This window comes from Dyella sp. 2RAB6 (genome assembly GCF_052115385.1).
GTDB lineage: Bacteria > Pseudomonadota > Gammaproteobacteria > Xanthomonadales > Rhodanobacteraceae > Dyella_D.
On the sequence record NZ_JBFRGP010000026.1, the window covers coordinates 1 to 42,343 of the forward strand.

General features: G+C 67.1%; 39 protein-coding genes, 2 tRNA genes and 2 pseudogenes. 12 read left to right on the forward strand and 31 right to left on the reverse strand.

Going from position 1 to position 42,343, the window contains the following annotated elements:
• Positions 1-151: 151 nt before the first annotated feature.
• Together AB4083_RS20990 and AB4083_RS20995 are read right to left on the reverse strand one after the other, a co-directional pair.
• A pseudogene (locus AB4083_RS20990) lies at positions 152-634 on the reverse strand (tyrosine-type recombinase/integrase); the annotation flags it as partial.
• Between the two features lie 210 nt (positions 635-844).
• Positions 845-920, reverse strand: a tRNA-Ile gene (locus AB4083_RS20995).
• Positions 921-1,078: 158 nt separating this feature from the next.
• Here AB4083_RS20995 and AB4083_RS21000 point away from each other — a divergent pair.
• Positions 1,079-1,456, forward strand: coding sequence for a SnoaL-like domain-containing protein (locus tag AB4083_RS21000; RefSeq protein WP_441610459.1), 378 nt, complete (start codon positions 1,079-1,081; stop codon positions 1,454-1,456).
• 78 nt (positions 1,457-1,534) lie between these two features.
• On the opposite strand, the gene rpoD is transcribed toward AB4083_RS21000, so the two are convergent.
• Positions 1,535-3,394 (reverse strand): RNA polymerase sigma factor RpoD, encoded by a 1,860-nt coding sequence (gene rpoD / locus AB4083_RS21005; protein WP_441610460.1) that lies wholly within the window; start codon positions 3,392-3,394, stop codon positions 1,535-1,537.
• Positions 3,395-3,560: 166 nt separating this feature from the next.
• Positions 3,561-4,001, reverse strand: coding sequence for a D-aminoacyl-tRNA deacylase (gene dtd / locus AB4083_RS21010; RefSeq protein ID WP_441610461.1), 441 nt, complete (start codon positions 3,999-4,001; stop codon positions 3,561-3,563).
• 99 nt (positions 4,002-4,100) lie between these two features.
• On the opposite strand from dtd, the gene AB4083_RS21015 reads away from it, so the two are divergent.
• The gene (locus AB4083_RS21015; protein ID WP_441610462.1) at positions 4,101-5,009 is read left to right on the forward strand and encodes an LpxL/LpxP family acyltransferase; all 909 of its coding nucleotides are present in this window, start codon (positions 4,101-4,103) and stop codon (positions 5,007-5,009) included.
• Positions 5,010-5,149: 140 nt separating this feature from the next.
• On the opposite strand, the gene AB4083_RS21020 is transcribed toward AB4083_RS21015, so the two are convergent.
• The 4 genes from AB4083_RS21020 to AB4083_RS21035 all read right to left on the reverse strand — a co-directional run bounded on the left by AB4083_RS21020 (position 5,150) and on the right by AB4083_RS21035 (position 9,123).
• Positions 5,150-5,479, reverse strand: a complete 330-nt coding sequence (locus AB4083_RS21020) for a tetratricopeptide repeat protein (protein ID WP_441610463.1) — start codon at positions 5,477-5,479, stop codon at positions 5,150-5,152.
• Positions 5,476-7,182, reverse strand: a complete 1,707-nt coding sequence (locus AB4083_RS21025) for an ArnT family glycosyltransferase (protein ID WP_441610464.1) — start codon at positions 7,180-7,182, stop codon at positions 5,476-5,478. Before AB4083_RS21025 ends, AB4083_RS21020 begins: the two co-directional genes overlap by 4 nt.
• A gap of 91 nt (positions 7,183-7,273) precedes the next feature.
• Positions 7,274-8,305 carry a CDP-glycerol glycerophosphotransferase family protein gene (locus AB4083_RS21030; protein WP_441610465.1) on the reverse strand — a complete coding sequence of 344 codons (1,032 nt, stop codon included), beginning with the start codon at positions 8,303-8,305 and terminating at the stop codon, positions 7,274-7,276.
• Positions 8,306-8,307: 2 nt separating this feature from the next.
• The gene (locus AB4083_RS21035; RefSeq protein ID WP_441610466.1) at positions 8,308-9,123 is read right to left on the reverse strand and encodes a glycosyltransferase family 2 protein; all 816 of its coding nucleotides are present in this window, start codon (positions 9,121-9,123) and stop codon (positions 8,308-8,310) included.
• A gap of 375 nt (positions 9,124-9,498) precedes the next feature.
• On the opposite strand from AB4083_RS21035, the gene AB4083_RS21040 reads away from it, so the two are divergent.
• Positions 9,499-11,628 (forward strand): glycosyltransferase, encoded by a 2,130-nt coding sequence (locus AB4083_RS21040; protein ID WP_441610467.1) that lies wholly within the window; start codon positions 9,499-9,501, stop codon positions 11,626-11,628.
• Here AB4083_RS21040 and AB4083_RS21045 read toward each other — a convergent pair.
• The 7 genes from AB4083_RS21045 to def form a co-directional block, all read right to left on the reverse strand.
• The gene (locus AB4083_RS21045) at positions 11,608-12,639 is read right to left on the reverse strand and encodes a glycosyltransferase (protein ID WP_441610468.1); all 1,032 of its coding nucleotides are present in this window, start codon (positions 12,637-12,639) and stop codon (positions 11,608-11,610) included. The two genes, AB4083_RS21040 and AB4083_RS21045, sit on opposite strands and share 21 nt — an antisense overlap.
• A gap of 23 nt (positions 12,640-12,662) precedes the next feature.
• Positions 12,663-13,664 carry a glycosyltransferase gene (locus AB4083_RS21050; RefSeq protein ID WP_441610469.1) on the reverse strand — a complete coding sequence of 334 codons (1,002 nt, stop codon included), beginning with the start codon at positions 13,662-13,664 and terminating at the stop codon, positions 12,663-12,665.
• An 18-nt stretch (positions 13,665-13,682) separates the two neighbouring features.
• Entirely contained in the window at positions 13,683-14,642 is a 960-nt protein-coding gene (locus AB4083_RS21055) for a glycosyltransferase (RefSeq protein ID WP_441610470.1), read from the reverse strand.
• 61 nt (positions 14,643-14,703) lie between these two features.
• Positions 14,704-16,437 carry an ArnT family glycosyltransferase gene (locus AB4083_RS21060; protein ID WP_441610471.1) on the reverse strand — a complete coding sequence of 578 codons (1,734 nt, stop codon included), beginning with the start codon at positions 16,435-16,437 and terminating at the stop codon, positions 14,704-14,706.
• 99 nt (positions 16,438-16,536) lie between these two features.
• Positions 16,537-17,832, reverse strand: a complete 1,296-nt coding sequence (rsmB, locus tag AB4083_RS21065) for a 16S rRNA (cytosine(967)-C(5))-methyltransferase RsmB (RefSeq protein WP_441610472.1) — start codon at positions 17,830-17,832, stop codon at positions 16,537-16,539.
• Positions 17,829-18,755, reverse strand: a complete 927-nt coding sequence (gene fmt / locus AB4083_RS21070; protein WP_441610495.1) for a methionyl-tRNA formyltransferase — start codon at positions 18,753-18,755, stop codon at positions 17,829-17,831. The genes rsmB and fmt overlap by 4 nt, the downstream gene beginning before the upstream one ends.
• An 11-nt stretch (positions 18,756-18,766) precedes the next feature.
• Complete coding sequence (gene def / locus AB4083_RS21075; protein ID WP_441610473.1) at positions 18,767-19,276, reverse strand: peptide deformylase; 510 nt, start codon at positions 19,274-19,276, stop codon at positions 18,767-18,769.
• 188 nt (positions 19,277-19,464) lie between these two features.
• Between def and AB4083_RS21080 the strand changes: the two genes are divergently transcribed.
• The 7 genes from AB4083_RS21080 (at position 19,465) to AB4083_RS21110 (ending at position 29,971) form a co-directional block, all read left to right on the forward strand.
• Complete coding sequence (locus AB4083_RS21080; RefSeq protein ID WP_441610474.1) at positions 19,465-20,589, forward strand: LysM peptidoglycan-binding domain-containing protein; 1,125 nt, start codon at positions 19,465-19,467, stop codon at positions 20,587-20,589.
• A 77-nt stretch (positions 20,590-20,666) separates the two neighbouring features.
• Positions 20,667-21,800 carry a DNA-processing protein DprA gene (gene dprA, locus AB4083_RS21085; RefSeq protein ID WP_441610475.1) on the forward strand — a complete coding sequence of 378 codons (1,134 nt, stop codon included), beginning with the start codon at positions 20,667-20,669 and terminating at the stop codon, positions 21,798-21,800.
• A gap of 137 nt (positions 21,801-21,937) precedes the next feature.
• The gene (locus AB4083_RS21090; RefSeq protein ID WP_441610476.1) at positions 21,938-24,454 is read left to right on the forward strand and encodes a DNA topoisomerase I; all 2,517 of its coding nucleotides are present in this window, start codon (positions 21,938-21,940) and stop codon (positions 24,452-24,454) included.
• Positions 24,455-25,027 (forward strand): L-threonylcarbamoyladenylate synthase, encoded by a 573-nt coding sequence (locus AB4083_RS21095; RefSeq protein WP_441610477.1) that lies wholly within the window; start codon positions 24,455-24,457, stop codon positions 25,025-25,027.
• Between the two features lie 189 nt (positions 25,028-25,216).
• A complete protein-coding gene (locus AB4083_RS21100; RefSeq protein WP_441610478.1) occupies positions 25,217-26,581 on the forward strand; it encodes an AMP-binding protein in 1,365 nt (454 codons plus the stop codon).
• Positions 26,582-26,648: 67 nt separating this feature from the next.
• Entirely contained in the window at positions 26,649-27,929 is a 1,281-nt protein-coding gene (gene purD, locus AB4083_RS21105) for a phosphoribosylamine--glycine ligase (protein ID WP_441610479.1), read from the forward strand.
• 167 nt (positions 27,930-28,096) lie between these two features.
• The gene (locus tag AB4083_RS21110) at positions 28,097-29,971 is read left to right on the forward strand and encodes an MFS transporter (RefSeq protein WP_441610480.1); all 1,875 of its coding nucleotides are present in this window, start codon (positions 28,097-28,099) and stop codon (positions 29,969-29,971) included.
• 18 nt (positions 29,972-29,989) lie between these two features.
• On the opposite strand, the gene ampE is transcribed toward AB4083_RS21110, so the two are convergent.
• The 8 genes from ampE to AB4083_RS21150 form a co-directional block, all read right to left on the reverse strand.
• On the reverse strand, positions 29,990-30,859 hold the full coding sequence (gene ampE, locus AB4083_RS21115) for a regulatory signaling modulator protein AmpE (protein WP_441610481.1): 870 nt from the start codon (positions 30,857-30,859) through the stop codon (positions 29,990-29,992).
• Positions 30,860-30,963: 104 nt separating this feature from the next.
• Positions 30,964-31,956, reverse strand: a complete 993-nt coding sequence (gene nudC, locus AB4083_RS21120; protein WP_441610482.1) for an NAD(+) diphosphatase — start codon at positions 31,954-31,956, stop codon at positions 30,964-30,966.
• Between the two features lie 12 nt (positions 31,957-31,968).
• A complete protein-coding gene (gene erpA / locus AB4083_RS21125) occupies positions 31,969-32,346 on the reverse strand; it encodes an iron-sulfur cluster insertion protein ErpA (protein WP_441610483.1) in 378 nt (125 codons plus the stop codon).
• Between the two features lie 58 nt (positions 32,347-32,404).
• Entirely contained in the window at positions 32,405-32,833 is a 429-nt protein-coding gene (locus AB4083_RS21130; RefSeq protein WP_441610484.1) for a bactofilin family protein, read from the reverse strand.
• Positions 32,820-33,569 carry a DUF6776 family protein gene (locus AB4083_RS21135; RefSeq protein WP_441610485.1) on the reverse strand — a complete coding sequence of 250 codons (750 nt, stop codon included), beginning with the start codon at positions 33,567-33,569 and terminating at the stop codon, positions 32,820-32,822. Before AB4083_RS21135 ends, AB4083_RS21130 begins: the two co-directional genes overlap by 14 nt.
• Positions 33,570-33,702: 133 nt before the next feature.
• Positions 33,703-34,173, reverse strand: a complete 471-nt coding sequence (bfr, locus tag AB4083_RS21140; protein WP_214572875.1) for a bacterioferritin — start codon at positions 34,171-34,173, stop codon at positions 33,703-33,705.
• Between the two features lie 138 nt (positions 34,174-34,311).
• Positions 34,312-34,509, reverse strand: a complete 198-nt coding sequence (locus AB4083_RS21145) for a (2Fe-2S)-binding protein (RefSeq protein WP_441610486.1) — start codon at positions 34,507-34,509, stop codon at positions 34,312-34,314.
• A gap of 66 nt (positions 34,510-34,575) precedes the next feature.
• Positions 34,576-35,136, reverse strand: coding sequence for an RNA pyrophosphohydrolase (locus AB4083_RS21150; protein ID WP_441610487.1), 561 nt, complete (start codon positions 35,134-35,136; stop codon positions 34,576-34,578).
• A 189-nt stretch (positions 35,137-35,325) separates the two neighbouring features.
• Here AB4083_RS21150 and AB4083_RS21155 point away from each other — a divergent pair.
• Together AB4083_RS21155 and AB4083_RS21160 are read left to right on the forward strand one after the other, a co-directional pair.
• Positions 35,326-35,402: transfer RNA gene (locus AB4083_RS21155), tRNA-Met, on the forward strand.
• Between the two features lie 219 nt (positions 35,403-35,621).
• The gene (locus AB4083_RS21160) at positions 35,622-36,878 is read left to right on the forward strand and encodes a tyrosine-type recombinase/integrase (RefSeq protein ID WP_441610488.1); all 1,257 of its coding nucleotides are present in this window, start codon (positions 35,622-35,624) and stop codon (positions 36,876-36,878) included.
• 104 nt (positions 36,879-36,982) lie between these two features.
• Here the strand turns inward: AB4083_RS21160 and AB4083_RS21165 are convergent, their stop codons facing one another.
• The 8 genes and pseudogenes from AB4083_RS21165 to AB4083_RS21200 all read right to left on the reverse strand — a co-directional run bounded on the left by AB4083_RS21165 (position 36,983) and on the right by AB4083_RS21200 (position 42,130).
• Positions 36,983-38,053 (reverse strand): RelA/SpoT domain-containing protein, encoded by a 1,071-nt coding sequence (locus tag AB4083_RS21165; RefSeq protein WP_441610489.1) that lies wholly within the window; start codon positions 38,051-38,053, stop codon positions 36,983-36,985.
• A gap of 447 nt (positions 38,054-38,500) precedes the next feature.
• Positions 38,501-38,710: a hypothetical protein gene (locus tag AB4083_RS21170; protein WP_441610490.1), complete on the reverse strand. Its 210-nt coding sequence runs from the start codon at positions 38,708-38,710 to the stop codon at positions 38,501-38,503.
• Positions 38,711-38,949: 239 nt separating this feature from the next.
• Positions 38,950-39,522, reverse strand: a complete 573-nt coding sequence (locus AB4083_RS21175; protein ID WP_441610491.1) for a phage tail protein — start codon at positions 39,520-39,522, stop codon at positions 38,950-38,952.
• Positions 39,519-40,001, reverse strand: coding sequence for a hypothetical protein (locus AB4083_RS21180; protein ID WP_441610496.1), 483 nt, complete (start codon positions 39,999-40,001; stop codon positions 39,519-39,521). Before AB4083_RS21180 ends, AB4083_RS21175 begins: the two co-directional genes overlap by 4 nt.
• A 2-nt stretch (positions 40,002-40,003) precedes the next feature.
• Entirely contained in the window at positions 40,004-40,378 is a 375-nt protein-coding gene (locus AB4083_RS21185) for a putative holin (protein WP_441610492.1), read from the reverse strand.
• A gap of 75 nt (positions 40,379-40,453) precedes the next feature.
• The gene (gpM, locus tag AB4083_RS21190; RefSeq protein WP_441610493.1) at positions 40,454-40,942 is read right to left on the reverse strand and encodes a phage terminase small subunit; all 489 of its coding nucleotides are present in this window, start codon (positions 40,940-40,942) and stop codon (positions 40,454-40,456) included.
• Positions 40,943-40,945: 3 nt separating this feature from the next.
• Positions 40,946-41,215 (reverse strand): annotated as a pseudogene (locus AB4083_RS21195) (P2 family phage major capsid protein); the annotation flags it as partial.
• Between the two features lie 69 nt (positions 41,216-41,284).
• Positions 41,285-42,130, reverse strand: coding sequence for a GPO family capsid scaffolding protein (locus AB4083_RS21200; RefSeq protein ID WP_441610494.1), 846 nt, complete (start codon positions 42,128-42,130; stop codon positions 41,285-41,287).
• Positions 42,131-42,343 lie beyond the last annotated feature (213 nt).

Consider the following 42,343-nt stretch of genomic DNA (forward strand, 5'->3'; position numbering starts at 1 on the left):
CTACTTAGGGCTGCGCAACATCAGTAAAAAATGGACGCTTCCAATCCATGATTGGAAGGCGGCGCTCAACCGCTTTACCATCCAGTTCGAAGGCCGCATCCCTCAGCTTTAAAGCGATCCCGTTTACACAAAAGTCTGTACAAGCCCCTCGTTCGTGGATTCTCTGCATCGTGGTGAGGATCTGTGGCGCGGTGACCTCGGTGATGGGCAGTGCACCAAGCCATGGAAAGACATTGTTTTCGAGCCGACTGATTACACCGCGCGCGTAACTTTCTACCCAACTGCTCCTCTTTTCGGCGAACCAGGCCCTCGCTATTGCTTCCAAGCTATTTTCAGTGGCTAGTTGGCGTGCGAGGCGATCAGCGCGACGCTGCGTACTGGGGTCAATGCCAGCGTCGATGAGTTGGCGTAGGCGATCGCGTTCTGCACGCGCCTCTGCCAGGCCGACCTGCGGGAATACGCCGAGACTGATCATCTTCGGTTGCTTCTTGAGGTGCCGATATTTCAGCCGCCAGTACTTCGCGCCATTCGGCATCACCTGCAGGTGCAGGCCTTTGCCCGCTGCCAATCGATACATTGCATCACGTGGCTTCGCGTTTCGTGCTGCCAGTGCGGTCAGTTCCGTCATCTCCATCTCCTAACTGCACCACCAACTGCTCAGTGGTGGTGTATCGCCAATTCTTGCGATATTGGCGCATATGTACCACCAAAAATACCACCAGCTGTAGTGCGCTGTGGTGAGGTGGTTTGCGACGAAGTGAGACGAGGCGGGGCCAGAAATGGCCTAGAAATGCAGATTTGTCGGTCGTGATGAGATGTTGTGAGATTGCCTGAGAGCAATAGATGGTGGGCCCACCAGGATTCGAACCTGGAACCAAGGGATTATGAGTCCCCTGCTCTAACCGTTGAGCTATAGGCCCTGACGCTTGCCAGCCGCGTTGCACGGCCAATCTCGCAGCAGTCCGTCATGTTAGCCGCGCACCCGGGGAGCGTCGAGACCACCGCCCCTACCCACCGGCACATCCGGACTTATCGCACCCGGCGTAGGCTGGTAGGCCCTTTGACCCGGAGGTGCACGATGAGTACGGAATCGGTAGCGAAGCGGTTGGTGGCTTTGTGTCGCGAGGGCAAGTACGAAGAGGCGCAGAAGGAGCTCTACGCGCAGGATGCGGAGAGCATCGAGCCGGAGGGTGCGCCGGGTGGCGCGCTGGGCAATGTGAAGGGGCTGGATGCCATCTTCGAGAAGGGTCGCAAGTTCCAGGAGACGCTGGTGGAAGTCCACGGCGGCCACGTCAGCGACGCAGTGGTGGCGGGCAACTGGTTCAGTCTTGAGATGACGCTGGACGTGACGATGAAGGAATACGGCCGCATCAACATGACGGAGATCTGCGTCTATCACGTCAACAAGGACGGCAAGATCGACAAGGAAGAGTTCTTCTACGACATGGGCGCCTGATCCCCTTTCCCCCGGCATAAAAGAAAAGCCCCGCTTGTGCGGGGCTTTTCATTTTCTACGGTTCGCGTGGAAGCGGGATCAGTCGATATCGAGGAACGAGCGCAGCTGCTCCGAGCGGCTCGGATGACGCAGCTTGCGCAGCGCCTTGGCCTCGATCTGGCGGATACGCTCGCGCGTCACATCGAACTGCTTGCCGACCTCTTCCAGCGTGTGATCGGTATTCATGTCGATGCCGAAGCGCATGCGCAGCACCTTCGCTTCGCGCGGGGTGAGGCCGGCCAGCACTTCGCGCACGGTTTCCATCAGGCCCGTTTCCGTCGCCGACTCGATCGGCGAGCTGGCGTTGGTGTCCTCGATGAAGTCGCCCAGATGCGAGTCTTCGTCGTCGCCGATGGGGGTTTCCATCGAGATCGGTTCCTTCGCGATCTTCAGCACCTTGCGGATCTTGTCCTCCGGCATCTCCATTTCCTTGGCCAGCTCCTCCGGCGTCGGCTCGCGGCCGAACTGCTGGAGCATCTGGCGGGAGATGCGGTTGAGCTTGTTGATCGTCTCTATCATGTGGACCGGGATGCGGATGGTGCGCGCCTGGTCGGCGATGGAGCGGGTGATCGCCTGGCGGATCCACCAGGTGGCGTAGGTGGAGAACTTGTAGCCGCGGCGGTATTCGAACTTGTCCACCGCCTTCATCAGGCCGATGTTGCCTTCCTGGATCAGGTCCAGGAACTGCAGGCCGCGGTTGGTGTACTTCTTGGCGATCGAGATCACCAGGCGCAGGTTCGCCTCCACCATTTCCTTCTTGGCGCGGCGGGCCTTGGCCTCGCCGACCGACATGGTGCGGTTGATTTCCTTGATGTCGGTGAGCGGCAGGAACAGCTTGTGCTCGATCGAGGCGAGCTTTTCCTGTTCGCTGTCGATCGCTTCCTTGTAGGTCTTGATGTTCGGCGACCACTTCTGACGCTTGCGGCCCAGCTCGTTGGCCCACTCGGGGTTGCCTTCGTTGCTGGGGAAGGTCTTGATGAACTCGGCCTTGGGCATCTTCACCTGCTTGACGAAGATATCCATCAGCAGGCGCTCGTGGTGACGGATGTCGTTCACCACCTCGCGCAGCTTGCGCACGAAGCTGTCGATCAGCGCGGAGGGCAGCTTGAGCTTGAGGAATTCCTCAGCCATCTGCTCGCGCAGCTTGATGATCTTCTTGTCGCCGATGTCGGGGGTCTTGGCCGAGGCCTTCTGGAACTTGCCGTAATAGTCGCGCAGCAGTTCCATGCGGCGCTTGACCTCTTCCGGATCGGGGCCGGTCGGGCCGGCCTCCTCTTCCTCGGCGGCGCCTTCGGTTTCCTCGTCCTCTTCGGCTTCGCCGTCAGCGTCGGCGGCTTCCACTTCGGCGGCGGCCAGGGCGGCGTCGGCGGCTTCTTCGAGGTCGGCGAAGCCGGCCAGGATCTCGCTCAGGCGACGCTTGCCGTCCAGGTGCTGGTCGTATTCCTCCAGCAGCATCTCGATGGTGAGCGGGAAGCTGGCCAGCGCGGTCTGCACCTGGCCGAGGCCTTCCTCGATGCGCTTGGCGATGGCGATTTCGCCTTCGCGGGTGAGCAGCTCGACCGTGCCCATCTCGCGCATGTACATGCGCACCGGGTCGGTGGTGCGGCCCACTTCGGAGTCGACGGCCGACAGCAGGGCGACGGCTTCTTCGGCCGCGGCCTCGTCGTCGGTGGCGGTGCCACTGGCGTTGTCGGACAGGGGGTCGGCGTCCGGGGCGGCATCGTGCACTTCGATGCCGACGCCCTTGAGGACGGCCATGATGTCTTCGATCTGCTCCGGATCGACGATGTCGTCGGGCAGGTGGTCGTTGATTTCGGCGTAGGTCAGGTAGCCCTGCTCGAGACCTTTGGAGATAAGCGCCTTGATTTCAGACTGTTGCTCGGGAGCTTTGTTGTTCATACCTACCGCCGCGGATGCAGGAACCGATCAGTATAGCGATGTGATGCTTTTTTGACCAGTTTTCAAGTGAAAGAAATGGGTATCCGGCACACGCAAAAAGCGCGCCAAACAGCCGTTCTTGAGAGATTTTCTTCGGAATCGTCGCGGTCACCCGATGGGTCCGCGGTCATGGCGTTTCGAGCCAGAAGGTGACTGGTCCGTCGTTGACCAGCTGGACCTTCATATGGGCACCGAAGCGCCCGATTTCCACCCCCGGGTGTGCGACCCGGGCCAATTCGACCAGCCGGTCGAACCAGAGGCGGCCCTGCTCGGGCGAAGCGGCGCGGGTGAAGCTAGGGCGCATGCCGGAGCGGGTGTCGGCGGCCAGGGTGAATTGGCTGACCAGCAGCAGCTGGCCGCCGGTGTCCTTGAGCGAGCGGTTCATGCGGCCCTGTTCATCGGCGAACACGCGGTAGCCGAGCAGGCGTTCGAGCATGCGGCGGGTGCTGGCTTCGTCGTCGGCCGGCTGCACCGCCACCAGGGCGAGCAGGCCAGGGCCGATGGCGCCGACGGTTTCGTCGCCGACGTCGACTTGGGCACGGAGGACGCGCTGGATCAGGGCGATCATCGATAAGCGGCTGGGCTGGCGGCGGGGGCGCAAAGATTACCCACAAAACGGGCCGGCGGCCGGAGAGGGCCCGGCGTCAGCCGCTACACTGCGCGGCTCATGCGCTTCGATATCTTCCTGCTCTATCTCCTGCTGCGTCTGGTCGGCCTGCTGCCTTTGCGGGCCCTGCATGGCGTGGGCGCCCTGCTGGGCCGGCTGTCGCTGCGGCTGGACGGCAAGACCGTACAGAACACCGCCGTGAACATCCGCATCACCCGGCCGGAACTGGACGCGCCGGCACGTGCGGCGCTGCTGCGCGAAGTGATGATCGAGAGCGGCAAGTCGATCACCGAGATCGCCAAGATCTGGGGCAGCGACGCCGAGCGCGCGCTGGACCTGGTGCGCGAGGTGCGCGGCGAGGCGCTGTTCGACGCGGCCCTGGCCAACGGCCGCGGCGTGATCATCGCCGCGCCGCACCTGGGCTGCTGGGAACTGCTCAATTACTGGCTGTGCCGCAAGACGCCGATGGCGATCCTGTACCGCCCGCCGCGCATCGCCGCGGTCGAAGGCCTGCTGCGCAAGGCGCGCGGCGCGCTGGCGCCGGAGCAGGTGCGCGCCGAGGGTGCCGGGGTGCGCACGCTGTTCAAGCGGCTGGGCGCGGGCGGCACGGTGGGCATCCTGCCGGACCAGAAGCCGCGCGAAGGCGAGGGCGAGTTCGCGCCGTTCTTCGGCCGCGAGGCGCTGACCATGGTGCTGCTGCCGCGGCTGGCGGCGCGTACCGGGGCGACGGTGCTGTTCGCGTTCGCCGAGCGGCTGCCGCGGGGCGAGGGGTTCCGCATCCATCTGCTGCCGGCGCCGGAAGGGCTGGCGGATGCGGATCAGCCGGTGGCCTGCGCGGCGCTCAACCGCGGCGTGCAGAACTGCGTGGAGTTGGCGTACGCGCAGTATCAGTGGCACTACAAGCGGTATTCGGCGAATAACCGGCCGAGCCCGTATGACCATCCTGAGGTGTTGGACGAGGGGCGCTGACAAAACCCTCGTCACCACTTGCGTCACCCCAGCGAAAGCTTGGGTCCAGTGACTCGAAGGCCCAAAGTGAAGGCGCTGGATTCCAGCTTTCGCTGGAATGACGGGTGCGTGGGGGGCGCGGTACTTTGGTTGGTGGGGTTTTAGCCTGCGTCCTTTGGCTCGACCCGGCGCAGGAACACCGCCATTTCCTTCTCCGCCTGCTTGTCGCCGCGTGCGCGGGCGGCCTCGATGCCGTGCCGCCAGGCATCGGCCGCAGCGGCGCGGTCTTCCACCGCCAGCAGCGCTTTTCCCAGCAGCTTCCACGCGGCGGAATAGCGCGGATCGAAGCGCACGGCGTGGCGCAGTTCTTCCGCCGCAGCGGCGACATCGCCTTCGCTCAACAGCGCATTGCCCAGCGAGAACCGCAGCAGCGCGCCGTCGCGCGGGCCGCCGCACTGCGCGCGCAGGTTGGCGATCAGCGCGGCGTTCATTGCAGTGCGCGGAACCGCCACGGGTCGATCTGGTACAGCCGGGTCGGATGCGGTGGTTCGGCCGGGGTGTGGCCGGCGCGCTGGGCGGCCAGCGACGAGGCCGGCCAGACCACCACCCAGCTGGAGCGGAACGGCTGCACCAGCAGCGGATAGCGCAGGTCGGTGTCGGCCAGCTTCTCGGGGCGGGTGATGATCAGGCCGTCCGGATGCAGGCGGGCGAAGGCCTGGATCGACTCGCCTTCGGTCAGGCGCTCGATCGGCCGGGTCAGGCGGCCCTCGAAGTGGAACTGGCCTTCGTAGTTGCCGACATAGCCGATCGCCCGGCCTTCCGCGTCCGCCGCGCCCAGCAGGTGGGCGGCGGGGCGCAGGTCGAAGTTCGGCCACATGGTCAGGGTGAACAGCGTATTGAGCGCCAGCACGCCGACCAGGCCGGCCACTGCCAGCCGGCGCAGCTCGCCGCGGCCACGCAGCAGCAACAGCGCGCCGAGCAGCACGAACACCACGCTGAAGAAGCGGCTGTACTGCGAGGTGGAATCGATGAACTCGCCATGCATCAGGTTCTGCGCCACCAGGTTCGGCAGCACGAACAGGAACACCGCGAACAGGATGCCGCCCACGCCCAGCGGCCAGGTGCCCAGCCAGGCGGTGGTGCCCAGCCTGGGCCGCTGCTCGCGCAGCACGGCGATGGCGCCGGCCAGCAGCAGGGTGGCGCCGGCGAATTCCGGCAGCGGGTAATACAGCTGCTTGCCGCTGATCAGCGAGAACGCCAGCAGCACCGGCAGCAGCCAGCACAGGCTGAAGCGGATGCCCGGCTCCAGCGGCCGGCGCAGCGCGCCCAGCGCCACCCACGCCCGCGGCCAGCCGCTGAACGGGAACAGCAGGGCCGGGATCATGGTCAGGTACCACCAGAACGGGCGGGCGTGGTCGAACGCGTCCACCACGCGGCCGGCGGTCTGGGTGAAGAACAGGCGGTGGCGATATTCGTCGCCGCCGCTGAAGCCGGCCGGCAGCGCCCAGGCCAGCAGGATGGCCCCGCCCAGCAGCACGGAAAGCAGGCCGCGGCCGTACCAGCGCGCGCGGTGACGATTGGCCCAGTCGTTCCACAGCGGGCCGAGCAGCCAGGGGAAGGCCACGTGCAGCAGCATCACCGGGCCCTTGGTCATCAGGCCGGCGCCGATGCACAGGCCGAACAGCAGCCAGCGCGGTTCCTCGCGCTGGGCCTTCGGGGTCAGGGTCAGCAGCGCCGCCAGCACCCATACCGCCAGCAGCACCTCGTACATCACCTGCAGGCCGAACAGGAAGGCGTAGCCCAGCGCCAGCAGCATCCACGGCGCGCCCTTGGCCACCCACGGGCGGTTGGGGAACAGGCGCCGCGCCAGGGTCGCCAGCAGCATCAGCTGGGCGCCGCCGAAGATCACTTCCAGGATGCGCGGCCACACATCGTTGACGCCGAACACGAACCAGCCGGCGTGGATCATCCAGAACAGCAGCGGCACCTTGTCGCTATACGGCTGGCCGTTGATATGCGGCACCAGCCAGTGGCCGTGGCTCCACATCTCCCATGCCACCGCCAGGGTGCGGGTGGAATACAGCGGCATCGGGCCGTGCGAGAAGATCGCCAGCAGGGCGACCACGGTCCACAACGGCAGCCAGGGCCACAGGGAGCGCAGGTGTTCGGAACGGCTGTAGGCGCTGGAGGGCAAGGCGGCGGCTCTTTCTCGGGAAGGTGGCGGTTCTAGAAGGTGGCGGCTCTAGAAGGTGGCGATTCTAGTGGGGCTTTTCTGTCCGGGGGCTTTAGGAGCGCGCCGGACCCCAATAACCGATACGGCGTCGCAGCTTGAGCTTGCGCCACCAGTTGCCGGGTTTGCGTCTACGGCTGCGCCCGCCCCTGGCGATAAAGGCGTCGATCGCATCCAGCACGCGCTCGCTCGAATGGCCGTCGCGGTAGGGGTGGATGGCGTCGGCGAAGTCGCGGATCGCCTGGATCAGCTGCGGCGGGCGGCTGAGCGCGGTGCGGATGGCGGGTTCGAACTGCGCCGCGTCGTCGATATCGATCAGCTGCGGACCCGGGCGGCGGTTCTTGAAGGTCACCACCGGCTTGCCGGTGAGCAGGAACTCGCTCAGCGCGGACGAGGTGTCCGAGCACATCAGGTCGGCCTGGGGGAACAGCTCCAGGATGTTGTCGTTCTCGGCAAACGTCAGGTGCTCGCCCTGCAGCGCCTTGTACTTGGCCACCGTCTCCGGATTCATCTTCGGATGGAAGCTGACGATCCAGCGCCACTCGCCGCTGCGCGACAGGCGCTTCACCTCTTCATAGAGGGTCTCCGCCGCGCTCCACGAAGGGGAAAAGGTGGAGTGGTAGAGGATCACCGGCGGCTCGCGCACCGGCGGCAGCGGCCCGGCGATCTCCTTCATGAAGGGATCGAGCTTGGGCCAGCCGGTCTCGGCCACCGCGAAGTGGCCCAGCTCGTCGGCCAGCGCCTGGAACTGCACGGTGTCGCGCGGGCCGGTGGTGCAGTACAGGTCGAAGAAGCCGCGGATATAGATATGCCGCGGCTTGCCGGCGTCGAAGCCGTGGAAGGTCTCGACTTTCACGCCGGGAAAGAAATGCGGCAGATGGTTGGACGAGGTGATGCAGGCGATCGGCTTCCACGCACGTACTTCGCGCACCGTCAGCAGGCGCTCGCCCGCGACCAGGTCTTCCGCGCCGGGGCCGTCGAAGAACCACGCCGCCTCGTCCCCGCGCGCACGGATCGCCTCCTGCACCGGCCGCAGGATGGCCAGCGCGTAGCGCTCGGAACCGTACAGGAGGTAATGCTTGGGCATGGTCAGCGGTCGATTCCGTGGCGGTGGAGCGCGGCGGCGGCGCTGTCGATGGAGGCCGGGTTGTGGCGCATTTCGTAGTAACGCATGCGCTTGTACACCGCATACGAGGCGGCGGTCTGGGCGATGGCGTAGCCGCGCCAGCCGTCGAGGAAGGCCAGGCGCAAGAGATAGTCCTTGAGGAAGGCCAGCGCGAACACGAACGGCGTCTGCCACATGCGCACCGGCTTGTCCTTCTCCAGCCAGTCGCGGCATTTCAGCTCCGCGTAGCGCAGCACCTTGATCTGCTTCTCCGGCAGGCTGGGGTTGTTCTCGTGGTTGAAGCGGGCCTGGAAGGTGACCGCGGGGCCATCGAAGCGCAGCGATTCGTGCACGCGCACGTCGGCCCAGCGGGCGCGCTCGCGGTGGTACAGGCGGGCCATCTTCTCGCCCATCGAGGGCAGGTAGAAGCGCATCGGCGCGCCCATGTAGATGGTGGCGCGGCGCAGCCACACGGCGCAGGTGGGGCCGGCCATCAGCGCGGGCAGCCTGGCGGCGATCTCCTCGGCCAGGGCGGGGGTCAGGTACTCGTCGGCGTCCAGCGCCAGGATCCAGTCGTGGCCGGCCTGGGTGCTGGCGAAGTTGCGCTGCGGGCCGAAGCCCAGCCAGTCCTGGTGCACCACGCGGGCGCCTTGGGCGCGGGCGAGCGCCACCGTGTCGTCGGTGCTGCCGCTGTCGATCACCACTTTTTCGGCGGCGAACGGCACGCTGTCCAGGCAACGGGCGATGTTCTTCGCCTCGTTGTAGGTCATCACGACGAGGGTGAGGGGGAGCGTCTGCATCGGGCGATTCTAGCCGATGGCCTTTCGTCTCAGTCCTCAAGGGTGAGCCCTTCTCCCTCCGGGAGCACGCGGGGAGGGCACAGGGATGTGCCCGGCTCTGAGGAGCGAGGAAGGTGGCGGCAGCCGGATGAGGGTTCGGCCGGAGTGCAACGCTCCGCTTCGCCCGCACCCTCACCCTCACCCTCACCCCTCTCCCGACGGGAGAGGGGCTTTCGCTTCGGTTGCGCAAATCCACCGCCCGCACGTTCTGACTTGGGTTATGCCCCCGTTCGCGCTCCGTTTCGCCCGGTATGGGTATCCTTGCGCGCGCTTGTGCGTTGACTGGTGGGGTTTGGCCCCAGCGGCATCCGCCGGTTGACAGGATTCGCCTCGAGAATGTGGAAGGACAGCTTGAAAGACACCGTGCATGCCGGGGCAAGGGAAGAAGGCCTGGCCGCCCAGTTCAAGCGGCGCTGGCTGGCCCTGCCCGCGTGGCTGCGCCTGTGGATGCTGCTGGGACTGGGCTGGCTGCTGGTCGGCATGGCCGCCAGTCCGCAGGGGCCGAAAGTATGGAATCCCGGCAAGTACTACCACGACAGCCTGATCGCGCTGTTCCTGCTGCCGGCCGCGTGGCTGGCCTGGTCCTGGCGGCGCCCGCTGGTGCGCGGCCTGCTGGAGGCGCGCGAAGGCAAGCTGCTGCTGGCCTTCCTGGCCTGGACCATGATCTCGGTGATCTGGGCGCGCAACGGCAAGCTCGGCGACGACGCGGTGGTGGTGTTCTACGTGCTGGCCTTCGTGGTGCTGCTGGGCAGCCTGGTCGCGGGGCAGCCGCGGCGCGCGCAAGCGCTGTTGTATTGGGCGGGTGCGGGCCTGGGCCTGGCGGCGCTGGTGTCGATGGCAGTGTTCCCGCTGCGGGTGGGTTCCACCTGGCAGATGCAGGACCGCCTGGTCGGCTTCGGCACGCTGGATAACCCCAACCTCGCCGCGTTCGCCTTCGGCGCGGCCAGCGTGTGGCTGCTGCAGCTGTCCGTGCGCGGGCGCTGGCAGCGCGTGCTGCAGATCGTTTCGATCGTGGCGCTGATGACCTTCGTGCTGCTGACCTTCACCCGCTCGATCTGGCTGGCGCTGATCGCCACCCAGGCGGTGATGCTGCTGGCGGCGCCGCATCGGCATATCCGCCGCCGCGCGGCGGCGATGCTGGGCGTGGCGGCGGTAATCATCGCCCTGGGCGGCTGGCAGTACATGAAGGACCGCGGCCTGTCGTACCGGCCGGAGATCCTGCAGCAGTCGCTGGCATTGATCGGCCAGCACCCGTGGCTGGGCTTGGGCATGGGCAGCCACTACGACATCGTCGGCGAAGGCCAGACCTGGGAGCACAGCCACAACATCCTCAGCCACCTGGCCATCCTGCTCGGCGTGCCCGGCATGCTGCTGTGGTCGCTGCTATGGCTGGTGGCGGGCTGGCGCGCCTGGCGCTACCGCCACGTGATGCTGGGCCGGGTGATGCTGGCGCTGTGGATCTACGCCAGCGTGGCCTGGCAGTTCGACGCGCCGCAGCTGCTGCGCCGCCCCGACGTGGAATGGCTGCTCGGCTGGCTGCCGGTGGCGTTGAGCCTGGGCCTGTCCTGGAGCATCCGTTCGCGCGGCGTGCGCGTGCCGCCGCGTTCGGTGACTTTGCTGGTGCTTACCTACAACTGGCCCGAGGCCTTGGCGCGCGTGCTGGCCAGTGCCGCGGCGCAGAGCCGCTTGCCGGACGAGGTGATCGTCGCCGACGACGGCTCCGGCCCCGCCACGCGTGCGGTGATCGAGCGCATGGCCAAAGATTTCCCGGTGCCGTTGCGCCACGTGTGGCAGGAAGACCTGGGTTTTCGCGCCTCGCGCAGCCGCAATCTCGGCATCGCCGCCAGCCGCAGCGAATACGTGGTGATGATCGACGGCGACATGGTGCTGCATCCGGACTTCATCGCCGACCACCTGGCCCTGGCCGAGCGCGGCCACTTCCTGCAGGGCGGCCGCTTCAAGAGCAGCGAACAGGCCTCTGCGCGCCTGCTGGCCGGCGGCCGGCCGGTGTTCGCGCCGTGGGCCGATGCGGATTTCCAGGTGTTCGACGGCATCAAGCGTCTATATGCGTTCCGCTCGCTGGCGCTGGCACGCTGGAAATCCCGCGCGCGCAGCGGCGGCCGCGTGATGAGCTGCAATATGAGCTGCTGGCGCGAGGACCTGCTGCGCGTGAACGGCTTCGACGAACAGATGGAAGGCTACGGCGCGGAAGACCGCGAGCTGGCCGCGCGCCTGGGCAATGCCGGCGTACGCCGCCGCGCGCTCAAGTGGGCCGCCTTGGCCGCGCACCTGGAGCACCGCACCCGCGCGCAGGAAGAAGTGGACGATCCGGCCCTGCCGAACAACCAGGTCTATCTGCGCACCGTGCGCGAACACATCGTGCGCTGCGAGCAGGGCATCGACCGCCACCTGGCGGCGATGGCCGCCGGGCAGAGCTACGAGATCTCAGCCGTTCGCGCCGGCTGAGTCGGCCAGCGCCTGGCGGATGCGCGGGACGAAACCCGCGCTGTTGTCGAGGAACCATTGCCGCGCGTTGGCGCCCATCGCAGCGATGGCCGTTTCCGGCATCGCCAGCGCGCGCGCCACCGCAGCTTCCAGCGCTGCTTCGTCGAACTGATAGGTGGTCGCCTGCCCCATGTGGCCGGTCTGCGCGTAAGGCACGAGCAGGCCGCGTTCGGCCGTCACCAGCTCATTCATCGGCGGCGCGTCGACCACGAAGGTGACCGCGCCCACGCCGAGCGCCTCGACGATGTAGTGGCCCCAGCCCTCGATCTCCGAGGTGCAGATCTGGAACAGATAGCCGTTCTGCAGGCGGCTCAGTTCCGCGTATTGCGCCGGCACGTTGCCATCGAGGAACTGGCGCAGATGGCGGATGTTCGAGGCGCTGAGATCCTGCGGCGCACAGGCGGGATGCTGCAGCACGGTGAGCGTCGGCCATTCCGGATGGCGCCGCCACACCGCCAGCAGGCGCTCGGTGCCGCGCGTGACGCTGCCGCCGGCCAGGTGGAAGAAGGCGCGTTCGCGCGGCACCGCGGCGTCGAAGCGGTCCTCGCTGTCGAAGCCCACCAGCGAGGTGGGTTTGCCCAGGCCGCGGAACACGTCCACTGCGTCGTTGGTCTTGCACCACACGCGCGCTACGCGCGGCAGATGCAGTACATCCTTGGCGTCGAACCAGGCGGTGTTGGGCAGCGCGATGGTCTGGCGCGCCAGGCCGAAATGCGCTGGCCACAGGTGCTCGAACATGATGTTGAGATCGAAGCGCGGCGCCTCGCGATGGCGCATCGCATGGCGCCAGCGGCGCAGCTTGCCGCGCAGGCCCTTGCGGCCCAGCGACCAGCGTACTTTCTCGTCGGCGTCGGTCAGCCGCGTGAAGTGCACCGTGCAGCCGCAGGCTTCGAGCGCATCGGCGGTGAACTGGAGGTCGCGGCTCAGGCCCAGGCCGTTGTCGGGTGCGATCAGGTTGACGCTGGTGCTCATGGGTGCGGTCGGCTGAGTGAGGGTCACGAAGACAGCGTATCGAGGGCGCGCAGCAGCCGTCCGGGAAAATCGCGGCGGTTGTGCTCGAACCACTGGCGGGCGGCCTGGCCGAGGCGTTGCTGTTCGGCTTCCGGCATCTGGATGCAGCGTTCGATGGCGGCGCGCATCGCGTCCATGTCGAAATCATAGAGCGTGGCCAGCGCCTGCTTGCCGGCGGCGTGCGCGGCGACCAGCACGCCGTGTTCGGGCGTCACCAGCTCGTTCATCGGTTCGGCGTCGGTGGAGATCACCACGGCGCCGATGCCCAGGCTTTCGACGATCGAATGGCCATAGCCTTCGGTCTGCGAGGGGCACAGATGGAACACGCTGGTGTTCTGCAGTATGCGCAGCTGCTGGTCGTCGACGTAGTCGCGGATCAGGCGCACGTTGGCCGGCGGCTCCCACGCGCGCGCCTCGTCGCTGCGCCACACCACGGTGAGCAGCGGCCAGTCCGGATGCGCGGCCCACAGCTTCAGGATCTGCGCGGTGCCCTTGTTGTTGCTGCGGCCCGGGCCATGGAAGAATGTGGGCTGGCGCGGCATCTCCGGCGAGCGCTGGTCTTCGCTGACAAAGCCGGTGTGGATCACGCGGCAGCCCAGTTCGCCGAACAGGCGCTGCGCATGGTTGGTCTTGGCCAGCACCAGGTCGATGCCGCCGAGATCGGCCAGCCAGGCCTCGTCGAACCATTCCGGATGCGGCAGCAGCGCGCTGGCGTCGGCCTGGCGGAAATAGCGCGCGCTGACGCTTTCGCACATCAGGTTGATGTCGTAGCGCGCATGCAGGCGGCCGCGGCCGAGGTTGCGCAGCAGCTGGCGCAGGCGCCCGGAAAAACGCTGCCAGCGATGGCTGAGCCGCGCGCGGTTATTGAGCCGGGTCACCGTGACCTGATGACCGCCTTCGCGCAGGATGCGCGTGACCAGGCGCATGTCGCGGGTGAGGCCGGCGCCATTGTCGTTGCCGATCAGTTGTATGGCGCGCTTCTGCATGCGGATTCCGGAGGAGGACTAATGCAAGGCGTCGATGGCGGCGCGCAGGCGCGCGGGCCAGTCGGCGCGGTTGGCTTCGTACCAGCTGCGGGCGGCGTGGCCGAGTGGTTCGGCTGCGGATGCATCCATCGCGATGCAGTGCTCGATCGCCGCGGCCATCGCTTCGTCCGCGTAGCCGTAGAGCGTGGCCAGGTCCTGGGTGCCTTCGCTGCGTGCCGGGACCAGCACCCCGCGCGCGGCCGTCACCAGTTCGTTCATCGGCTCCGCATCGAGCGTGACCACCACGGCGCCGCAGCTCATCGCTTCGACCAGGTAATGGCCATAGCCCTCGGTCTGCGACGGGCACAGATGGAAGCGGTGCTCGTTCTGCAGCCGGCGATACGTCTCGTCGTCGAGATGGTCGCGCAGCAGCCTGACGTTGGCCGGCAGGCTGCCGATATCCACCCGCTTGCGTCGCCACACCACGGTGAGCTGCGGCCACGACGGATGCGCGGCCCACAGGCGCAGCAAGGCTTCGGTGCCCTTGTTGCCGCTGCGGCCGGGGCCGTGGAAGAAGGCGTGCCGGCGCGGCACCGACGCATCGAGCCGGTCCGGGCTGGTGAAGCCGATGTACTGCGTACGTGCGCCCAGCGCGGCGAACAGGCGTTCCGCGTGGCGCGTCTTCACCCACACGGCATCCATCGAGGCCAGGCTGGCGCGATCGGACGGCCGGAAATATTCGGGATTGGGAATCAGCACATTGCGCCGCGCGCCGCGCACGAATTCGGGGCGGATGCGTTCCAGCATCAGGTTGATGTCCTGCGCTGGCGCGCGCAGCGCGAGCCGCAGCCGGGTGGCCCATTCGGCCAGGCGGCCGCGGTGCGGCAGGCCGGTGAGGGTGACGCCGTTGCCGGCCTCGCGCAGCGCGCCGGCCAGCAAGGCCATGTCGCGGCTGAGGCCGGCGCCGTTGTCGCGTCCGATCAGGTCAAGGCGCGGCATAAGGCGGTCATGAGGCATGGGGCGGTCATGCGGCATGGGGCGGTCATGCGGCATGGGGCGGTCATGCGGAATCGGCGGTATTCGCCGGCACGCGGTCGACCTCTTCGTTCGGTGTGCAGCCGGCGATCACCGCGTCGGCCTTGAACAGCCACCACTCGCGGCGGTTGGCATGGCCCAGGCTGATCGCCTTGCTGCGGTCGACGCACTGCTCCATCACGCCGTCGAGCGCGAACAGCCAGCGATGCGCCGGATCCTGCGCCTGCCACTTCACCGCCGCCACGTACTGCTCGTGCCAGGGCACGGTGAAGCCGAAGTCGGTGGCGGGGCGGTCGAGCATCAGCAGGTTCTGTTCCTTCCATGCGACCAGGCCGAGCTGCTCGTTGGCCGGCACGCGCTCGCGCACGTCCTGCATCAGCGCGGCGGCGGAGCTGGAATCGTTGAGCAGCGGATAAGCCCACAGGCCCCAGGCCAGCCACATCGCCAGCATGCCGCCGCACACCGCCCACACGGCGTGGCGCAGGCGCAGCGCGGCGATCAGCGACAGCTGCACGGCGCCGATGGCGACGAACATCCACCACAGCGCATGGCCGCCGTCGTCGAAGCCGCGCGCGGTGGCGAATTCGGTGGCGAACTTCGGGTGCGCGATCAGCGCGGCCGCGCCGACGCCGAGCATGGCCGCGCCCATGATGCCGATGAAGACCAGGCCGGCGATGCGCAGCCAGCGCTTCTGCAGCAGTTCGTGCAGGAAGGGGCCGCTGATCAGCGCCAGCATCGGCAGCGCCGGCATGATGTAGACGTCGCGCTTGCCCTTGGGGATCGCGAAGAAGATCAGGATCAGCACGATCCAGCCCAGCGGCAGCAGGATGCGCGCGTCCTTCGCCTTCAACTGCTGCCACCAGCGCGGCAGCGTGCCCGGATAGGTGAGCGACAGCGGCAGCCAGCTGAACAGCACGATCGGCACGTAATAGAACGGCGAGTGGTGGTGATCCCACGACTTGCTGTAACGGCCGGCGGTCTGATGGAACAGGATGTCGTTGACGTAGCCGGCATAGGCCGGATCGCCGCCATGCGCCTTCGCGCCCAGCAGCATCGGCACCAGCCACAGCGCGATCGCCGCGAGCAGCGCGACCAGCCCCAGCGGCCAGCGCCACCACGCGCCCGGGCCCATGCGCGACACGCCGTTCCATCCGCCCAGCCATGCCACCAGGTACGGCACCAGCATGAACAGGGCGAGCACGCCCACGCCCTTGGTGATTACGCCCAGGCCCGCACAGAAACAGCCGAACCAGAACGCTCGCCAGTTCGGGCCTTTGAGCAGATGCACCAGCAGGCCCCAGTTCGCCGCGGTGATGTAGAACATCACCAGCGGATCGATCTGCGCGCGTTTCACCTGGTAGACGAACTGGAAACTCACCAGCAGGGCCGCGGCCGCATATAAGCCGGCCTGCCGGCTCCACAGCCGCCGGCCCAGGTCGTACACCAGCAGCAGGGTGCCCAGCGCGGCCAGCAGCGAAGGCAGCAGGAAGGCCGCGCGCCAGCTGCGCAGGATCCTGTAGCTGGCGGCTTCGGTCCACATCAGCATCGGCGGCTTGTCCGAATACAGCTCGCTGCCGCGATGCGGGAACAGCCAGTCGCCGCTTTCCACCATCTGCTTGGCGGCGAGCGTGAAGCGCGGCTCGTCCGACGGCCAGGGATCGCGCAGGCCGATGCCGGCGCCGATCACCACCACGGCGAAGATCAGCAGCAGCCAGAAATAGCGGCGTTCCTGGAGAGTGGCTTGCGAGGCAACGGGCATGCGTGGACTTCCGGCGGCGGCGCCGCGAGGCAGCGATGGGTGGAACCTTGTAAGCCAGGCGCCTTATTCAGCGCTTAGGCGGGCCGGGCCAGGCGGCGATCAGGGCCGTTCGAGCACGGCATAGTACATGCCGTCGAGATCCCCATCGCCGGGCAGGATCTGCCAGCCCAGGCCGGCGGACTGCCCCGAAGGCAGCGTAAAAGCCGCGGCGCGTGCTGCGGGCTGGCTGGCCAGGAACTCGCCGACCACGGCTTCGTTTTCCGCCTTCAGCAGCGAACAGGTGACATAGACCAGCCGCCCGCCCGGCGCCAGCAGCGGCCACAGCGCCTGCAGGATGCGGCGCTGCTGCGCGGCCAGCGTGGCGATGTCGCTGTCCCGGCGGTGCAGGCGCACGTCCGGCCGGCGGCGCAGCACGCCGGTGGCCGAGCAGGGGGCGTCGATCAGGATGCGGTCGAACCGGCGGCCGTCCCACCAGGCTTCGGGCTGGCCGGCGTCGCCGATGACCAGTCCGGCGGCGAGGCCGAGGCGGTCCAGGTTCTGGGTGATGCGCTTGGCGCGGCCGGCGTCGGATTCGAGCGCGATGAGCTCGACCTTGGCGCGCTCCAGCAGATGGCAGGCCTTGCCGCCGGGGGCGGCGCAGGCGTCGAGCACGCGCAGGCCGTCGCGCACCTCGGCGAGATCGGCCGCGGCCTGGGCAGCGCCGTCCTGCACCGCGAAGTGGCCTTCGGCGAAGCCGGGCATGCGGGTGACGTCGGTGCTGTGCGGCAGCACGATGCCGTCGTCCAGCCAGGGATGCGTATCGACGGTGTAGCCGGCGGCGCGCAGGCGTTCGAGCAGCGCGTCGCGGGTGGTGCGGCGGCGGTTGGCGCGCAGCATCAGCGGCGGTTCGATGTTGTCGGCGGCCATCACCGCGTCGGCGTGTTCCGGCCAGTCGCGGGCGATCGCCTTGGCCAGCCAGGCCGGATGCGCATGGCGCGTCTGCGGCTTGGCGTCGAGCGCCGCCAGCAGTTCGACGCGTTCGCGCTGCCAGCGGCGCAGGATCGCGTTGACCAGCCCGGCCATGCGCGGACGCTGCAGCGCGCGCGCCGCCTGCACGGTGGCGGCGACGGCGGCATAGTCGGGCATCTGCAGGATTTCCAGCTGCACCAGGCCCAGCACCAGCAGGGCGTGCACGGCCGGTTCTTTCTGGCGCAGGGGTTTTTCGAGCAGGCGGTCCATCGCGGCGTCGAAGCGCAGCCACCAGCGCGCGCCGTCGCTGACCAGCGCGGTGAACAGGGCGCGGTCGCGCGGGTCGGCCAGGCGCGGCGCGTAGCGTTCGGTGGCATCGCGTTGCGAGGCGCCGCGCAGGGCGACTTCGGCGAGGGCCTGTGCGGCCAGGGCGCGGGTATCGGTCATCGTGGGCTGCGCAGTTCCGGGCGTGCGTTGAGATAGTCGGTGGCGCCGATGCGCTTGCCGCCGGCGCGCTGCAGCGCGGTCACGCGCAAGGCGCCGTCGCCGCAGGCGATCTCGATGCCGTCGCGACCGGCGGACAGCACGCTGCCGGGGGCGGCGGCGTGGTCGCGTGCAATGGCTTCGGCGGCCCAGATGCGCAGCGCTTCGCCGGCGATCTCGGCCTCGGCCACCGGCCACGGATCGAAGGCGCGGACCTGGCGTTCCAGGGCGAGTGCGTCGCGCTGGAAGTCCAGCTTCGCCTCGGCCTTGTCCAGCTTGTGGGCATAGGTGACGCCTTCATCCGGCTGTGCGCGCGGACTCGGCGTTTGGCCGGCCATGGCGCGGCGCAGGCCTTCGGCCAGCACTTCGGCGCCGAGGGCGGAAAGGCGGTCGTGCAGGGTACCGCCGGTGTCGGCGCGCTCGATCGGCGTGCGGCGTTCCAGCAGCACGGGGCCGGTGTCGAGGCCGGCTTCCATCTGCATCAGATCCACGCCGCTCTCGGCGTCGCCAGCCAGGATCGCGCGCTGGATCGGCGCCGCGCCGCGCCAGCGCGGCAGCAGGCTGGCATGCACGTTCCAACAGCCCAGGCGCGGCAGCGCCAGCACCTTGCGCGGCAGGATCAGGCCGTAGGCGACCACCACCATCAGGTCGGCGCGGTAGGCGGCCAGCGTGTCGCGCGCCTGCCCGCTCTTGAGCGACTCGGGCTGTTCCACCGGGATGCCGGCGGCCAGCGCGGCCTGCTTCACCGGGCTGGGCGTGAGCTTGCGGCCGCGGCCTGCGGGGCGGTCCGGCTGGGTATACACGGCCACCACTTCGGCGCCGCTGGCGCGGCAGGCTTCGAGGCAGGGGACGGAGAACTCGGGCGTGCCGGCGAAGACGACGCGCAAACGCGCGCCGGTCAAGCGGTGGCCGCCTGCTTGCGCTGCTTGTCCAGGCGCTTGAGCAGCATGGAGCGCTTCAGTGGCGACAGGTAATCGACGAATACCTTGCCGGCCAGGTGGTCCATCTCATGCTGGATGCACACCGCGAGGGGGCCTTCCACCTCGAGCACGAATTCCTTGCCGTCCACGTCCTGCGCCTTGACCTTGACCTTCAGCGCGCGGGTCACGTCGGCGTAGATGCCGGGGAAGGACAGGCAGCCCTCCTGGTAGACCTGGGCGCCGTCCTTCTCCAGGATCTCGGCGTTGATCAGGGCCAGCGGCTCGTTGCGCCCGTCGCTCATGTCGGCCACCAGCACGCGCTGATGCACGTTGACCTGGGTGGCGGCCAGGCCGACGCCGTTGGCGCCGTACATGGTTTCGAACATGTCGGCGACGAACTGCTTGAGTTCTGCGTCGAACACGCGCACCGGTTCGGCCTTGGTGCGCAGGCGGGGGTCGGGGAATTCGATAATGGTCAGGGTCGACATGTATTTGCCTCGGCGCCAAAAATGCGGGCGAATTGGTGAAAACCCAGCCCGGGCGCGATCTAGAATGAACCTCATTGTACGTCGGCAACCCCGTGTCTGGCAGAGGATTCTGCCAACTGGCTCTGGTTGCGGGCGTTAAACCATCGGTTACACTCCGCCGAGCATCGGGGGATGGGGGAATCCCGTTTATGATTAGAAAGTCCATCGGGCTGCTGGCCGGCATGCTGGTCACTGTCGCCGTATACGCCGCTGGCGCTCAATTGCGCTCGGACCATCCCGATTCGTACACCGTGCGCAAGGGCGACACGCTCTGGGCCATTTCGGCGCGCTTCCTGTCCAAGCCCTGGTTGTGGCCGGAGATCTGGCAGGCGAATCCGCAGGTGCAGAACCCGCACCTGATCTACCCGGGCGACGTACTCAACCTCTCCTTCATCAACGGTCCGCGCCTCGGCCTGCAGCCGCGCGTGCGTGCCGAAGGCGAGCCGATTCCGGCCATTCCGCTGTCCGCGCTGCGCATGTTCCTGAAGGAAACGAGCGTGCTGAGCTCGGAAGAAGTGAAGCAGTTGCCATACGTGCTCGGCTTCGAGGAAGCCCGCCTGCGCGGCACCGTCGGCCAGAACATCTACGTGCGCAACCTCAAGGCCGACCCGGGCCAGCGCTGGGCCATTGTGCGCCCGACGCATACCTTCCGCGGCTTCAACCAGGACGACCGCAGCGAGCCGTATCCGCTGGTCGGCCATGAGCTGGACAACGACGCCTCGGTGGTCACCACCCCGTGGCGCGAAGAGTTCCGCGGCGACCACCACTACGGCACCGGTGTCGACCTGGGCACGGAAGTGACGGTGATCGGCAACGCCGAAACGCTGCGCACCGGCGATATCTCGACCCTGCTGCTGCTGGACTCCACCCAGGAGATCCGCAAGGGCGACCGCATCCTGCCCATCGACGACAAGCCCTACGACCCGTACTACTACCCCCACGCGCCGAAGGCCGTGCCGGACAACTCGCGCGTGATCGGCTTCACCGATGCGCTCGAGGCCGTCGGCCCGCACCAGGTGGTGGCGCTGTCGATCGGTGCGAAGGACGGCGTGGAGAACGGCCAGACCTACTCGATCGTGCATCCGGGCGAGACCATCAACGACGACGTGGCCAGCGACAGCTGGCGGCGTGGCACCGGCAAGGACGCGACCCTGCCGGAGGAATTCGTCGGCCACGTGATGGTGTTCCGCACCTTCGACAAGGTCAGCTACGGCCTGGTGATGGACGGCATCAAGCCGATCACCATGGGCGACCGCCTGACCATGCCTGAATAACGGTATCGGCATCGGCTGACAGAACGGCGCGGCATGTCCGCGCCGTTTTCGTTTGCGCGGCCGCATAGACTGCGCGGATGAGCGAAACCGACGCATGGCGCGCCTGGCTGGTCCTGCTGCGCACCCCGGGCCTGGGGTCTTCCATCCTCCGCCAATGGCTGCTGGCCCACGACCGGCGCATCGAGACCGTGCTGGCGCACGCGCCGCGCCGTGCCGCCGCGCTGGGCGCGGAGGCCGTGGCCTGGCTGGAGCGGCCGGACGAGGCCCTGATCGCCGCCGACCTGGCCTGGCTGGCCGAGCCGGGGCACCGCCTGCTGTGCTGCACCGAGGCCGATTTCCCGCCCCTGCTGGAGGCCATCCCGAACCCGCCCGCCGCGCTGTTCGTAAGCGGCGACGCGGGGCTGCTGCTGTTTCCGCAGGTGGCGATCGTGGGTTCGCGCAGCGCCACCGCCGCAGGGCTGGCGCAGGCGCGGGCCTTCGCGCGGGAGCTGGCGGTGGCCGGCTTCGTGGTCACCAGCGGCATGGCCGACGGCGTGGACGGCGCGGCCCACCTGGGCGCGCTGGATGCAGGCCGGCCCACCGTCGCGGTGGTGGGCACGGGGCTGGACCGGGTGTATCCGCGCAAGCACCTGGCGCTGGCGCACCGGATCGCCCAGGAAGGTGTCCTGGTCAGCGAATTTCCGCTGGGCACGCCGGCCGTGGCGGGGCATTTCCCGCGGCGCAACCGGATCCTGTCCGGCCTGGCCCTGGGCACCCTGGTGGTGGAGGCGGACCTGGAGTCGGGCTCGCTGATCACCGCCCGCCTGGCCGGCGAACAGGGCCGGGAGGTGTTCGCCCTGCCCGGCTCCGTCCATAATCCGCAGTCCCGTGGCTGCCACCAGCTGATCCGCGACGGCGCCAGGCTGGTAGAGACGGCGGCCGAAGTGGCCGAGGTACTGGCGCCGCAGGCGCGTGCGCTGGGCGTGGAGCTGGCGGCACGGCTGCAGCTGGACGCCGGCGCGCCCGCGCAGGCGGTCCAACAAGGCTGGAGCGGCGACCCGGAATACGGCCAGCTGCTGGCCGCCCTGGGCCACGACCCGGCTAGCCTGGACGAACTGGCCGGGCGCACGGGGCAATCCGCCGCCGCCTTGTCCTCGATGCTGCTGATGCTGGAGCTGGAGGGCGTGGTGGCCGGCTTGCCGGGCAATCGCTACCAGCGCCTGCCGGGTTAGCCGCGCCGGATGGCCGAAATGGCTCTGGGCCTCGTTTTCACGAGACCGAGCTTGACGGCGTAGGCCCGGCATGCCTTTAACTAAATAAAGAAGGCCCGCCCATGTGGCGGGCCGTTGGCTTCTGGAAACCCCGCTGCATGGCAAAGAATCTGCTCATCGTCGAGTCGCCCGCCAAGGCCAAGACGATCAACAAATACCTGGGCAAGGACTTTCAGGTCCTGGCCTCCTACGGTCACGTGCGTGACCTGAAGCCGAAGGAAGGCGCGGTCGATACGGACCATGGCTTTGCCATGGCCTACGAGATCATCGAGCGTAACCAGAAACACGTCGACGCCATCGCCAAGGCGGCGCAGGTGGCCGACGACATCTATCTGGCGACCGACTTGGATCGCGAAGGCGAGGCGATCAGCTGGCATATCAGCGAGATCCTGGAAGAGCGCGGCCTGACCAAGGGCAAGCAGCTGCACCGCGTGGTGTTCTCCGAGATCACCCCGAAGGCGATCAAGGCCGCCGTGGCCCAGCCGCGCCAGCTCTCGCACGACCTGGTCGACGCGCAGCAGGCGCGCCGCGCGCTGGACTACCTGGTCGGCTTCAACCTGTCGCCGGTGCTGTGGCGCAAGGTGCAGCGGGGGCTCTCTGCCGGTCGCGTGCAGAGCCCGGCGCTGCGCATGATCGTGGAGCGCGAGGAAGAGATCGAAGCCTTCGTCGCCCGCGAGTACTGGTCGGTCGAAGCCGCGCTGCGCCACCCGGAGGGCGACTTCAGCGCGCGCCTCACCCGCCTGTACGGCAAGAAATTCGAGCAGTTCGACCTTACCAACGAGGCCGACGCGATGGCCGCCCGCGCGGCGCTGAAGGAGGCCGCGCACGGCCGCCTCACCGTCAGCGACGTCGGCAGCAAGGAGCGCAAGCGCCGCCCGGCGCCGCCGTTCACCACCTCCACCCTGCAGCAGGAGGCCGCGCGCAAGCTCGGGTTCTCCACCAGCCGCACCATGAAGGTGGCGCAGGGCCTGTACGAGGGCGTGGCGCTGGGCAGCGAGGGCAACGTCGGCCTGATCACCTATATGCGTACCGACTCGGTGGCGCTGTCCGAAGACGCCGTCGGCGAGCTGCGCCAGCTGATCGCGCGCGACTTCGGCAACAAGGCGCTGCCGGACCAGGCGCAGGTCTACAAGTCCAAGTCCAAGAACGCGCAGGAAGCGCATGAGGCGATCCGCCCGACCTCGGCCATGTACACGCCGCGCGAGGTGGCTTCGTATCTCAACGACGAGCAGCGCAAGCTGTACGAGCTGATCTGGAAGCGCACCGTCGCCTGCCAGATGATCCACGCCACGCTCAACACCGTGTCGGTCGATTTCGCCCTGCCGCACGCCGCCGGCGGCGAAGCAGGCTTCCGCGCCACCGGCACCACCGTGGTCGATCCGGGCTTCCTGGCCGTGTACGAGGAAGGCCGCGACCAGAAGAGCGCCGAGGACGACGACGAAGGCCGCCGCCTGCCCCGGCTCGAAGTGGGCGAGCAGATCGCGCTGCACGACATCCTGGCCGACCAGCACTTCACCGAACCGCCGCCGCGCTATTCCGAAGCGAGCCTGGTGAAGTCGCTGGAAGAACACGGCATCGGCCGCCCGTCGACCTACGCCAGCATCATCCAGGTGCTGCTCAACCGCGAATACGTGTTCCTGGACAGCCGCCGCTTCAAGCCCACCGACGTGGGCCGCGCGGTGAGCAAGTTCCTGACCCAGCACTTCACCCGCTACGTCGACTACGACTTCACCGCCAAGCTCGAAGACGAGCTGGACGCGGTCAGCCGCGGCGAGGAAGCGTGGGTGCCGCTGATGGAACGCTTCTGGCAGCCGTTCAAGCAGCAGGTCGAGGAAAAGACCGAGACGGTCGACCGCAGCGAGGCCACCGGCGCGCGCGAGCTGGGCACGGATCCGAAGTCCGGCAAGCCGGTGTCGGTGCGCCTGGGCCGCTACGGGCCGTACGCGCAGATCGGCGACAAGGACACCGACGAGAAGCTGCAGTTCGCCAGCCTGCGTCCGGGCCAGAGCATGCACACCATCACGCTGGAAGAGTCGCTGGAGCTGTTCAAGCTGCCGCGCAAGCTCGGCCAGGCCGAGAACGGCGACGAGGTGTCGGTGGGCGTGGGCCGCTTCGGTCCGTTCGTGAAGCAGGGCAACACCTATGCCTCGCTGAAGGCCGAGGACGACCCGTACACCATCGAGCTGCCGCGCGCGCTGCAGATCGTGCAGGAGAAGCTGGAGCTGCTGGCCAACCGCGTGATCCAGGACTTCGGCACGGGCGTGCAGGTGCTCAACGGCCGCTTCGGCCCGTACATCACCGACGGCGAGAAGAACGCGCGCATCCCGAAGGATCAGGACCCGAAGACCCTGACCGAGGCGCAGTGCGTCGAGCTGCTCGCCGCCGCGCCGGTGAAGAAGGGCCGTGGCGGCGCCAGGAAGAGCGCGGCGAAGAAGGCTGCGCCGGCGGCGAAGAAGGCCGCCGCGAAGAAGGCCCCGGCGGAGAAGCCGGCGGTGAAGAAAGCCGCCGCCAAGAAAACCACTGCCAAGAAGACCGCCAGCAAGAAAACGGCGACCAGGAAAGCGGCTGCCAAGAAGACCGCCGCGAAGAAGCCGGCCGGCAAGGCCGGCGCTTGAGTGGCTCACCGCTTCACCCTAGATGACCTGGACGATGCCGTCGCGCTGCTGCGCGGCGGCGGCGTGCTGGCCTATCCCACGGAAGCGGTGTTCGGGCTGGGCTGCGATCCGCACGATCGCGCGGGGTTCGAACGGATCTTCGCGCTGAAGCAGCGCCCGCCCACCCAGGGCGTGCTGCTGATCGCCGCCGAGCTCGCGCAGGTCGAGCGCTACATCGAGCGCAGCGCGGTGACCGACGAAGTGATGGCGCAGGTCCGCGCCAGCTGGCCCGGACCGAATACCTGGATCTTCCCGCGCTCGGCCGAGGTGCCGGACTGGGTCGCCGGCGCCCATGCCGGCATCGCCCTGCGCGTCACCGCGCACCCGCCCGCCGCCGCCCTGTGCCGGGCGTACGGTGGCGCCCTGGTCTCGACCAGCGCCAACCCCCACGGCGAGCCGCCGGCGCGTTCCGCGGCCGCGGTGGAGGCCTACTTCGGCGAGCGGCTGGCCGGCGTGCTGGACGCCCCGCTGGGCGGCCTGGAGCGGCCCACGGTGATCCGCGACGCACTGACCGGCGCTATCATCCGCGCCTGACCCGAGCCGGCTCGCCGGCCCGCCTGAATGCGCTCTGGACGTTACCGGTGCCAGTGGGGAGGTATTCAGCGGCGGTCGCGAGGATGGGAAGAGCCTCGCCGGGCCCAATCCGATATCCGTTCCGTCGGTCCGGTTTTCCGGGGCGGCTTCATGGATGCGTTGCCGGTGAACAGTACGGGGAGATACCGCTTGGCCATTGTCTACGACAGCTACCGCCACGATCCGGCCAGTACCGGGTTGCCGCTGCTGGTCGCCGGTCAGCCGGCGCGCACGGTGGCCTGGCGCGGCGCGGAGGCGGTGAGCGCCGCGCAGTTCCTGGCGCACGTGCAGCAGGTCGCCGCCGCGCTGCCCACCGCCACCGCGGCGGTGAACCTGTGCGAGGACCGCTACGCCTTCCTGGTAGCGTTCTGCGCCATCGCGCTGCGCGGCCAGGCCAACCTGCTGCCGTCCTCGCGCCAGCCGCAGGCGGTGATGGAAGTGATGGCGGCGCATCCGGGCAGCTATGCGCTGGGCGAGCTGGCGCTGGACCCCGCGCCGCCCGGCTACCGCCGCATGCCGGCGCTGGATGCACCCGCGGCCGACGGCGAAACGCCCGCGCCGCTGATCCCCGCCGAACAGGTCGTGGCGATCGGCTACACCTCCGGCTCCACTGGCGTGCCCAAGGCCTATCCGAAGACCTGGGGCAGCTTCCACGCCAGCAACGCCGGCAATATGCGCGCGCTGCGCGCGATCGTCGGCCCGCGCTTCGACGTGGTCGCCACGGTGCCGCCGCAGCACATGTACGGCATGGAGACCTCGGTGCTGCTGCCGCTGCTGGGCGACGTGGGCGTGCATGCGGCGCGCCCGTTCTTCCCGGCCGACGTGGCCGACGCACTGGCGCAGACTCACGGCCCGCGCGTGCTGGTGATCACGCCGATCCACCTGCGCGCGCTGATCGAATCCGGCGTCGCGCTGCCGCCGATCGCGGCCATGGTCTCGGCCACCGCGCCGATGCCGGCCGAACTGGCGGCGACGGCGGAGCAGCGCTTCGGCGCGCCGCTGCTGGAAGTGTTCGGCTCCACCGAAACCTGCGTGATCGCCTCGCGCCGCGCCGCCGCGGACGAACCCTGGACGCTGTACGACGGCGTGCGCCTGCATCCGCAGCCGGACGGCACCCTGGTCGACGCGCCGCAGCTGGCGCAGCCGATCGCGCTGGCCGACATCGTCGCGCTGCAAGACGAAGGCCGCCGCTTCCGCCTGTGCGGCCGCCATGCGGACCTGCTGGAAATCGCCGGCAAGCGCGCCTCGCTCGGCGATCTCACCCGCCGCCTGCTGGCGGTGCCGGGTGTGCGCGACGGCGTGGTGTTCCAGCTCGACGGCGACACCATCGGGGTCAAGCGCATCGCGGCACTCGTGGTGGCGCCGGGGTTGGACGAACACACCATTCTGGAAGCCCTGCGCGGCTCGGTGGAGCCGGTGTTCCTGCCGCGCCCGCTGCGCCTGGTCCAGTCCCTGCCGCGCAACGAGACCGGCAAGCTGCCGCGCAGCGCGCTGATGGAACTGATCGGCCGCTGACGGGCGCCCCTCCCGCTACAATGTCGCGCTGCGCCACGCAGGCGCACCCTTGGTAGTGGAGCAAGGCATGAAAGTTCTGGTCATCGGCAACGGCGGTCGCGAACACGCGCTGGCGTGGAAGCTCAAGCAGTCGCCGCGCGTCAGCGAGGTGATCGTCGCCCCCGGCAATGCCGGCACGGCGCGCGAGCGCGGCCTGCGCAACGCCGACGTGGCGGTGACCGACCTGGACGGCCTGCTCAAGCTGGCGCGCGAGGAAAAGGTCGAGCTGACCGTGGTCGGCCCCGAAGTGCCGCTGGTGGCCGGCGTGGTCGACAAGTTCCGCACCGCCGGCCAGCGCATCTTCGGGCCGCGCGCGATCGCCGCGCAGCTGGAAGGCTCCAAGGCCTTCGCCAAGGACTTCCTGCTCCGCCACAACATTCCCACCTCGCGCTACGCGGTGTTCACCCAGCTGGAACCGGCGCTGGCCTATGTGCGCAAGCACGGCGCCCCGATCGTGATCAAGGCCGACGGCCTGGCCGCCGGCAAGGGCGTGGTGGTGGCGCTGACCCTGGCCGACGCGGAGCTGGCGCTGCACGACATGCTCGGCGCGCACAGCTTCGGCGACGCCTCCGCGCGCGTGGTGATCGAGGAATTCCTCGAAGGCGAGGAAGCCAGCTATATCGTGATGAGCGACGGCAGCCACGCGCTGCCGATGGCCAGCAGCCAGGACCACAAGCGCCGCGACGAGGGCGACCTTGGCCCCAACACCGGCGGTATGGGTGCGTATTCGCCGGCACCGGTGGTGACGCCGGAAGTCGAGCGCCGCATCCTCAAGGAAGTGATCGAGCCGACCCTGCGCGGCATGGCCGCCGAGGGCGCGCCGTTCATCGGCTTCCTCTACGCGGGCCTGATGATCGACAAGAGCGGCACGCCGAAGGTGATCGAATTCAATGTGCGCTTCGGCGATCCGGAAACGCAGCCGATCATGCTGCGGCTGAAGTCCGACCTGGTCGAGCTGATCGAGGCGGCACTGGACGGCGAGTTGCGCCACACCACGGCGCATTGGGATGCGCGGCCGTCGATCGGCGTGGTGATGGCGGCGGGCGGGTATCCGGGCAAGGTGCGCAGCGGTGATGTCATCACCGGGCTGGATACGGCGTTCGGCGCGGACGTCAAAGTTTTCCACGCCGGCACGAAGCTCGATGCACAGGGCCAGCCCGCCACTGCCGGCGGCCGCGTGCTGACGGTGTGTGCGCTGGGCAAGGACATCGCGGCGGCGCGCCAGCAGGCCTATGCGGCCGCGTCGAAGCTGCATTTCGACGGGGCGTTCTGCCGGCGCGACATCGCGCACCGCGCGCTGCATCGCTGAACAACGCACGGCGTAGGTTGGGGTGAGCCGAAGGCGAACCCCAACGGTGCGATGAGCCTGGCCATGTTGGGGTTCGCCTTCGGCTCACCCCAACCTACGCTGCTTCTGCGGTTTGCAGGCTGGATTTCCAGCTAGGCTATGCCGTCGCTCTGACGCCAAGGACCTGCATGAGCCAGTTCTCCCTGTTGGGCAGCCGCCGCTTCGCGCCCTTCTTCTGGACCCAGGCACTGGGCGCGTTCAACGACAACGCGTTCCGCAACGCCATGGTGATGCTGGTGGCGTTCCAGATGGGGCTGGACGACCGCACGGTGTCGCTCTACACCAGCCTGGCGCCGGCGCTGTTCATCCTGCCGTACTTCCTGTTCTCGGCCAGCGCGGGGCAACTGGCCGAGAAGTACGAGAAGACGCGCATCATCCGCTTCGTCAAGCTGTTCGAGATCGGCGCGATGCTGCTGGCGGCGATCGGTTTCTATACGCACCACGTGTCGCTGCTGCTGGTGGTGCTGTTCCTGATGGGCCTGCATTCGACCGTGTTTGGGCCGATCAAGTACGCGATCCTGCCGCAGGCCCTGAGGCCGCAGGAGCTGGTCGGCGGCAACGGCCTGGTAGAGATGGGCACGCAGCTGGCGATGCTGGTGGGCATGATCGCCGGCAATGCGCTGATGCTGATCGCCGGCTTCGGGCCGGTGGCGGCGTCGGCCTTGACCATCGTGGTGGCGTGCATCGGCTATCTGGCTTCGCGGCAGATTCCGTCGGCGCCGGCGACCGCGCCGGAACTTCGTTTCAGCTGGAATCCGTATACCGAAACGGTGAAGGTGCTGAAGCTGACGCGCGCCGATCGCGCGGTGTTCAACGCGGTGCTGGGCATTTCCTGGTTCTGGTTCTTCGGCACCGTGCTGATTTCCCAATTGCCGAACTACACGCGCCTGAACCTGGGTGGCGACGGTTCGGTGAATACGCTGGTGCTGACCTTGTTCTCGATCGGCACGGGCATCGGCTCGCTGTTGTGCGAGCGCATGTCGGGGCGCCGGGTGGAAGTGGGCCTGGTGCCGCTGGGTGCGTTCGGCCTGACCGTGTTCGGCGTGGACCTGTACTTCGCGCGCTCGGGCCTGGCCCTGATGCACGGGCTGGACTGGACGGCGTTCCTGCACTCGCCCGGCAGCTGGCGCATTGCGCTGGACCTCACCCTGGTCGGCATGTTCGCCGGCTTCTACGTGGTGCCGCTGTTCGCGTTCGTGCAGAGCCGCGCGCCGCGCGAGCAGCTGTCGCGGATCATCGCCGGCAATAACATTCTCAATGCGCTGTGGATCTGCGTGGCTTCCGGCTTCGGGCTGGGCTTGAGCGCGGCGGGGCTGACGCCGGCGCAGATCTTCCTGGCGACGGCGCTGCTGAATATCGCGGTGGCGGTGTACATCTTCACCCTGGTACCCGAGTTCCTGATGCGGTTCATCACCTGGGTGCTGGTGAACACGTTGTATCGCGTGCGCGTGGACGGCACGCAGCACATTCCCGAAGAAGGGCCGGCGCTGCTGGTGTGCAACCATGTCAGCTTCATGGACCCGCTGCTGCTGATGGCGAACCTGCGCCGGCCGGCGCGCTTCGTCATGTACTACAAGATCTTCAATATCCCCGTGCTCAACTTCGTGTTCCGCACGGCGAAGGCGATTCCGATCGCGGGGCAGAAGGAAGATCCGGACGTGCTGCGCAAGGCCTACGAAGAAGTCGATGCCGCGCTCGCCGATGGCGAAGTGGTGTGCATCTTTCCGGAGGGCGGCCTGACCAAGGATGGCGAGGTGGCGACGTTCCGTCCCGGTGTCGCGCACATCCTGCACGGGCGCCCGGTGCCGGTGGTGCCGATGGCCTTGCGCGGCTTGTGGGGCAGCGTGTGGAGCCGGCGCGACAACCTGCTGCGCCGCGCACGCCTGCCGCGGCGTTTCCGCGCCAGGGTCGAACTGGTGGTGGGTGAGCCGGTGGCGCCGGCCGATGCTCAGCTGTCGCTGCTGGAGGAGCGGGTGCGCGTACTGCGCGGCGACAAGGCCTGATGCAGGAAAGCCGGCGGCTCAGTGCAGCCAGCCGGCCACCACGATCAGCGCCACCACACTGAGCCACGCCAGCAACGCACGCAGCAGCGCGCTGCGCAGGCGGCGCAGTTCGCCGAGCACGTCGATGCGCTCTTCGGCATAGCCGTCGCCGGCTTCGATATCGACTTCAATGTCCGCACGCGCCGCGGCGCCGAGAAAGCCGGGGCCTTCGCGCAGCCAGCTGCCGGGAATCGCCTGCTGGTGCCACTGCCGCCAGGCGCCGATCACCGCGTCCCAGTGGCCGACCAGGGCCAGGGTGAACACCATCAGCTGCGCGGGTACCCAGTCCAGGCCGTGCGCGATGCGGCGCGCGAGTGCCTGCGCATCGCTGTCCAGGCGCAGCGAGGCGTCGCTGCGCAGCGTCTGCGCCAGCCGGTACAGCAGCGCGCCGGCCGGGCCCAGCACGAAGAACCAGAACAGCACGCCGAAGCGGCGGCGCAGCGCGGCATAGGCCACCGCTTCGCCGACGGCGACGGCATTCCAGGCGATCGGCTCGCCGTCGTCCGACAGCGCCTGCACGGCGGCCTGGCGGCTGACGCCATCGGATGCCTTGAGGATCGCTTCTAGATCCGCCTCGTAGGCGTGCGGGCCGAAGCAGTACAGCAGCACCGCCAGCGAGAACACCAGCAGCACCAGGTCGCGCACCGGCAACAGGCTGATCAGCCAGATCGCCAGCAGGCACAGCACTACCGGCACGGCCAGCGCGATCACCGTGCGGCCGGCGCCGCTGGCGTCGCCGAGCTGGGCCACCCAGCGCCGGAAGCCGCCGTCGCCGCGCCAATGCGCGAGCGCCGGCTGCAGGTGCAGCAGGCCGAGGGCGATAAGGGCGGTGAGCAGGCTGACGGCCATCGATGGGGACTCCCTTGCGTTGGCCGCATTGTAGCGAGGAGCGTGCGACAGCCGTGCGCTCGCGGGGCAGGCCTTTCTTTATACGTCGTTGGTCGTGCGCGGCTTCAGCGCGCCGGCGTGGCCCGTGGTGCGCGTGCCTGTTCGACCAGCACGTCGAGGTCGAGCCCGGCGCGCCACTGCAGCCAGTGCGCGAGCAGGTGGTACGACACCGACAAGCGCGGCGACGGCAGGAAGCTGCCGTCATGGAGGCCGTCGACGATCTGCTGCGGGGTGAACCAGCGCGCGTCTTCGAGTTCGTCGTCGCGCAGGCGGATCGCCGGCGACAGCGCTTTCGCCATGAAGCCGACCATCAGCGAAGCCGGCAGCGGCCACGGCTGCGAGGAGTGGTAGTGGACCTCGCCGACCAGCACGCCGGATTCCTCGGCGACTTCGCGGCGCACCGCGTCTTCCAGCGCCTCGCCGGGTTCGACGAAGCCGGCCAGAGTGGAATAGCGGCCCGGCGGCCAGCCGGCCTGGCGGCCGAGCAGGCAGGCGCCTTCGTATTCGACCAGCACGATGATCGCCGCGTCGGTGCGCGGGAAATGCAGGCGGCCGCACCCGGCGTTGGTGCATTGCGCGCGATGGCCGGAGGCGACCAGCACCAGCGGCGCGCCGCAGCGCGCGCAGAAGCGCGTTTCGCGCTGCCAGTGCGCCAGGCCCTTAGCGTAGGCGAACAGGCCGGCCTCGTCGGCGGGCAGGCACAGGCCGGCGTCGCGCAGGTTGGCGCGGCGGGCGTCGAGCGGGGTTTCCAGGGCGGCGGCGCGGTCGGCGTCGTCCAGCGCCAGCAGGAAGTACGGGCGGCCGTCGGCGAAGCCGAGCAGGCTGGCGTCGACGTCGCCGAGCAGGCTTTCGCGTTCGGCCGCGCCGAGCCAGCGCAGCGCTTCGCCGTCCTTGCGCAGATAGCTTTCGCCGAGGCTGTCCAGCACCAGATAGCGTGCATCCGGCGAGACGCCCTGTTCGGCGACCCAGGCCAGCTCTTCGCGCCGCTCGGCGACGCGATCGAGGATCAGGCTGAGGCCGGCGAAGGTGTTGGGCCGCGGCAGGGTCTTGCTGTCCATGCCCGAGGGCCTTTAGGCGGAGAAGGAGGAACCACAGCCGCAGGTGGTCTTGGCGTTGGGATTGCGGATCACGAACTGCGAGCCGCTGAGGCTTTCCGAGTAGTCGATCTCGGCGCCGGTGAGATATTGCAGGGAGAGCGGATCCACCAGCAGGGTGACGCCCTCGCGCTCCAGCGCGAAGTCGTCCTCGGCCTGGGCCTCGTCGAAGGTGAAGCCGTACTGGAAGCCGGAGCAGCCGCCGCCGGTGATGTACACGCGCAGCTTCAGCGCTGGATTGCCTTCTTCCTGGATCAGCTCGCGCACCTTGTGCGCGGCGGCCTCGGTGAACACCAGCGGCGCGCCGGCGCTGCGGTAGTCGGGAATGGTGGGGAAGGGAACGACGGTATCCATCGCGATCACATGGGGTTGCAGCGGGCGATGCGCAAGGATACCGCGTTTCGGTCCCGGCTCAGGCAGGGATGGCTTCGCCCAGGCTTTCCGGGGCCGGCAGCTCGCGCGGGGCCTCGCCGGTGCGGTGCGACATGCGGCCGTTGACCTGGGCGCCGGCGGCCATCTCCAGGGTCTTGTAGTGCACGTCGCCGTGGATCCGCGCCTGCGGTGCCAGTTCCAGGCGCTCTTCGATATGGATGTCGCCCTGCACCTGGCCGTTGATGATGGCGTGGGGCACGCGGATGTCGCCCTGCACCTGGCCGGATTCGCTCAGGGTGAACACGGCGTCGGGGCCTTCGCCCAGCACGGCGCCTTCGATGCGGCCGTCCAGGTGCAGCGCGCCGCTGAAGCGCAGGTCGCCCTGGATCACCGTGCCGCGGGCGATCAGGCTGGTGTCGTGGGAGGTGCTGCTGCTGGTGCGCTCGGTGCGCTGCTTACGGTTGAGCATGGGAGTCCCCTGGCTTGGTGAGAGTGCCGCCGACGGCATCGTTCCAGGCGACGGTGCGGTTGACCGCATCGTCGCCCGCGGGCTGCGCGCTGACGTACACGCGATTGGGGCGGAAATCCGCCGGCAGCACGATGGTGGCGTGCAGTTCCTGGAAATACTTGAGGCGAAACGGCAGGCCGTCCTTCTGCGCGGTGTCGCCGAGAGCGGGCCATTCCAGCCGCACCACCTTGTCGCCGCGCAGGCCTTCCACGCTGAGCGTGGCGGTGCCGCTGGTGTCTTCGCCGCGCTTGGCGTTCTGGGTGAGCGAGACGGTGAGGTTCCAGCCCTTGGTGCCGTCGATCGGCTGCACCCGCACGTTCTGGATGCGCAGGCCGCCGCGCTGGGCGTCGCCGCCGACCAGGCGGGCGTAGAAGTCGAGGTCGGTGCGCAGGCCGCTGATTTCTTCCTCGCGCTCGGCCAGGGTAGTGCGCAGCGAGCGGTTGGCGATGTCGTTGACCTGGGCGGCGCGCAGCTGGTTGGAGACCTGCTGCTTGAGATCGTCGTTTTCGGTGCTCAGCGCCTGGATCTGGCGGTGCTCGCTGGCCGCGGGCGTGCCGTGCCCGACCAGCAGGCCGGTGACCAGCACCGCCAGCAGCAGGCTGGCGAACCACGCCACGCCCAGCCAGATCCAGCGACGGCGCTGGCCGGCCATATCGTGCGGTCGCACGATGAAGCGCGGTGGTGGACGTGAAGCCATGCGGGGCCTTCCCGGGGAAAAACACGGTATAGCCGCGCTGTGACAAGAGCGTCAAGGAACGGCCGCACGCTTCGGCAGCCGTTCCCTGCATTTCGCGATAATTTCAGGACGTTTATGTCCGGATCGTGACCGATCAGCTGGACATCTTGCTCTGCAGGTAGCGCTCCGCGCCGATGTCCTTGATCAGGCTCTGCTGGGTTTCGAGCCAGTCGATGTGCTCTTCCTCGTCGTGCAGGATGCCCTTGAACATGTCGCGGCTGACGTAGTCGGCGATGCCTTCGCTGTAGGCGATCGCTTCGCGCAGGTCCTTCACCGCGGCGATTTCCAGGTCCAGGTCGCCCTGGATGCATTCGAGCACGTTCTCGCCGATGCGCAGCTTGCCCAGGTGCTGCAGGTTGGGCAGGCCTTCGAGGAACAGGATGCGCTCGATCAGGTGATCGGCATGCTTCATTTCCTCGATCGATTCCTTGTACTCGTGCTCGGCCAGCTCGCCGTAGCCCCAGTCCTTGAACATGCGGTAATGCAGGAAGTACTGGTTGATCGCGGTGAGCTCGTTGTAGAGCACCTTGTTGAGGAACTCGATGACCTTGGTGTCGCCCTTCATGGTGTTGTCTCCTGATCGCTGCAACTGGCGACTATACGGATCGCTGCCGCGCCATGATGGAACGCAAATAGGAATGCTTCGCTCACACGAAAACGCCCGCGGCGAACCGCGGGCGCCAACGTAACCGTGGGGACGGTATTAAGCCGTGACGATGGGCAGTTGCAGCAGCATCTGCTGGACCGCCTTGTCGAGCGTGGCGCGCGCTTCCTGCTCGCAGCAGCCGCAGCAGTCCGAGCAGCCGGTGCGGGACTGCAGCTCGGCGAACGAATGCACGCCATCGGCCGCGGCGCGGCGGATGTCGTGGTCGGTAACGGCGTTGCACATGCAGATGTACATGAAGCGTATGGGAACGCAAATGCGAATGATTGTCAACTGATGTGCCCGCATGCCCGGGGCGGGTATTCAGGCCGCCTGGCAACCCGGGCCGCTGCCGCCGGCCGGCCGCTCGGCGTCGTCCTGCCGCTGCAGGTTGCCGACCTGGATGCTCAGCAGGGTCTCCACCATGGGGGCGAACTGGCGCAGCGCCCGCTCGTAGACCTGGCGCTTGAAGTTCACCACGTGGTTGGCCGGGTACCAGAAATCCACCCAGCGCCAGTGGTCGAACTCGGGTTTCTCACAGCCGTCGAGACAGAAGGCGTCCTCGTTGCTGACCAGGCGCAGCAGGAACCACACCTGCTTCTGGCCGATGCACATGGGGCGCTGGTGGTGGCGGAGATAGCGGTTGGGCAGCTTGTAGCGCAGCCAGCCGCGGGTGGCGCCGATCACTTCGACGTCCGCGGCGCCCAGGCCGGTTTCCTCGGTCAGCTCGCGGTACATGGCTTCCAGCGGGGTCTCGTCGCTGCGCATGCCGCCCTGGGGAAACTGCCAGCCATCACGATTGACGCGGCGCGCCCAGAACAGGCGGCCGTCTGTATTCAGCAGCACGATGCCCACATTCGGACGGTAGCCATCGACGTCGATCATGTCTTCTCCTAGGGCAGGTGCTGCCATGAAGCCGGCAACACCTTGTTCCCGCGACCGATTCAACCACAGCCCCGGAAGCACCGGCAAGCTAAGCCTGAACCCCAGACTTGAACCCATGGCTAAGGCCGACTAGACTTTCGGGCCCTCGCCCCGGTGCTCCCGCGCCCCGCCGGGCGAAGACCTTACCGTGGCTAGGTAGCTCAGATGGTTAGAGCGCGGCACTCATAATGCTGAGGTCGGCGGTTCGATCCCGCCTCTAGCCACCACTCCCTCTTCTCAAGCGATCTCACGCGTTATCAGAAACGCCCCGCAGGGCGCATTCTGGCGCGGTTTTCGTCGATCTGTGTTCTCAGGTCGTCTCACTGGATCGCAGCAAAACGCACGCATATTGTGAGTATATTTGTGAGTACAAAGCGGCCTCGGGACAGCGCTTCGAGGGAAGTACTCACAGCGCACCGGAAGGCGGCCTCACGGAGAGAGACAGCGTGTCGAAGTTGACTGTGCTTGCGGTTCGTAATGCGGAGCCGCGCGAGAAGATGTATCGCTTGCCTGATGGCAAGGGGCTGAACCTACAGGTGGAGCCGAACGGATCAAAGTATTGGCGCCTGCGATACCGCGATCCAGCCGGCAAGCCCAAGATGCTTGGCCTCGGCGTTTATCCCCCCATGACGTTGGCTCAAGCGCGCGAGGCCGCTGACGAGAAGCGCCGTCACCTGGCCAACGGTGTTGACCCTGTGGCGCAGAGACGGGCCGAAAAGCTGACTCGGGCTGTTGCGGCCGAAAATACCCTCGAGGCTGTCGCGCGCGAGTGGATCGAGGTCAAGCGGATCGGCTGGGCTGATAGCTATACCGAGAAGGTCGTACTACGGCTAGAAAACGACGTGTTTCCCTGGCTCGGCGATCGCCCGCTGAAGGAAATCGCCGCGCCGGAAATCTTCGCTGTCCTGCAGCGCGTCGTCGCGCGCGGCACTCTCGATACGGCGCACCGGATTCGTCGGCACCTGAGCCAAATCTTCCGGTACGCCATTCCCACCGAGCGCGCCGATCGAGATCCTGCAGCGGATCTGAAAGACACACTGCCCGAGCTGATCTCGGGACGCTTTCCCACCATCACGGAGCCAGCCCGCATTGGCGAACTGTTGCGAGCGATTGCCGGCTACACAGGGACGTACATCGTGCGCGCTGCGCTGCAGATTAGTCCGCGCGTCTTCTGCCGCCCTGGCGACCTTCGCTTTGCTGAGTGGTCGGAAATGGATCTGGAGCGGGGTGAATGGGCTGTGCCCGGCGCGAAGTTGAAAGGTCGCAAAAAGCAAAAAGCCATTGCGCCGCCGCTGGTCATCCCTCTATCGCGGCAAGTCGTTGCGATTCTTCGAGAGCTGCGACCGATTACCGGCAACGGCCAGCATGTGTTCCCAAACGCCGTGCATCGTGGCCGACCCATGTCCGAGAACACCCTCAACGCAGCGATCGCACGTCTGGGTTTCAAGGGCGAGATTGTCACCCATGGCTATCGCCACATGGCGAGCACGCTGCTCAATGAGGCCGGTTGGGATGGCGATTGGGTAGAACGACAGCTTGCACATAAGGATAAGGATGCTGTGCGCGACATCTATAACCAGGCGCAATATCTCAAAGGCCGCAAAGGTATGCTTCAGGCTTGGTCCGATTATCTCGATCAGCTGCAGGTCGGAAGGCTAGACGCGGAGATTCGCATTGCGGTTGCCAGCCGAGCTGCTGCGTGATCGCGATCTGAGCCGACAGGTCTCAGGGCGCTCGGGTATGACCGTTGTTCCCTGCTTGGCGAGCAATCCTGCCGTTACCTTGGCCATAAACGAGGGCGCGTCGCCTACCTAAGTCGTCGCCGCTTGCGGCGCACTTTGCTAGGAATACCCTTGGGCCACCATTCGTCACGTACAACCGGCAGCATTGGCGCAGATGTAAGCGGAGGAAAGGGCAATTCGGGGGCGATGTAAAGGTAGTCCCATCGCAATGTTGCCTCGAGCACCTCCAGGAATAGTGTTGTATCCGCAAAGTAGTTTGGATAGGCCTTACGAAGTGCCATAACGTTTTCCACTGTCACCAGCACGACGTCGCCGCGATCACCGAGGCGTTCCTCAGCGGCGGCATATGCCTCTTGTGCTCGTGAACGCTCCGAGTCCCTGAATGAACGCACCGATAGCTCGTCTTCGTCGAGATCTAACTCGAGTAGATACATCGACGCTTCACCAGTCTGACCTGCCTCCTGCACGAAGCGGAGGGCCTCGCTATAGTGCGCGAGACGGTTGAGCACCTCCAATTCATCCACCTGCGCCTGCAACTGGAGGGCGAGCCGTTGATGCTCGGCAGTGACATGCAGGTCGTGCTCCTCTAGCCTCGCGAAGGCGTTGCTCGCGATCTTGAAGAATTCGCGCCATCGCGGATCGCCTTCGCCTGCTTTAATAGCCTCTCGGCGAAAAAGTCCGACCGTTTCCACTGCAGTAGCCCAGGCGTGCTGAATCTTGGTTCGAAGCTGGACTTCAATGCGTAATCCGTTGTAAGCCGTTTTTGTGCCGCGCCCTACATATTTGTAAACGAGGTGGATCCCGCGGTAGCCGTCATCTTTGGGGGCAACGATGTAGTCGTCGGTGCTTTCCAGTACGTGCCTCGCGCGACTGTCATTGAATGCGGCCCTTAGGGCGTAGACGGCCTCAACATCCTGCAAGATTGCTCGACAACCGCCTATGTCTTGCATGCGCGCCAGATCCATCGCTGCGAAGCGTTGGAGCTTAGCCATGATGGAAGGCGCTCGCTTCAACCTTTGAGCGGTAAGTGCGTTCCGGTCTATACGTTGCGCTCGAGCGCGAAGCGTGACCTGAAACGTGTTGAGCGGGTACGCGTGTGCAGAGCGCCAGTTGTCGAACACCACGTGGGCGGCCATGTATTCCTGGCGCCGTTTGGAGAAGTTTGGGTCAGCCAGGTTCTCTGCAGTGAACGTTGGAACATCTCGTCGCGCCAGAGTGTCGCCTGCACGGCGCACTGAGCCCCTTGTATATCGCGGTCGCTCCCATTCCATGCGTCATCTCTTCCGTTTAATTATGTTGAGTGATCTCGTTTCGGTACAAAGACAACTACGAGTCGGAATGTTTTGCCACATCATGGAGCGCTGAGAACTAGAGTAAACAAGCCTCGCACTAGTGCTCGCCGTCATCACCGTCCCCGTTACTGCCTGAAATGTCGGCTTCTGGTCGAAATTGGACATTTCCCGTTCGCTGATCATAGCTAGCGTAGCCACTACTTCACTGAAAGGGCCCAATCAGATGAGCCATACATGGCTGAAATGATGGCGGTCGCCGCCGTATCGCTGACTGACGACCGCGGCGCCGTCTCAGGTGGCTATGGCCACGAGCTTGTCAGTACGGGCTTTCAGATCGCTACTGATCATATCCAGTAGCTGATAGGCCGCATCGGGCTGCAAAACGTTCAGGCGCATACCTTCGCAAATACCGGTGGCCACGACATCGAGCGCATCGAGGCGCAGTCGCAGCGCCTCGAGTTCGCGAAGGAGGTCGGGGGGATGGCGGTCCGGTTCGGTCATTGTTCGTACTCCTTGAGTTACTCACGAGCGATCGCCGTGCCGGTATCACTGCGCGGCACCGCGAAATCGCAAGTTCCTTCGAGAGCAATGTTCGGACCACCCCGTCAATTTCTTGGCGCGGCTCGCTTCAATCGTCGCTTGAGCGCGCCGCGCGATCGCGACGAAACACCCGGCACTTCTCCTGTGAGCGCAAGCAGGCCGATCACCGGCTCGAGGCCGGCGATCGGTGGTCATGGGGGTTAGATGCCGAGGGCGCGGCGCTGTTCGGCGAGGCGATCGACGCCGTCGACGAGGAAGAGCATGTTGAGCAGATCGATCTCGATCTTCACGGCGCCGTTGATGCTGAGCTTGTAGTAGCTGCAGGGCGTGGTGAACTTGTGCTGCGTGTTGTCGCCCGGTTTGGCGCTGCCAAAGTCCAGCTCCTTGTGTCGGCCGCGCACGACGACCTCGACGGCATCGACCGCACCGGTGTCGTCGCTCTGGTACGCCCCGGCGAAACGGATCAAGCAACCGCCCACGGTGGTGATGTCCGCCTCAAAGCTCACGCCTTCGCGGCGCAGATCAACGTTGTCGAGCAGCTCGGGTTGGTTCGCGGACAACCAGGCAAGCAGTGCGACCCAAACGATCAGCGGATCCTCGGCAAAGTCGGTGAGGATGATGTTGAGCGTGTAGGCGCACTCGAAGGACAAGCCGGGCACGTAGGTTGCGTGGAGCGACCCCTTGTCGATGAAGACGAGAAAGCGTTCCGGGTCGCGCGCGAGATCCGGCAGTGCGGCCACCAGCGCAGCACGCAGGCTATCGGGTTTCTTCATGGCACGTCTCCACTGTTGACCCGCACCCAGTCCTGCAGCGCCGTCAGCTGTTCGGTGATGGCATGGCAGGTGGTGTAGTTGTCGACGACGGTGCCGGCGACGGCAGAGAGCGCAACGCCGCTGGCTTGCGCATCAGCAGCTCCGGGGCGATCGGGCATTGTGGACGTCGCGGTGGCGTCATGGAGGCGCACGAAGCCAACAGGAACGATGCAAGCAGCATCGGCGGACGTAGGAACATAGATCGGCACCTTGTGGAGGATGGTTTGACCCTTCTCGCGCACGATCTGCACGCGATCGACGTACTGGGTCACGACGCGCTCGCCATCGGTCTTCGCGGCCAGCTCGCCGATTAGGTCGCGCGAACGTTCCTCCGCCGAGCGCGCACGGGCTTCGGCGTCATCGATCCGGCCGACGGTGATCGTGTGGTAGAGCCACAGCGTACCGAGCAGCGCGATGGCGAGCAGGACTTGACGCAGCATGCTCATGCGGCAGCGACCGCGATATGGCGTGCGTAGGCGCGCGTGAGCTTGGTGTCGTACAGGTTGTCGGCGTAGGCCGGACCGTTGTAGCGCTTAGCAAACGCCGCCCACTTGCGGCCGCGCAGCGCCTTATGAAGCTCCGGATCTCCCTGCACGAAACGCACGAAGGTGCCCAGGTGCTCAGCCTCACCCTGGGCAAACGCCGCGGCCAGCCGCTTCGGGATGCCGATATCGCGCGCATGCAGCGCCATAAGAGCGGCGCCGGCAAACGCACCGACGATGGCATTGCCATCCATACCGGGCAGCAGGCTCGCCACGCTCACGCCGGCCGCCGCCAATCCGGCAAGGGTGGTGCTGGTGGTAGTGGGTTCGGCCATGGGGATTCCTGTGTCAGGTCCAGAGCTGCACGAGCCCGGTCTCGACCGGTACTCGCATCACGGCATCGGGCAGCGTTACGGCGTACCCGGTAGGGAGAAAGGGACCCGCAGCAGATCGTCGCCGGTGACGTGGCCGCCATCGGGCAGTCCGGCGCGTTCGGCAATTTCCTCCACCACCAGGGTGGGGAGATCGCGCTGGTAGTGCTCGGGCAGGCGCAGGTCGTGTTTCAGCAGGTGCTCAGCCATGTCGAGCGCCTGGCCGATCTCACCGGTGTCGATGCTCCACACCATCACGGTGGCGAACACGTCATCCTGCACAGGCTGGTCGGCCTCGAGCACGCCGCGGATCCACGCGGCGTACTCAGGCAGACGCTGCCGCTTCACAGCGATCTTTTGCTCGATCGACTTGATGTCCTTGAGGACGCGCTTGTCTTCGGCCAGCTTGGCGCGCATGAGCTCGTAGGCGGAGCCCCCCGACAGGGAGGCCTCGCCGTCTTCCGCCGCACGGGCCGTGGCTTGTGCCGCGAGGATGCGCTGGCGATGCAGTTGGGCAGGCGACGGCATGGCTTAGATGACCTTCGTCGCGCCGGTGACGACGATGTTCTCGATCAGGCAGCCGTGACCGTAGTCCTCCACGACGTAGGCGTCGTTGGAGCTCTCGTAGTTCGTCACCCGCTTCCACTCCGGCTCTTCCTTGATGAAGCGACGACGACCACCTTCCTGCCAGTAGATCGACAGGTTGTCGTAGCTGGTCACCAGGATCGCGTTGGACGGGAAGAACGGCACACCGGCTGCGGCCTGGTTGCCGACACGGCGCTGCGCCAGGATGAGACGGGTGTCGTTACGCATGGGTCGAGCTCCGGGGCGTGCGCGAAGGGGTGAGGCGTTCTTGAATGTCGTGACCGACTAGCAGTCGGTTTGCGCGGTGCCGTTGCCGCCGGTGGCGGCCGGGCGCCGCGGGGCGGCCTCGGTCTGACCCAGCTGCGTGCGCAGTGCCGCAAATTCGGTCTGCGCCGTCGTCGCGTTGCGCTCGATGGCGGCCAAGCGTTCTTTCAGCGTGGAAAGCTCGGTCACCAGGGCGGTGTCGCGCTCGGCGAAGGATTCGACCACCTCGGTCAGGCCATCCATCGCGGCGGCCACATCGGCGAGCTGCGCGTCACTGGACTTGGCCTTGGTGGTGAGCTTGGCCAGGCGCTCTTTGATCTGGGAGAACAGTGCCAACGGCGCCGCCGCCTCGTCCTCGAATTCAATCTCGACGGCGTCGGTCGCGGCGGTTAACAGGTTGTCCGGCGACTGCTTGCGCGCGGTGAACGGGCTGATCGCCGGATTGCCGGCGGCAAACTGCATCATGTCGGTACCGAGGCTGGCCGGGCTGTCGGTAATGCCCAGACCCACCAAGTAGGCGCGACCCGTATCGGCGAACTTCGGATTGACCTCGATGCTGGGATAGATCTTCTGCTTGGCCTTTGCCATCGCAACGAATTCCGTCGTCGGTTCGATCTGGGCGAACAGCGCGAGCTTGCCTTTCAGATCACCCGTGGTGATCTCTTCAGCCTTGACCGCGGTGACATCGCCATAGGCTTTGAACGGTCCCTCGGGAAGGATGCCGCGTAGGTGCTCGAGAAAGATGCGCGCGCCGTAGGTGTTCGGGCTGTAGTGCGATGCGATGTCCTGAATCCAGCTGCGCTCCATCGTGCGGCCGTCGGTGGTAGCGCCTTCAACAGCGACGCGGAAAAACTTGCTCTTGGCCATGGGGAAAACCTCGGTGACGTGGGCGCAGTAAGGGGCGCATCCATCGTCGGCACGCAGGTGCAAAGCGGCAACGCGAGACGGGTGTAGGAGTGGACTCATCCACCCGCGCGAGCCCTGCGAAAGCCAAGCGCTCGGCGACGATGCCGCCATGCTCATTCCACCCCCCGACGTCGATCAGCGCCGCATGGCGCGCGCCCTGTATTGGCAGGGATG

Bases quoted from the DNA above. Each gene is read 5' to 3' on its own strand.
- AB4083_RS21040 (WP_441610467.1), top strand. From the start codon at position 9,499: ATGTGGAAGGACAGCTTGAAAGACACCGTGCATGCCGGGGCAAGGGAA.
- AB4083_RS21110 (WP_441610480.1), top strand. From the start codon at position 28,097: ATGAGCCAGTTCTCCCTGTTGGGCAGCCGCCGCTTCGCGCCCTTCTTC.
- AB4083_RS21045 (WP_441610468.1), bottom strand. From the start codon at position 12,639: ATGAGCACCAGCGTCAACCTGATCGCACCCGACAACGGCCTGGGCCTG.
- AB4083_RS21135 (WP_441610485.1), bottom strand. From the start codon at position 33,569: ATGGCTTCACGTCCACCACCGCGCTTCATCGTGCGACCGCACGATATG.
- erpA (WP_441610483.1), bottom strand. From the start codon at position 32,346: ATGGATACCGTCGTTCCCTTCCCCACCATTCCCGACTACCGCAGCGCC.
- AB4083_RS21080 (WP_441610474.1), top strand. From the start codon at position 19,465: ATGATTAGAAAGTCCATCGGGCTGCTGGCCGGCATGCTGGTCACTGTC.
- AB4083_RS21055 (WP_441610470.1), bottom strand. From the start codon at position 14,642: ATGCCGCGCCTTGACCTGATCGGACGCGACAACGGCGCCGGCCTCAGC.
- def (WP_441610473.1), bottom strand. From the start codon at position 19,276: ATGTCGACCCTGACCATTATCGAATTCCCCGACCCCCGCCTGCGCACC.
- purD (WP_441610479.1), top strand. From the start codon at position 26,649: ATGAAAGTTCTGGTCATCGGCAACGGCGGTCGCGAACACGCGCTGGCG.
- AB4083_RS21050 (WP_441610469.1), bottom strand. From the start codon at position 13,664: ATGCAGAAGCGCGCCATACAACTGATCGGCAACGACAATGGCGCCGGC.
- AB4083_RS21150 (WP_441610487.1), bottom strand. From the start codon at position 35,136: ATGATCGACGTCGATGGCTACCGTCCGAATGTGGGCATCGTGCTGCTG.
- AB4083_RS21000 (WP_441610459.1), top strand. From the start codon at position 1,079: ATGAGTACGGAATCGGTAGCGAAGCGGTTGGTGGCTTTGTGTCGCGAG.
- AB4083_RS21035 (WP_441610466.1), bottom strand. From the start codon at position 9,123: ATGCAGACGCTCCCCCTCACCCTCGTCGTGATGACCTACAACGAGGCG.
- AB4083_RS21020 (WP_441610463.1), bottom strand. From the start codon at position 5,479: ATGAACGCCGCGCTGATCGCCAACCTGCGCGCGCAGTGCGGCGGCCCG.
- AB4083_RS21200 (WP_441610494.1), bottom strand. From the start codon at position 42,130: ATGGCCAAGAGCAAGTTTTTCCGCGTCGCTGTTGAAGGCGCTACCACC.
- dprA (WP_441610475.1), top strand. From the start codon at position 20,667: ATGAGCGAAACCGACGCATGGCGCGCCTGGCTGGTCCTGCTGCGCACC.
- AB4083_RS21145 (WP_441610486.1), bottom strand. From the start codon at position 34,509: ATGTACATCTGCATGTGCAACGCCGTTACCGACCACGACATCCGCCGC.
- AB4083_RS21165 (WP_441610489.1), bottom strand. From the start codon at position 38,053: ATGGCCGCCCACGTGGTGTTCGACAACTGGCGCTCTGCACACGCGTAC.
- AB4083_RS21180 (WP_441610496.1), bottom strand. From the start codon at position 40,001: ATGCTGCGTCAAGTCCTGCTCGCCATCGCGCTGCTCGGTACGCTGTGG.
- gpM (WP_441610493.1), bottom strand. From the start codon at position 40,942: ATGCCGTCGCCTGCCCAACTGCATCGCCAGCGCATCCTCGCGGCACAA.
- rsmB (WP_441610472.1), bottom strand. From the start codon at position 17,832: ATGACCGATACCCGCGCCCTGGCCGCACAGGCCCTCGCCGAAGTCGCC.
- bfr (WP_214572875.1), bottom strand. From the start codon at position 34,173: ATGAAGGGCGACACCAAGGTCATCGAGTTCCTCAACAAGGTGCTCTAC.
- nudC (WP_441610482.1), bottom strand. From the start codon at position 31,956: ATGGACAGCAAGACCCTGCCGCGGCCCAACACCTTCGCCGGCCTCAGC.
- dtd (WP_441610461.1), bottom strand. From the start codon at position 4,001: ATGATCGCCCTGATCCAGCGCGTCCTCCGTGCCCAAGTCGACGTCGGC.
- AB4083_RS21130 (WP_441610484.1), bottom strand. From the start codon at position 32,833: ATGCTCAACCGTAAGCAGCGCACCGAGCGCACCAGCAGCAGCACCTCC.
- AB4083_RS21175 (WP_441610491.1), bottom strand. From the start codon at position 39,522: ATGAAGAAACCCGATAGCCTGCGTGCTGCGCTGGTGGCCGCACTGCCG.
- AB4083_RS21030 (WP_441610465.1), bottom strand. From the start codon at position 8,305: ATGCCCAAGCATTACCTCCTGTACGGTTCCGAGCGCTACGCGCTGGCC.
- rpoD (WP_441610460.1), bottom strand. From the start codon at position 3,394: ATGAACAACAAAGCTCCCGAGCAACAGTCTGAAATCAAGGCGCTTATC.
- AB4083_RS21185 (WP_441610492.1), bottom strand. From the start codon at position 40,378: ATGGCCGAACCCACTACCACCAGCACCACCCTTGCCGGATTGGCGGCG.
- AB4083_RS21170 (WP_441610490.1), bottom strand. From the start codon at position 38,710: ATGACCGAACCGGACCGCCATCCCCCCGACCTCCTTCGCGAACTCGAG.
- AB4083_RS21015 (WP_441610462.1), top strand. From the start codon at position 4,101: ATGCGCTTCGATATCTTCCTGCTCTATCTCCTGCTGCGTCTGGTCGGC.
- ampE (WP_441610481.1), bottom strand. From the start codon at position 30,859: ATGGCCGTCAGCCTGCTCACCGCCCTTATCGCCCTCGGCCTGCTGCAC.
- AB4083_RS21060 (WP_441610471.1), bottom strand. From the start codon at position 16,437: ATGCCCGTTGCCTCGCAAGCCACTCTCCAGGAACGCCGCTATTTCTGG.
- AB4083_RS21090 (WP_441610476.1), top strand. From the start codon at position 21,938: ATGGCAAAGAATCTGCTCATCGTCGAGTCGCCCGCCAAGGCCAAGACG.